The following is a 54,581-nucleotide window of genomic DNA, read 5'->3' as shown; positions in this document are numbered from 1 at the left end:
CTCTCTCAGTTTTCCTCGGTTGCGGAAGGCTCGGCCGGCGCCGGCTCGTGGTCGGTCACGGCCACCATCGCGGGCCTGACCAACCGCTCACCGAACCGGTAGCCGCGCCGCAGCACGGCGGTGACGGTCGGCCCTGCGACGTCCGGGGAGGTGCTGTGCTGCACCGCCTGGTGGACCGCGGGGTCGAACGCCTCGCCCTCGTGCGCGAACGGCTCGAGGCCGGCCTTCTGCAACGTGCTGACGAACTTGTCCGCCACTGCCTTGAACGCACCGGTGAGGTCGCCGTGTGCAGCGGCTCGCTCGATGTCGTCCAAAACGGGCAGGAGCTCGGAAGCCACCTGCGCCTTGGCGGAGTTGATCACCGCTTCCCGGTCGCGTTCCACCCGCTTGCGGTAGTTCGCGTACTCGGCGGTGAGCCGCTGCAGGTCCGCCGTGCGCTCGTCGAGCTGGGACTTCAGCTCGGCGGCGACGTCGTCCCGCACCACGACCACTGGTTCCTCGACGACGACCTCGGTCACCTCGGGCTCCGGCTCCGCGCGCCGGAGCTCCCCCGTCTCGGGGTCGATCCGGCGCCGGTCGTTGACCACGAGGTGAGGCTGCTCGTCGTCCGGAGCTGCATGCCTCGGTTCGGTCACTTCTTCTCGTCCTCGTCGACGATCTCGGCGTCCACGACGTCGTCGGCCTTGGCGTCCGCTCCTGCCTCACCGGCGCCGGCGGCACCGGGGGTCTCGGCGGCACCGGGGGCGTTCGCGTAGAGCGCCTGGCCGATGGACTGGGACTCGGTGGCGAGCTTCTCGACCGCGGTCTTGATCGCGGCGATGTCGGTGCCCTTGAGCGCCTCGTTGGCCTCGGCGATCGCGGCGTTGACCTTGTCCTTGACGTCGGCCGGGAGCTTGTCCTCGTTCTCCTTGACGACCTTCTCGGTCTGGTAGACGAGGGTCTCGGCCTGGTTGCGGACCTCGGCCTCCTCGCGGCGGCGCTTGTCCTCCTCGGCGTGCGCCTCGGCGTCCTTGACCATGCGGTCGATGTCGTCCTTCGGCAGCGCGGAGCCACCGGTGATCGTCATCGACTGCTCCTTGCCGGTGCCCAGGTCCTTGGCGCCGACGTGGACGATGCCGTTCGCGTCGATGTCGAAGGTGACCTCGATCTGCGGCAGGCCGCGCGGGGCCGGGGGCAGGCCGGTCAGCTCGAACATGCCGAGCTTCTTGTTGTGCGCCGCGATCTCGCGCTCGCCCTGGAAGACCTGGATCTGCACGGACGGCTGGTTGTCGTCAGCGGTCGTGAAGATCTCGGAGCGCTTCGTCGGGATCGTGGTGTTGCGCTCGATCAGCTTGGTCATGATGCCGCCCTTGGTCTCGATGCCGAGGGACAGCGGGGTGACGTCCAGCAGCAGGACGTCCTTGACCTCACCCTTGAGGACACCGGCCTGCAGTGCGGCGCCGACGGCGACGACCTCGTCCGGGTTCACGCCCTTGTTGGGCTCGCGGCCGCCGGTCAGCTCCTTGACGAGCTCCGCGACGGCGGGCATGCGGGTCGAGCCACCGACGAGCACGACGTGGTCGATGTCGCCGACGGAGACGCCGGCGTCCTTGATCACGTTGTTGAACGGCGCGCGGGTGCGCTCGAGCAGGTCGTTCGTGATGCGCTGGAACTCGGCGCGGGACAGCGTCTCGTCCAGGAACAGCGGGTTCTTGTCCGAGTCGACCGTGATGTACGGCAGGTTGATGCTGGCGTTCGTCGAGCTGGAGAGCTCGATCTTCGCCTTCTCAGCGGCCTCGCGGATCCGCTGCAGCGCCATCTTGTCCTTGGTCAGGTCGATGCCGTTGGCGGACTTGAAGCGCTCGACCAGCCAGTCGACGATGCGCTGGTCCCAGTCGTCGCCACCGAGGTGGTTGTCACCGGAGGTCGCGCGGACCTCGACGACACCGTCACCGAGCTCGAGCAGCGAGACGTCGAACGTGCCGCCACCGAGGTCGAAGACCAGGATGGTCTGCTCCTTCTCGCCCTTGTCGAGGCCGTAGGCCAGCGCGGCGGAGGTGGGCTCGTTGACGATGCGCAGGACGTTGAGGCCCGCGATCTGGCCGGCCTCCTTGGTCGCCTGGCGCTGCGCGTCCTCGAAGTAGGCGGGGACGGTGATCACCGCGTCGGTGATCTCCTCGCCGAGGTAGGCCTCCGCGTCGCGCTTGAGCTTCTGCAGCACGCGGGCGCTGATCTCCTGCGAGGTGTACTTCTTGTCGTCGATCTGGTCCGTCTGCCAGTTCGTGCCGATGTGGCGCTTGACGGACCGGATGGTGCGGTCGACGTTGGTGACAGCCTGGTTCTTCGCGGGCTGACCGACGAGGACCTCGCCGTTCTTGGCGAACGCCACGATGGACGGGGTCGTCCGAGAGCCCTCCGAGTTGGCGATGACCGTCGGCTCACCGCCCTCGAGGACGGCGACGACGGAGTTGGTCGTCCCCAGGTCGATGCCGACTGCACGCGCCATTTGGAGTTCCCTTCGCTAGTACTTGTTGAGTGGTGCTGGCTCAAGTTTGCCAGGCCACCCAGAGTTGAGTCCACTCGACTCAAGCTTTCTGACTGGCTCAACGGACGGGCCGCGCCTGGTGTTCCCGGCAGAAGGTGATCGGGGACACTCGACGACATGGCAGAACCAGCCGACATGATGGCCGCCGTGACCGCGTCGATGACCGACCGCACCGGCCGCACGCTGGACGAATGGGTCGCGCTCGTGCAGGGGTCCGGGGTCGACCCGCTCGACCAGCTCGCGGTCCGCACCTGGCTGCGCGACGTGCACGGAGTGAAGCAGAACACCCAGTGGGCGATCGCCGACGCGGCCGCGCGGGCGGCGGGCTGGGAGCGTCCGTCGGTCGCCGAGTACACCGACTCCCAGTACACCGGGAAGAAGGCGGCGCTGCGGCCGATCTACGACCGGGTGGCCGAACTGGCCCTGTCGCTCGGTGAGGACGTCCACGCGGAGGGCCGCTCGACCTACGTCCCGTTCGTCCGCGGCCGCCAGTTCGCCGCGGTCCAGGCGCTCGCCGCGCGAGTGGACCTCGGCCTGCGCTTCACCGCCGCACCGGACAGCCCGCTGCTCTCTCCGGCGAAGGCACCCGGCCAGTCCACCCACAAGCTGACCCTGACCTCACCGGACGACGTCACCCCCGAGGTCGAGGCCCTGCTCCGCGCCGCCTACGAGCAGAACGCGTAATGGCCGTCGGGGGCACGTCCGTGGACGTGCCCCCGACGGCATCCCCCTTGGTCAGGCCGCGGAGACGATGATGTCGCCGGAGCCGGTGTGCAGGTTGAGCTCGGTCGGTGCGCTCGGGTCGGTCGGCACCTTGACGGTCTTGTCGCCGGAACCCGAGTCCGCGGTGACCTTGTACGGGCCACCCGGCACGGTGATGTTGATGTCACCCGAGCTCGCCTCGGCGCGCACGGCCTTCTGCGCAGTGAGCTTCAGCGTGACGGAACCCGAGCTGGCGTCGGCGATGACGTCGGACTCGAGACCCTCGCCGACGATGTCGCCGGAGCTGTTCTTCAGCGTCGCCTTGCCCTTGACGTCGGTGACCTTCAGCTGGCCGGAGCTGACGCTCGCGGACACCTCGCCGGCGATGCGCTCGGCCGTGAAGTCACCGGAACCGGCGTCGAGCCGCACGTTGCCCGTGATGTCGCGCGCCGTGACGTGACCCGAGCCGGCACTCAGCTCGACCGAGGCGACCCCCTCGATGGTCACGTCGCCCGAGCCGAGCTGACCGACCACCTTGGTCGTCTTGTCCGGCACCGCGACCTCGTAGTCGACGGTGCAGTTGTTGCCGCAGTCCCTGAGCACGAGGACGCTGCCCTCCATGCGGTGCGACACACCCTCCGGCTTGGCGTCCCGCTGGTGCTGGACCCTGCGGTGGATCGTCGTCTCGGTCGCGCCCTCCGAATGCCGGACGGTCACGCTTCCGGAACCGCTCTGTATTCGGACGGACGCCACCTTGTCCTTCAGTGAGTGGTCGTCCTCGAACTCGTGCTGCACGAAGCGGATGCCGCACGCCGAGAGCGTGATTCCCAGTGCCACCATCACCAACGCTGTCCTCGCCACCATGTGTTCAAAGTTAGGGGGACGAGGCGGCGGGAACACCAGGGAAAGCCCCCGAAGTGGTGGTGGGGACAGCCCTACCTATGCCAGGTCCTCGACAACTTCGCGCAACGCGGGCGCACATCTGGCCGGATCCCGCAAGAAAGCCGACGAGGCGAGCACGTGCCCCGGCGCGACGCGCTCCCACACCATCCCCTGCACCGGCACGTCGGTGATCACCAGCCGAAACGGCCTGATCTGCCGACCGAGCCTGGTCTCGACGCCGTGCACGACCTCGCCGACGGGCAGCACGTTCGGCCGTCCCTCCGGGCCGCGGAAGCGGTAGAAGTCGTCCCGCAGCGCGATCACGGCCTCGCGCAGTGCGGGACGCGTCAGCAGCGTCGCGGTTTCGGTCACGTCCTCGACCTGTTCTGGTTCGTCCGACCGCGCCTCCTCCAGCGCGTCGGACCACCAGCCCGGCCACTCGCGTGTGGCGGCCGCGCGGTCGACGCCGCGCGGCACGATCACCGGCACCGCCGGGTCGAGGCCGGGCAGATCGGGTGACGTGTCGACGGACAGCGCGAGCGTGTCCCTCACGAAAAGGGCGGCCAGCAACGACGGAGGTGCGACGCCGCGCTCCACCGTCCACGAACCCCGCTTCGAGAAGGCCACACATCCATTGTGTGGCCTGGTCAGTCGCGGGTGCGGATCAAGAAGGACACGATTGGCTCCAGCTCGTCCGCTGTGGGCGGAACATCCGCCAGCAGGCCCTGGATCAGCAGCCCGTCGATCGCCGCGAGGAACGCGCGGAAGCGCACCGGGTCCTCCGGCCGCACGATCTCGAACGCGAGGTCGAGCCAGCGCCGCGCGGCCGGCCGCAGCTCGGGGCGGCGGACCGCGAGCAGGTACAGCTCGTACTCGGCGAGCGTCCGGCCGCGATCTTCACCGACGGCCTTCGCGAGCAATGCCGCGATCTCGCCCGGCTCGGCCTCGACCATGCGCAGCATGTCCGTGCACAGCGTCTCGGCGGCGCTGACGAGCGTCGCGATCAACAGGTCGTCGATGGTCGCGTAGTAGTAGGTCGGCGACGTCGGCGGCACGTCGGCTTCGCGTGCGACCGCGCGGTGCGTGACCGCGCTGACCCCGTCGCGTTCGATCACCCGCAACGTCGCGTCCAGGATCGCGCGGCGCCGCCGTTCACCGCGCAGCTTGCGGCCGTCGATCGTCTCCTGACGTCCGGTCAGTGCATCCTCCCGAGTTCCAGGGTCACGACGCCCGCCACGACGAGCACCAGTCCGACGATCATCGTCGGGTTGAGGTTCTCACCGAGGAACCGCCAGCCGATGATCGCGACGGCGGCGACGCCCACCGCGGACCAGATCGCGTAGGCGACGCCGATGGGCATCCCCATCTTCAACGCCTTGGACAGCATGGTGAACGCGATCGCGTAACCGGCGACGACGACCACCGAGGGCCACAGCTTGGTGAAACCCTCCGACAACTTCAACGAGACGGTCGCGGCGATCTCACCCGCGATCGCGACGGCCAGCACCAGGTAGAGCACGACTTCACCTCGACGACTCCCGAAACAACTTGAACTATTGTTCCACAAGTTTCCGCATGACACCGGCCACGTCCAAGTGGTTACTCGTCGGTAATGAGGCGTAATCTCCCTCTGCACCACATCCCGGACTCCGAAAGAGGCCCACCACATGGGAGCCGTCCAGCTCGCACTGGGGCTCACCGCCGTCGCGGTGAGCGTCGTCGCCTGGGGCGTGTTCGTCGCCGGCGTCGTGAAGATGATCAAGATCATCCGCCTCGGCCAGCCGGACGCGACGCGCAACGGTCCGTTCGTGCCCCGGCTGCGGACGATGATCGTCGAGTTCGTCGCCCACACCCGAATGGCCAAGTTCCGCAGCGTCGCGCCGTGGCACTGGATGGTGATGTGGGGCTTCCTCATCGGCTCCGCCGTGCTGTTCGAGGCGTACGGCGAGGTCTTCGACCCGCACTTCCACTGGCCGATCATCGGCACGTGGTCGGTGTGGCTGCTGCTGATCGAGCTGCTCGGACTCGGCACCGTGGTGGGTGGCGTCGCGCTCGCGGTCATCCGCCAGCTCAACCACCCGCGCCGCGCCGACCGGGTCTCCCGGTTCGCGGGCTCGAACTTCAAGGCCGCGTACTTCGTCGAGGCCGTCGTGATCATCGAGGGTCTCGGCATCCTCGGCGTGAAGGCGTTCAAGCAGTCGAGCGGCCTGGAGACGGCTCCGCTGTGGACGAGCTTCGTCACGCAGCCGCTGTCGCACCTGCTGCCGTCCGCGCCGATCTGGGTCTCGATCATGGCGCTGGTCAAGCTGCTGTCCGGCATGATCTGGCTCGTCGTGGTCGGCAAGAACCTGACCATGGGCGTCGCGTGGCACCGCTTCAGCGCGTTCTTCAACATCTACTTCAAGCGCGAGGCCGACGGCGGCGTCGCGCTCGGCGCGCTCAAGCCGATGATGAGCGGCGGCAAGGTACTCGACCTCGAAGAAGCCGATCCCGACAAGGACATCTTCGGCGTCGGCAAGGTCGAGGACTTCAGCTGGAAGGGCTGGCTGGACTTCAGCACCTGCACCGAGTGCGGTCGCTGCCAGTCCCAGTGCCCCGCGTGGAACACCGGCAAGCCGTTGTCCCCCAAGCTGGTCATCACGCAGCTGCGCGACCACGCCTACGCGAAGGCGCCGTACCTGCTGGCCGGTGGTAGCAAGGACATGGCCGGCGACGAGGTCGGCCTCACCGAGGACAAGTACGCGGACTACCAGAAGCGCCTCGAGAAGATCGACGTGCTGGCGATGGCCGAGGCCGAGCGCCCGCTCGTCGGCGGCCCGGACGAGATGGGCGTCATCGACCCCGAGGTCCTGTGGTCGTGCACGTCCTGCGGTGCGTGCGTCGAGCAGTGCCCGGTGGACATCGAGCACGTCGACCACATCGTCGACATGCGCCGCTACCAGGTGCTGATCGAGTCGAACTTCCCGACCGAGCTCGGCGGCATGTTCAAGAACCTCGAGAACAAGGGCAACCCCTGGGGCCAGAACGCCAAGGACCGCCTCGCGTGGACCGACGGCCTCGACTTCGAGGTGCCGGTGTTCGACGGCGAGCTGGGCGACACCGAGTACCTGTTCTGGGTCGGCTGCGCAGGAGCGTTCGAGGACCGCGCGAAGAAGACCACGCGCGCCGTCGCCGAACTGCTGCACACCGCGGGCGTCAAGTTCACCGTGCTCGGCCCCGAGGAGACCTGCACCGGCGACCCGGCTCGCCGCGCGGGCAACGAGTTCCTGTTCCAGATGCTGGCGCAGCAGAACGTCGAGGTCCTCAACTCGGTGTTCGAGGGCCGCGAGGCGGGCAAGCGCAAGATCGTCGTCACGTGTGCGCACTGCTTCAACACGCTGGCCAACGAGTACCCGCAGGTCGGTGGCACCTACGAGGTCGTGCACCACACGCAGCTGCTGAACAAGCTGGTGCGCGAACGCCGTCTGGTGCCGGTCGCGCCGGTCACCGAGGACGTCACGTACCACGACCCGTGCTACCTGGGGCGCCACAACAAGGTCTACGAGGCTCCGCGTGAGCTCGTGGGTGCTTCCGGCGCCACGCTGCGGGAGATGCCGCGGCACGAGGAGCGCTCCATGTGCTGCGGCGCCGGTGGCGCTCGCATGTGGATGGAGGAGCGGATCGGCAAGCGCATCAACGTCGACCGCGTCGACGAGGCGCTGTCGACGGCGCCGTCGAAGATCGCGACGGGCTGCCCGTTCTGCCGCGTGATGCTGACCGACGGCGTCACCGCGCGGCAGGCCGACGGCCTGGCCGGTGCGCACGTCGAGGTCGTGGACGTGGCGCAGCTGCTGCTCACCGCGGTGAAGCGCGGCGCGGACGAGAAGGCTCCCACCGCCTGACGTGCACATGAGAAAGGCCCCGGTCCACATCGGACCGGGGCCTTTCTCATGTGGTCAGTCGTTGTCGGTGACCTTGTCGTAGACCAGGTTCAACACCCAGCTGGTCAGTGCGACGATGATCGCACCCCAGAACGCGGGCCAGAAGCCGTCGACCTGGAACGGGAGCCCCGCCTGTTCCGCGAGCCAGCCGCTCAGCATGAACAGCAGCGCGTTCACGACGAGGCCGATCAGGCCCAGCGTGACGAGGTAGAACACGCAGCCGAGGAACTTCACGACCGGTTTCACGATCGCGTTCACCAGACCGAAGATCACCGCGACACCGAGCAGCGTGAGGATCCGCGACGTCGTGGTGCCCCCGGTCAGGTCGATGCCGGGAATCAGCGTCGACACCCAGACCGCCACCGCGGTCAGCAGCACATGAACCAAAATTCCCATGCCGCAGGCTAACGGTGGCGGTCCGGCGTCGTGCTACTTCGTCGCGGCGCGTCGCTTCCTGGCCAGGACGGTGACGAGCGCACCGATCGCCAGCAGCAGGCCGCCGATGCCGATGAAGCCCAGCGGCGACGCACCCGTGCTCGCCAGGCCGCTCTTCTTCACGACGGGCGCGACCGCGGTGGTCGTCGGCGCGGTCGTGGTGGTGGTCTCGGTCCACGATGTCGAACTCGTCGTTGCGACCGTCGATCATCTTGACGTTCGGGGTGGCCGAGAGGGTCTTCGCCGCGAAGCTGCCGAGCACGAACGACGTCTTGTCCGGTGCCTGGCCGTTGTTCTTGATCTTCAGCTGGACGTCGCCCTCTTCGCCGACGATCGTTTCGTGATCCGAGTCACTCGGAAACCGGGTAGCCGTCCACGTCGCCTCCTCCGATGTCGCACTGATCAGTACGATATCGGATAGTACGAGTTCGTAGCAATCTACTCTTTTCCGTCCAACGCAAGCCGCGTCCGGCGGTGCGCGGGCCCCAGTTCGCCCGCCATGACCTCCATGACCTGCTTCAACAGCTCGCGCAGCCGTTCGAGCTCGGGCTCGGGCAACGCGGTGAACAGCTCCTTCTCGCGTTCGGCCTGGCCGGCGACGATGCGGAGGAAGACCTCCTTGCCCGCGTCGGTGATCGTGGCGGGCAGCGAACGCCGGTCGCTCGGGTCCAGTTCGCGCACCACGAGTCCGGCCTTCTCGAGCCGGTCGAGCCTGCTGGTGATGGTCGTCGCCGGGCTCAGCGTGCCGTTCGCGAGCTGCTTCGGCGTGAGGCGGTGCGGCGGCCCGATCCAGAAGAGGCGGGCGAGGATCTCGTAGTCGGCGCGGTTCAGCCCGTGCGGTGCCGCGATCTCGGTCGCGAGGAAGTCCAGGTACTTGCTGATCTGGTGCACGCGGTCCACCACGCCCTCGACCACCGGATCGATCGCGGGAACCATCGTCCTCCAGGATTCGACCTCGGCGTCGGTGTCGTCCTCGCCTCGCATCTTCCGATGGTAACTGGAGCGGCCCGTGTCCAATGTGGACACGGGCCGCTCCGACCTACCCCCTGGTGATCAGCGCCCCCCAGCGTCGATCCCGTACGTAAGACACCGCTCGGAGGTCCGATGTTGCTTCGTTCCGCGAACGTCACTCGAATGCACTAACTGGCCAGGGGTCCTAGTGTTGTCGCATGAGCGAGAAACCGGCTGGTGAGAGCACGCTGACCGTGGTTCTCGCACTGTTCGTGAACCTGGCGATCGCCATCATGAAAGCGATCGCGGGCGTGATCACCGGCTCGGCCGCCGTGCTGTCGGAGGCCGCGCACTCCGTCGCGGACACGTTCACCGAGGCCCTGCTGCTGACGGCGTTGCGCCGTTCGGACCGCCCGGCCGACCGCAAGCACCCCTTCGGTTACGGCAAGGAGCGCTACTTCTGGTCGCTGCTCGCCGCCGTGTCGATCTTCGCGTCGGGCGCGATGTTCGCGTTCTACGAAGGTTTCCGCACGTTGTTCCAGGACTCGGAGCAGGAGGTCGACCCGACGGTCGGCTACATCGTGCTCGGGCTGGCTTTCGTGCTGGAGTGCGTGTCGTGGACGCAGGCGTTCCGCCAGGTCCGCTCGTCCGCGGCCGCGGAGGGACGCGGGATCCGGAAGTTCCTGGAGGTGTCCGACGACCCGACCGTGAAGACCGTGTTCCTCGAGGACTCGGCCGCGTTGATCGGCCTCGTGCTGGCGTTCTCCGGACTCGGCCTGCACCAGCTGACCGGCTCGCACGTGTGGGACGGCGTGGCGTCGCTGCTCATCGGCGTCCTGCTCGCCGTCGTCGCCTACGTGCTGGCGCGCACCAACCGCGGTCTGCTCATCGGACGTCAGGCCGACCCGGTGATGGTCAAGGCGATCTGGAAGCAGCTGTCGGACGTGCCCGAGGTCGACGCCGTGGTGGACGTGCTGACCATGCTCATCGGCACCGACCGCGTGCTGCTGTGCGCCCGCCTCGACTTCGACGACTCGGTGACCGTCCCCGCGCTGGAGCACGCGTGCGTCCGGATCTCCGGTGAGCTGCGGGCCGCGTTCCCCGACCTGGACGAGATCTTCCTCGAACCCGTGCCGCGCACCGATCCCGATCTGCGGCAGCGGGTGCTCGACCGGTACGGGTTCTAGCTTCTCAGCGTCGCGTGTCCGTGCGGTGGAAGTTGAGGTACGCGCGGCTCGGCGTCGGGCCGCGCTGCCCCTGGTAGCGGGACCCGGCCTGGGCCGAGCCGTACGGGAACTCGGCCGCGCTGGTCAGCCGGAACAGGCACAGCTGGCCGATCTTCATGCCCGGCCACAGCGTGATCGGCAGGTTCGCGACGTTCGACAGCTCCAGCGTGATGTGGCCGGAGAAGCCGGGGTCGATGAAGCCGGCCGTCGAGTGGGTGAGCAGGCCGAGGCGACCGAGGGACGACTTGCCCTCCAGCCGACCGGCCAGGTCGTCCGGCAGCGTGACCATCTCGAACGTCGAGCCCAGCACGAACTCGCCGGGGTGCAGGACGAACGGTTCCTTCTCCGGCGTCTCGACCAGACTGGTCAGCTCGTCCTGCTGCACGCTCGGGTCGATGTGCGTGTACTTCAGGTTGTTGAAGACCCGGAAGAACCGGTCGAGGCGCACGTCGATGCTCGACGGTTGCACCATCTCGACGTCGAACGGGTCCAGGTGCAGACGCCCGGACTCGACCTCTTTGCGCAGATCCTGGTCACTCAGAAGCACTGGGACAGGGTAACGGGGCCCTGTGTATGATCGGCGGCGCACCATCAAGCGGGTGTAGTTCATTGGTAGAACGACAGCTTCCCAAGCTGTAGAGGCGGGTTCGATTCCCGTCACCCGCTCTCACTCAAGGCGGCTCATGCTCATGGAGAGCATGAGCCGTTTTCGTTCGAATCACACTGGGGGCCGAGCCCCCAGACCCCCAGCCGGCGGGCTTCGCCCCCGGACCCCCGGACGGCTTGCCGTTGATCTGCGGTCAGGCGCGCTCGCCTTTCAGGTCTACGAGTCGACCATCAGGCGCAGCAGGTCGCGCAGGGCGAGGCGCTGGTCCGCGCTGAAGACGGCGAGGGGGTCGCGCGCGAAGCGCAGTCGCTCGCGGAGATCCGCGGCCGCGGCCGCGCCTGCGTCCGTGGTGACCAGGAGCTTGACCCGCCGGTCGTTCGGATCGGGTTGCCGCTCGACGAGTCCACGGGCCTGCAGGCGGTCCACCACGCCGGTCAGGTTGGACGGCTCGACCCTCAGGTGCTCGGCGATGCGCCGCATGGGCAGCGCGGTCTTGTCCAGGGCCAGGAGTGCCTTCACCTGCTGCGACGTGAGGCCGTGGTGGGCCGCGGCGGACTCGTACTCGCGGGTGTAGCGATCGGTGATCAACGCGAAGAGCGTGATCACCTCAGAGGACAAGGGGTCATCCGCAGACATCACGTATCGAGACTACGTGAACTAGTTAACAACCACAAGGGTTGACTATGATGGTTATGCATCATAAGTTAATCCCTGCTGGCAGACCGCTGAACACCTCTGATCGGGAGTCGTCACGATGAAGCACCGCACGCTGGGCACCAACGGGCCCGCCGTCTCCGCCGTCGGCCTCGGCTTGATGGGCATGTCCGAGTTCTACGGAGCCACCAACGACACCGAGTCCATCACCACCATCCACCGCGCCCTCGACCTCGGGGTGAACCTGCTCGACACCGCCGACATCTACGGCGCGGGCCACAACGAACAGCTGCTCGGCCGCGCTCTCGCCGGTCGACGCCGCGACGAGGCCGTGGTCGCCACCAAGTTCGGCTCACGGCTGCACGAAGGCACCTTCACCGTCGACTCCACCCCGCAGTACGCCAAGAAGGCCGTCGACGCCTCGCTCGCCCGGCTCGGTCTCGACCACATCGACCTGTACTACCTGCACCGGCGCAACCCGGCGGTGCCGATCGAGGACACGGTCGGCGCGCTGGCCGAACTCGTCGCCGCTGGCAAGATCCGCCACATCGGCCTGTCCGAGGTCAACGCCGACACCCTCCGCCGCGCGCACGCCGTCCACCCCGTCGCCGCGCTGCAGAGCGAGTACTCCCTGTGGGAACGGGGTCTCGAAGCGAAGACCCTGCCCACCGCCCGCGAGCTCGGCATCGCGGTGGTCCCGTACTCCCCGGTCGGCCGCGGGTTCCTCTCCGGCGCGATCAAGGACGTCGCCACGCTCGCCGCGGACGACTACCGCCGTTACGACCCCCGGTTCCAGGGCGAGAACCTGCGCCAGAACCTGCGTCTGGCCGACCAGGTCCGCGCCGTGGCCGCCGAAGCCGGCATCACGCCCACCCAGCTCGCGCTGGCCTGGCTGCTGCACCAGGGCGACGACATCGTCCCCATCCCCGGCACCAAGCGCGTCAGCTACCTGGAGGAGAACGCGGCGGCCGCCGACATCGAGCTCGACGCACGCCAACTCGCCGAGCTCGAGGCCGCTCTGCCGCCCGGCGCCGCGGCCGGGCTTCGCTATCCCGAGCAGCTCATGCACCGCGTCGACAACTGAGTCGAGGCCTTCGGTTTAACACCGGGTCAGCCGCACTCGGCACGGACGACCGCTGGTCCGACATCGATCTCGCGCTGTCCGTGACAGCCGATCTCGACCAGGTGGTCGCGGAACCTGACTGAGCGCATCTACGCCGCGCACGACGCGGTGGGTCACCTCGACCTGTGGCAGGGCGGGATCCTGAACCGCGTCTACCTGCTCGCGAACACGTTGCGGTCGACGTCGCGTTCTGGCCGGAGGCGGAGTTCGGTGCGACAGGGCCGGGTTTCGCGCTGCTCTTCGGCACGGCGAACGACCTGCCGCAGGCTCCGCCGACCACGGCCGGCGAGCTGATCGGCTGGGCGTGGCACTACGCGCTGCAGGTGCGGTCGAGCCTCGCCCGAGGGCGGATGTGGCAGGCGGAGTACACGATCGGCGGGAGAGGTTCACCGCAACGCGCGTCCACTCGCTCGATCCGGCCGAGCTCGTGCGTGCGTTCGACGCGACCACCGAACTGCTGGTGGCCGAGATCGACGACGAGGAGCTCGCGAGCACGGTGCGGGCGCTAGTGCGCTGACCACGCCACCCGCATGCTGTTGCGCTTGGGCAGGATCACCAGCGGGGCGAAGTCGAGCGGGAGATCCGTCACCACGCGCAGGTCGGTGAGCCGCTCGAAGAGCACGCGGGCCGCGACGGTCGCCTGGGCGCGGCTGAGCGGCGCGCCGGGGCAGGCGTGCGGGCCGCGGCCGAACGCCAGGTGGTCCGCAGGGTGCGGGCGGTCGATGTCGAACCGCGCCGGGGTGTCGTAGTGGTGCGGGTCGTTCGACGCGCCGGTCAGCGCGAACCAGGCCAGCTCTCCCGCGCGGATGGTCACGCCGCCCACGGTGACGTCGCGTGCCGCGGCCCGTGCGGTGAAGGTGGCGGACGGACGCCTGCGCAGCGTCTCCTCGGTGACGTTCGGCCACAGGTCGGGATCGCGGCGGGCTTTGGCCAGCTGCGCGGGGTGGCTGGACAGGTGCTGGACCATGTTGGCGATGAGCTGGGCGGTCGTGTCGTGCCCGGCGAAAGCGAGCTCGGCGACGTGCAGTGCGACGCGTTCGCGGGTCAGCACCGGGTTCCCGTCGTCGTCCGTCGCGGTCGCCATGAACGAGATGATGTCGTCGCCGGGGTTGGCGATCCGCTCGTCGACGACCGTGCGGATGTACTCCTGACCGGCGAGGTAGTCCTCCCACACCTGGCTCAGCTCGGGTTCGGCGAGCGGGACCTTCACCGCCTCCAGGATGCGGATGGCGGCTTCACCGAGGTCGTGGATCACCTTGGCGTCGGTGTCCGGCAGACCCAGCATGCCGAGCAGGGTGTTCAGGGTCAGCGGATAGCAGTAGGTCGCCATCAGGTCGACCTCGCCGGCTTCGGCGTACCCGTCGATGAGCTCGTGCGCCGCGGTCGCGATCCGGTCCTGCAGCTCGAGGATTCGCGGGCGCCGGAACCAGCTCTGGATCGCGCGCCTCGGCGCGGTGTGCTCGGGCGGGTCCATCGCGGGCAGCAGGTAGTTCATCAGCTCGGACGGGAAGCGGTCGGCGAACTTCTCCGGGACCGTGAACGCGTCGTGGACCGGGGCGCGGAAGACGTCCAGCTCGTTGAGGTAGCGGTGGACGTCGTCGTAGCGGGTGACGATCCAGGCCCCGATGGCCTCCGACCAGAACACCGGGCGGTCGTTCAGCGCGGTGGCGAACATGCACGCGGGATCGCGCAGTGCGGCGTCGCTGAGCGGGTCGAACTCAGGGGGCGCCACGAGTGCGCGCAGTTCGGCGCGCCGCGATCGCACCAGTTCGGGCAGGCGGCGGGGCGGGCGGCCGATGAGGTGTTCGACGTCGCTGGTGGGCACGGCGAAGTGGCCGTGCCGCATGGCGCGTTCGAACGAGACCATGTCGTCGCTGCAGAAGCGGTAGCCGTCGACGTCGAACTCGGCGAGCGCCTCACGCGGGATGCCGAGCCGGCCGAAGTGCTCGTACAGCCCCTCGTCGGTCACGTCGACGAACTCGACGGGCGTGCCGGCGACGTCGGAGACGAGCGCGGCGACGTCGCGGAACGACAGCAGGTCGCCGCTGTTGATCTCGTAGGTGCGGTTCTCGTGCCCAGGTGCGGTGAGCACCTCCACGGCGCAGCTCACGCAGTCGGCCCGGTCGACGAAGCTCACCGTGCCGTCGCCGCCCGCGCTGACCCAGCGACCGGTCCGCACCGCGATCGGCACGCTCGCGTCCAGCATCGACTCCGCGTAGAAGCCGTTGCGCAGAATCGTCCAGTCGAGCCCGCTGGCTTTGAGGATTTCCTCGGTTTCGAAGTGTTCCCGGCTGACCGACGCGGTGTTGTCCGCGGTCGTGCCGATGAACGAGGTGTAGACGATCCGCCGCACTCCGGCGGTTTTCGCCGCTTCGATCGCGTTTCGGTGCTGTTCGACGCGGTGGCCGACTTTCACACCACTGATCAACAACAGGACGTCGCCACCCGCGAACGCCTCTGCCGAACCGGCACGGTCGTCGAAGTCGCCGCGGCGCACGGCGGCACCCTGGTCAGCGATTTTCTCAGGCGTGCGCGAGGTGAGGATCAACTCGGGCTGAACGGGGTGCCGCAGCAACAGATCGGTCACTGCTCGACCGAAGAACCCGGACGCTCCACTGACGACAATCCTCATGGGGCGGACGGTAACTCGGCCTGAGGCCGTCAACTCGGGTCGCCGACTTCGGCTACCTCGGTCGCGCCTCAAATGTGGTCGCTCCACCACCCGTGGTGAGACAAATGCGCGACCTAGATCCTTTGATCGCGAATCCGAACAGGGCGGCCGTTCGCTCGATCAGGCCGACGCTCTGTCGTTAGGCTGCGGCTCATGGACCAGCCCGTCAGGTACTTCCAGCCGCGACTGCGCGCCTTCGGCGTGGTCGCCTTCGGGATCGTGCTGGTCGGGGCCATCGCGGGCCTCGTGCCGTTGCTCGGCCAGCCGGATCCCGTGCAGATGGTGTTGTCGAGCATGACCGCGCCAGTAGCGGTGTGGGGCATCTGGCGGGTGTGGCGGCAGTCGATCACCGTCACCGCGGACGGTGTCGTCGTGCGGAACCAGCTCCGCGACCACCACCTGCGGTGGAGCGAGATCACCGGAGCCGAGTACCGGATGTTCCCGCGGTTCTACCAGCCCGGCGGCGTGTTCCTCCTCCTCGAGGACGGCCGGGAGGTGCGGTGCCACGCCTTCGGTGACGGCCCGCTCGACGACATGCGGGCCACCCAGCACGTCCTGCAGGCGTTGAACGCCAGGGTGGTGACAACACCATGACGACGTTCAACCAGCCCAAGATCCGGGCCGTCCAGGTGGCAGGCTTCGCGTTCCTGCTGGTGCTGGCGGCGGTCTACCTCGTCTTCGGCATCAACCGCGGCTCCACGGCGCAGGTGTGGGGCTCGGCCGCGTTCATCGCCTTCCTGCTCTACGGCACCTGGCGGACGTGGCGCGTGGCGGTCGTGCTCACCGACGACGGCATCGAGGTGCGCAACCACATGCGCGACCGCAAGCTGAAGTGGGCCGAGATCGAGGGTGCGGAGCTCAGGTCGAGCAGCGGGTTCATCGCCCGTGACGCCCTCTACCTGAAGCTGACGGACGGCAAGACCGTGCCGTGCGACGTCTACAAGGGCAGCCCTGCGGACGACGAGAAGATCGGTCAGACGATCGTCGAGGCGATCAACGCGCGGTCAGTCGACCGGTAGGCCCCACGGGCGACGTTCGGCGTCCAGCGAGGCCCAGCCGCCGCCGCGAGCCAGCGCCGCGCGCACGCCTGCCACGTGTTCGGCGAACGACGCGAGGTCGCCGTGCAGCAGCGCGGCGCGTTCGACGTCCAGCGGGTGGGTGTCGTCGTGCCACAGGTCGACGGGGAAGCTCGCGACGAAGGTCATCGACTGGAGCAGCTGCAGCAGTGCGATCGACGGCGCGGTGCTCTCGCCGACGTAGGAGGCCCTGATCTCCTCGCACGCGGCCAGCAGGTCGCGCATCTGCCGGATCGCGTCCGCCGGTGTTCCGTCCCACGACGGATCCGGCCAGACGCGGGTGCTCAGCTCGAGCCACAGCCGCCAGCCGGCGGCCAGCTCGGCGTCGTCCATCGGCTGCCACGATCCCATGCACTCCACTGTGCCCGCAGGAACGCGCGCAGTCTCGCGACGATGAGAACAACCACAGGGTGACGTGAGACGTCCACCGGGGATGACCAAGATCCTGCACGGCCTCACGGCGCTGCTCAGCCTGGCCGCCGGGGGCTCGTGGACCAGCAGGGCGGCGGCGCCGTCGTGCTCGCCGCCGCCCTGCTGGTCACCACCTACGCCTTGACGGCCTCGTCGCGCTCGGGCTCGTCGGAGCGCAGCGACTCGAGCAGCTCGTCACGGGACTCCGAGGGCTCCGGCTTGAGCAGCCCGATCCCCAGGTAGAGCACCAGCGACACGATCAGCGGCGTCGACACGATGAGCGCCTGGGTCACCGTGAAGTCCTTCAGGAACTGCTGCTCGGTGTAGAGGAACGCCCAGGTGCTCAGACCACCCACGACGGACGCGATCGCCGCCGACGGGCCGAACTTCCGGAACCAGGGCAGCAGGCCGAGCATCAACGGGATCGCGATCGGGCCCATGGTGGCCGCGACGAGCGCGATCACGACTTTCAGCACGAATCCCTTCGTGTCGGCTGTCAGTGCGATCGTCATGGACAGGCCGATGAAGAGGAACGTGGTGACGCGGGCCAGTTGCAGCTGGGCGTCCGACGACAGCCGGACCGCGCCCTTCCAGATGCGCGGCAGGATGTCGCGGGTGATGACCGCGGTGATCACGTTGGCGTCCGAGGACACCATCGCCATCGTGTGCGAGAAGAAGCCCGCGAGCACCAGGCCGATCATGCCGGCCGGGAGCATCATCTTGCCCATCGCGACGTACGCCTGCTCGGCGTTGTTCTCCATGCCGGGCACGATCAGCGGCGCCGCCCACATCGGGAAGAACAGCACCAGCGGCCACACCAGCCAGAGGCCCGCCGAGAGCAGTGCGGAGCGCTTGGCCTCGTAACCGGACGGCGCGGCCATGTAGCGCTGCGCCAGGTTCCACATGCCGCCGTTGTACTCGAGGGTCTTGATGAGGAACAACGCCATGAAGAAGGTCAGCGTGTACGGGCCCGCCAGCGGCTCGCTGTGGTTCTCCGGGAGCTTGTCCCAGATCTCCCACATGAACGAGATGCCGCCGAAGTGCGACGCCACCGCGAAGAACATCGCGAAGCCGGCCGCGGCCTGGATGATGAACTGGCCGAAGTCGGTGAGCGCGTCGGCCCAGAGACCGCCGAGCACCGAGTAGATCATCGTCACGACACCGGTGAGCGCGATGCCCCAGAAGATCGGGACACCCGCGAAGCCCTGGAGCAGCAACGCGACCGCGACCCACTTGGCCGCGATGTCGACGACCTTGAGCATCGCACCGGCCCACGCCATCACCTGCTGCGTGGGCACGTTGTACCGGCGGGCCAGGTACTCGAGCGGCGACTTGACGCCGTGCTTGCTGCGCAGCCGGTTCCAGGCCGGTGCCCAGAGGAACGCGCCGATGCCGACACCGATGCCGATGGTCAGCGACCACCAGACGTAGACGGTGAGACCGAGCCGGTAGGCCTCGGCCGCGAACGCCACGAACATGACGGCGCTGTAGCCGGACATGTGGTGCGAGATGCCCGACAACCACCAGGGCATCTTGCCGCCCGCGGTGAAAAAGTCGGAGATGTTGTGGATCCGCCCGCGCGACCAGATTCCGATCGCGACCATCACGAAGAAGTACCCAGCGACGACGATCCAGTCGAGGGTGCCCATGTGACCTCCCTGCGTGTGCACACGTATGTGCCCGCGAGAGCGCACCAGGCCTCGGGGCGGCGGAACCTGGCACATCCGCACGGGATATGTGACGTAGGTCTTACGAGGCCGTTGCCCGTGAGGGAAGAGTTACGGCGGTCTTGAATCACATTCGTGACTCTTGTTCTCCCATGTGAACAGCGTTGGCACGTTTGGGCGCACGCCAAGGCGCTGCAGTGTCTGATTGACCACGAGCGGGTGGGGCCCCTTGCCGGGGTTACTGGCAAGTAATATGCTGTTGTTACCGGTCAGTAGGCGATTCGCCGCCGCGACCCTGAGGAGTGAGCTGACGAGATGGGCCACTACAAGAGCAACGTCCGGGATCTCGAGTTCAACCTGTTCGAGGTCTTCAACGTGCAGGACCACCTCGGCACGGGGCCGTTCGAGCAGTCCGACGAGGACACCGCGCGCGGCGTGCTGGCCGAGCTGAAGAACCTGTCGGAGGGTCCGCTCGGGGACTCCTTCGTCGACGCCGACCGCAACCCGCCGGTGTTCGACCCGAAGACCCACACCGCCACGCTGCCCGAGTCGCTGAAGAAGTCGTACAAGGCGGTCTGGGACGGCGAGTGGTACCGCCTGTTCCTGCCGAACGAGCTGGGCGGCTTCGGCACCCCGCCGTCGGTCACCTGGGCCGCGTCCGAGCTGATGCTCGGTGCCAACCCGGCGATCTACATGTACCTGGCGGGTCCGAGCTTCGCGACGGTCGTCTACAACAACGGCACTGAGCGCGACAAGCACTGGGCCAACCTGATGATCGAGCGCGGCTGGGGCGCCACGATGGTGCTGACCGAGCCGGACGCGGGTTCGGACGTCGGCGCCGGCCGCACCAAGGCCATCAAGCAGGACGACGGCACCTGGCACATCGAGGGCGTGAAGCGCTTCATCACGTCCGCGGACCAGGACCTCACCGAGAACATCATGCACATGGTGCTGGCGCGTCCCGAGGGCGAAGGCATCGAGGCGAAGCCGGGCACCAAGGGCCTGTCGCTGTTCCTCGTGCCGAAGTTCCACTTCGACCCGGAGAGCGGTGACCTGGGCGAGCGCAACGGCGCCTTCGTCACCAACGTCGAGCACAAGATGGGCCTCAAAGCGTCCACCACGTGCGAGCTGACCTTCGGCCAGCACGGCGTACCCGCCAAGGGCTGGCTGCTGGGCGAGGTGCACGACGGCATCGCGCAGATGTTCGACGTCATCGAGTACGCCCGCATGATGGTCGGCACCAAGGCCATCGCGACGCTGTCGACCGGTTACCTGAACGCGCTGTCCTACGCCAAGGAGCGCGTGCAGAGCGCCGACCTGACGCGCATGACGGACAAGACCGCCCCGCGCGTCACCATCACCAACCACCCGGACGTGCGCCGCAGCCTGATGCTGCAGAAGGCGTACGCCGAGGGCCTGCGCGCGGTGTACCTGTACACGGCGACGTTCCAGGACAAGGTGATGCTCGGCGGCGACGACGCGGAGCTGGCGGCGAAGGTCAACGACCTGCTGCTCCCGATCGTCAAGGGCGTCGGCTCGGAGCGCGCGTACGAGCAGCTCGCGCAGTCGCTGCAGACGTTGGGCGGCTCGGGCTTCCTGCAGGAGTACCCGATCGAGCAGTACATCCGCGACGCGAAGATCGACTCGCTGTACGAGGGCACCACGGCCATCCAGTCGCTGGACTTCTTCTTCCGGAAGATCATCCGCGACAAGGGCCAGGCGCTCGGCTTCATCAACGGCGAGATCCAGAAGTTCCTCGACAACGAGGGTGGCAACGGCCGCCTGAAGGAGGAGCGGGCGCTGCTCAAGCAGGGTCTCGAGGACCTGCAGGGCATGCTGGGCGCGCTGGTCGGCTTCCTGACCACCTCGCAGGAGGACGTGCGGAACATCTACAAGGTCGGCCAGAACTCGGTCCGCCTGCTGATGACCGCCGGTGACGTCCTCGTCGGCTGGCTGCTGCTGCGCCAGGCCGAGGTCGCGCTGCAGAAGCTGGCGGGCACCCCGTCGGCCAAGGACAAGGCGTTCTACGAGGGCAAGGTCGCCGTCGCGTCCTTCTTCGCGAAGAGCGTCCTGCCGGAGCTGACCGCGCGCCGCAAGATCGCCGAGCAGACCGACAACGCGCTGATGGACCTGGACGAGAACGTCTTCTAGTTCTCCGGTCCCGCAGAGACGACGGGGCCTCGCACCTCCTGCCCGAGGTGCGAGGCCCCGTTTTTCACCCCTTGAGGGCGCGTGCGGCGACGAAGCAGTACACGCCGAACGCCGCCATGCCGAGCGCGACCGCGGTCAGCAGGAACGCGCCGTAGGGCTGCTCGACGACCGTGTGCAGCGCCTTGTCCATGCCGCCGGACTGCTCGGCATCGGCGTAGAAGGCGGCTAGCCCGACGAGGATGCCGATGACGCCGTACGCGACGCCCTTCGCGATCCAGCCCGCTCGTCCGACCGGCTCGATCCAACCGGGCGCTCGGCTCATGTCGAGGTCTTCCTCGAACGACTTCTTCACGCCCTTGCGGGCGATGACGAACGCGATGACCAGGATGCCGATGGCGACCGCACCGACGAGCAGCTGACCACCCGGCATCGCGAGGACCTTCGCCGTCAGCGTCTGCTGCTGTTCGGTCGAGTCACCGGACGAGCCCGCGGTCGCGTACTTGAACGCGGCGATCGCGATCGCACTCGCGGTGATGCCGCGCGCTGCCGCGCCGATGCGCTTGGTGATCCGCTTGCGCTTCTTGTGGATGTACCAGTACCCCACACCGGCCAGCAGGAACTGCCACACCGCGAAGCACGCCAGCCCGATCACCAGCACCCACAGCAGGAACGGGCCGAACGAGGTCTGAGCGAGCTCGGACACCGCGCCCTTGGAGTCGGCCTGCTCGTCGCCGCCCAGGACGATCTGGATCGCGAGCCACGCCACCAGGACGTGCACGACCCCGTACATCACCATCCCCGCCCGCCCCAGAACCTGGACTACGGGATGTCTTCGCGCCTCGTTAACGACAGTGGCCATGACCGGGTGAGTACCCGCTCATGGCCACTGGGAACCGCGAAGAGTCAGCCCGCCGGTGGTGGCGGCGTCTCACAGACGATCTTGGGTGCCGCGTCGTACCTGACCGTGCGGCTCTCGGACCGCGACTGGCCGGTGCGCCGGTCCCTGATCGTGCGGGTGTCGGTCACCGTGAAGCCCTGCGCGCCGTTACCCGCCGCGCACGGCTGGGTGGTCTTCTTGATCTCGCGCGGCTCGGTGAAGTTCGTGCGCTCACCGGTCGAGCCCGTGACGTCGTAGTTCTTGGTGCCCCACAGGACGATCTTCAGCGTCGACGGCGTCCAGATGGTCTGGATCGCGATCCCCGTGTCGTCCGGGTTGGTGAACTTGATGTCGATCAGGCTGTTGCCCGCGCCGTCCATGAACACCGTGGCCTCGCGGCCCGCCGGGTACCGGGAGATCCAGTAGCTGTGCTCCTTGTGCCCCGCGTCCTGCATGCCCGCGTGGTACCCGGCGTTGTAGAGCGTCGTCGCGAACTGCGAGATGCCACCGCCGACCGCGCGGCCGGGGGCGCCGTTCTCGATGATGCCCGCCTCGACGTAGCCCTGCGCGACGCCGCGCGGACCGGTGTAGCCGTTGAGGCTGAACGTCTCCTTGGGCTTCACGATCGCGCCGTTGACCTTGGCGGCGACGACCTTGATGTTGGTGCCGGAGTCCGCGGCGAAGCCACCGGTCTGGAACTCGCCGATGACCTCCTTGATGCCCATCTTGTTCGCCTGCTCGGTGGTGACCTTCGCGGGCGTGTGCTTGTACTCGGCCTTGATCTCACGCTTGTCCGAGCTCTTCAGCACGTCGAAGTACTTGGCGAAGCTCTTGTCCCAGTCGATGCCGAGGCCGTCGACGGACTCCTTGACCTTGGGCGCGCCGCCTTCGAAGACGATGGCGGCGTCCTTGCCCTCCTTCTCGGTCTCCTTGAGCTGGGGGCCGGCCGCTTCGATGATCTTCGCGTTGTCCTGCTTGACGTTCAGCGCGCCGCCGTCGCCCGGCTCGAAGCTGAGCGTCGAGGCGATCTGCTCCGGCGTGAGCGTCGCGTCCTTGCCCTCGCCCTTGACGAGCACCGGGCCGGACACGGCGGGCTTGACGACCTCGTCCAGCATCTTCTGGACGCCTTCCTTGGTCGTCTTCACCGGCGTGCTGTCGACCGGCAGCTCGACGACGCGGCCCTCGGCCCAGCTCGCGATCAGCGCGTTGGCTGCCTCGTCGGCCTTCAGCTTCTGACCGTTGTGCGGGTCGACCGCGACCGGCTTGGCACCCTCGAACTTGATGGTGCCCTCGGTCGGCTCGTGGTCCGTCTTCGCGCGCAGCGCCTCGACGGCCGCGTTCAGCTTCTCGTCGTCCGCCTGCGTCGCGACACCGACCTCGCGGCTGGTGAAGAACGAGGTGACGCGGGTGACCGGGTTCAGCGGCTGGCTGCCCGCGCGGTCGATCGTCTTGTTCCAGTCGAGCGTGAGACCGGCGCTCTTCGGGTCGACCTCGGTGTCGACGTCCCCCGCCTTGGCGGCGACCGGCTTGCCCAGCCTCGGCTCGATGGCCTCGCGCAGCTTCGACTCGGCCGCGGTGTGGCTCATGCCGCCGACGTCCACGCCGGCGACGGTCACGCCGCGCGGCACGTTGCCGCTGGAGATCAGGATGTCGAGCCCGTAGAGCAGGCCCAGCGCGCCGACGGCCGCGGCCGCGACGATCAGCGCCTTCTTGCGGTTCTTGCCGGCATCGGCCTGGTCGGCGTCGGGCTCGACCATGACCGGCCCGTAGACACCCGAGTCCTCGGGCTCCGGGAGCACCGGCGCCATGTGCTGCACCGTCGGGTCCGCGCCGAAGTCCGGCCGCGTCAGGTCCGCGCCGAAGTCGGCCCGCGGCACCTGCTGGGTGACCGGCGTCACCTGCTGGGTGACCGGCGGTGCGACCGGCTGCGTCACCTGCGTGACGGGCGGTGGCACCGGCGTCTTGACGGTCGGCTGTTCGGCGTCGGGCTCGTCCTGCGGCCACGCCTCCTGGTCCGCGCGCATCGCGTCGACCGAGATCTTCGTGGTCTTCTCGGATGCGGTTGGTTCAGGGGCCACCGGCAGCATCGCTCTCGTCTTGTCAGCGTCGTCGTACGGCACTGCTCTCCCCGTTGCCTGTCGTCCGTCTGAGGGCGTGCACGCGTGTAACTACCACGCGCAGATCACGAACCGGTCCGTCATAGGTACAGACCAGTCCCGTGCTCGGTCAGCTCGGAAGCCACCGCGTGCAGATCACGTTCGCGCATGACGAGGTAAGTGGTTCCCTTCACCTCGACCTCGAGCTGGTCGTCCGGGTTGAACAACACCCGGTCGCCGACCTTCACGTGCCGCACGCTGGTACCGACTCCGAACACGTCGCCCCATGCCAGCCGCTTCGCCATGGTGGCCGTAGCGGGGATGACGATGCCACCGCTGCTGCGGCGCTCGCCATCCTCCGGCGAGATCCGCACCATGACGCGGTCGTACAGCATCTGGATCTCGAGCTTGACATCAGGCACCGGCAGAGTCTACGTGCACCCGGAACTAGGCCTCGTCCATGCCGCCCATCATGAGCGGCAACCGGTTTGGACCCGTATCGGTGACGCGCACGGGCACACCCCAGTCCTGCCTGGTCAGACGGCATGCCGGATGCTCGACCGATGGGTCGTCGGTGCAACTCGCCGCCTGCGCCACGACGTGCAGAACGCCCTGTGTGATCTTGTTGTTGATCTTTATCGTTCTCGACAGGTTCGTACCGACGCCCGCGCCGTCCAGGATCAGCTCCGGCGGCGAGCTGGTGATCTCCAGCCGGGTCGACGGCCCGTACCGGTCGTCCAGCTTCGATCCGGTCGGCGGCGTGAACACGACCGCGAGCTCCAGCTCACCGGGTGCGATGTCCGTCGGCGGCCGCTTCACCTCGTGCGCGTCCCCGATGATCTTCGTGATGTTCGCGGCGAGCTGTTCGATCCGGTGCCCCGCGCTCGCGACGACGAGCAGCTCACCGTCCGCGATGACGACGTCACTGGGCTCCGCGATGCCGGTCGCGATGGTGCTGACCTCGTTCGTCGCGGGGTCGTAGCGGCGGATCGCGCCGTTGTAGGTGTCCGAGATCGCGACCGAGCCGTCCGGCAGGACCGTGACGCCCAGCGGGTGCTGGAGCAGCGCCTCGTCCGCCTGGCCGTCGCGGTGGCCGAACGAGAACAACCCCTCGCCGATGACGGACCGCACCTGGCCGTTCTCCAGGTACCGCAGGGCCGAGGTCTCCGAGTCGACCATCCACAGCCGGTCACCGTCGGCCGCGAGCCCGCTGGTCTGCGCGAAGAAGGCCTCGTCTTTTGGACCGTCGTTCAAGCCTTCGACCGTCGTGCCGGCGAGCCTGCTGACCTGCCTGGTGACCGGGTCGAAGAAGCCGAGCGTGTGGTTGCCCGCCATCGCGATGGCGACGCCGTTCCGCCACCACGCCACGTCCCACGGGCTGGTGAGGTCGATCTTGTCCGCGTCGCCGTCGGTGTCGCCGTCACGCCACTGCTCGCCCGTGCCCGCGATCGTGGTGACCTCGCCGGTGTCCAGGTTCACGCCCCTGAGCAGGTGGTTCACCGTGTCCGCGACGACCACGTGGTAGCCGACCCTGTCCGCTACTTGTTGCGGGATCGTCGTGAGGCCAGCCGGTTCGGAGAAGGTCGGCTGTGTTCCGTCCTGCCTGCCGCGTTCGCCCGTGCCGATCCGGCGGACGATCGTCTCGCCGTCCAGCTCGACCAGGCTGTGGTGGGCGGAGTCGCTGACCAGCAGCGTGTTGTTCGGCGTCGTGATCGCCTTGGCCGGGAAGCGCAGCACGGTGTCCGGCGCGGGCGGCGGCACGTACGGGCCGTCGCCGCGGTGCAGCGTGCCCTTGGTGTCGTGCTCCTCGCTCAGTTCCTTGATGATCGTCCTGAGCGCCTCGACGTGTCCCTCACCCGCGGCCACGTGCACGACGTAGCCCTCCGGGTCGACCAGGACGAGCGTCGGCCACGCCTTCACCGCGTAGTTCTGCCACGTGGTGAGCTCGGGGTCGTCGAGGACCGGGTGGTGCACCTCGTAGCGCTCGACGGCGTCCCTCAGTGCCTGCTCGTCGGCCTCGTGCACGAACTTGGGGCTGTGGACGCCGATCGTGACCAGTACGTCTTCGAACTCCTCCTCCAGCGGGCGCAGCTCGTCCAGCACGTGGAGGCAGTTGATGCAGCAGAACGTCCAGAAGTCCAGGAGCACGATCTTGCCGCGCAGGTCGGTCAGGTTGACCTGCTTGTCACCGGTGTTCAGCCAGCCGCGTCCTACCAGCTCAGGGGCACGGACGCGGGCGCGGCGCTTCGCAGTGGTCACGGGAGAAGTCAACAACAGGTGGGACGTTTCCTGTTCCGGGTTCCATCATGTGGACGGGAGGAGCAGGCCCGGCTTCTCGCCGTCGTCGAACACGGGCGGCGACGTGTAGTGGTCGGCGCTGACGGCCGACAGGTCGACCTCACCCCCGGTGAACCGAGCACCGCGGAAGCTGACCTCCCCGCCGGTGAACGCGGCCCCCTCGAACCGCACCCGCCCACCGCTGAACTCGGCACCGTCGAAGTTGACCGAAGCGCCGGAGAAGGAAGCGCCGCCGAACCACACCTCGCCACCGCTGACGTGCATGCCGTCGAACGCGATCCGGCCGCCGGGGAACTGGGCCAGGCTGAAGAACAGCCGGCCGCCGGACACCTGGATGCCCGCGAAGTCGGCGTTGCGGAGCACCGCGCGGACGAGGTTGAACTCGTGGCCCTGCCAGCTGACCGGAGCGCCCGCGCGCAGGTGGTCGCTGATCACGCGGGTGATGGACAGGCGGATCTCGGACTCCTCGTCGTGCAGCCACGGCGAGTCGAGTGCGGGTTCGTACGGGATGCGCAGGTACGCGCACAGGACCTCGATGCACACCTGCCGCTGCTCGACCCACTCGTCGGCCAGGCTCGCCATCGCGTAGACGCCCGCCAGGCGCACGGTGGGGCGGTCGTGGCCGATCTGGGTGCACGCGGAGGCGAAGCGGTCGTTGAGGACCTTCACGCGTTCGCGAGTTTCGGCCGACTCGCTGATCTGCTGCTTGCGGTAGGCGACGACCAGCGCCACCACGCCGCCGACGCCCGCCACGACGGACAGCGCGATCTTGATGACGTCGAGCCTGGTGTTCGGCGCCAGCGCGGTCGGCAGGCCGAGTGCGAGCCACAGCAGCGAACCAGAAACCAAGAACACCGCGAGGCCGACCAGAACCACGACGACGATGTGCGCCTTGATCGATCTCATGCCGGCACCAGCACCCCGGCGGCGAACAGCAGGCCGACCAGTGCGAGCACGAGCCCTGCGGCAGAAGCGAACTGGCGTGGACGTCCGGGCATCCGCCACAACGCGACACCGGCCGCCAGCAAGGGGAACGCGTCGGCCGGTGCTGGTGAGAAGTGAAGTTGCTCGGGCCCCATGGCACGGCAGCCTAAGTTGATCTCGGCGGAAAAATGGGCTTCGCCATGAAGATCCCGGTCAGCGACGGGTCGGACGCCAGCGCACGGCGTTCGCCGGTCGGCTGAAAGCCGAGCCGGGTGTACAGGGTGATGGCGACCGAGTTGGTCTCGGTCACCGCGAACCTCATCGACGAAGCGCCTCGCTCCAGGCCCCACGCGATGATCGCGGAGATCAGCTCCTCGCCGAAACCGCGGCCGCGCGCGGAGGCGACGACCCACATGCCGGTCGCGTCCAGAACGTCACCGCGCAGGATGCAGCCGGCCATGCCTAGCCACGCGGATTCCTCCTCCACCACGTACATGACGCGGCCGGCACCGGCCCACAGCTCCCACTCCGCGACCGATACGGATTCCTCGACCTCGATGGGCCAGTAGAAGGCATGCGGTGCGTCTTTCAGCGCACGCAACCGGAACTCCCTCAGCCGAGCGCCTTCACCTGGGCGAACAGGCCGGATTCCCGCTGAACCCTTCACAAGAAAACAGCGTAGAGGTGAACGGAATCGGGGAGGTTTCACGTGATCGACTACCTGGTGGTCGGGGCAGGCCCGGCCGGACTGCAGCTCGGCTACTTCCTGAAGAAGGCCCGCCGGAGCTACGAGATCATCGAGGCGGGGCCCGCACCCGGAACGTTCTTCCGCACGTTTCCCAGGCACCGCAAGCTGATCTCCATCAACAAGCCGCACACCGGGACGAACGATCCCGAGCTGAACCTGCGGATGGACTGGAACTCGCTGCTGTCCGACGATCCAGAGCTGCTGTTCACGAGGTACAGCGACCGGTACTTCCCGGACGCCGACGACCTCGTCCGGTACCTGGGGGACTTCGCGGCGAAGACGAACCTCAACGTCCGGTACAACACGCGCGCCACCAGGATCTCGCGCAACGGGCACTTCGAGGTGCTCGACCAGCGCGGCGAGACGCACACCGCGCGCAGGCTGATCGTGTCGACCGGGCCGTCGAAACCGTTCCTGCCGAACATCCCCGGCATCGAGGGCGTCGAGCGGTACCACACGGTCAGCACGGACCCGAAGGACTTCACCGACCAGCGCGTGCTGATCATCGGCAAGGGCAACTCGGCGTTCGAGACCGCGGACAACCTCGTCGAGACCGCCGCGGTGATCCACGTCGTCGGGCGCAGCTCCATCCGGATGGCGTGGAAGTCGCACTACGTCGGACATCTGCGCGCGGTGAACAACAACTTCCTCGACACCTACCAGCTGAAGTCGCAGAACGCCGTGCTGGACGGCAACGTGCTGAAGATCGTGAAGGACGAGGAGGGCTACCTCGTCACGGTCAGCTTCTCGCGCGCCGACGAGGTCACCAAGGACATCCGCTACGACCGCGTCATCGCGTGCACCGGGTTCCGCTTCAACGCCGACCACTTCGCCGAGGACTGCCGGCCGAACCTCGTCATCGACGACCGCTTCCCCGAGCTGACGCCGGAGTGGGAGTCGGCGAACATCCCCGACCTCTACTTCGCCGGCACGCTCATGCAGGTCCGCGACTTCAAGAAGTCGACGAGCGGGTTCATCCACGGCTTCCGCTACTGCGTGCGCGCGCAGCAGCGGATCTTCGAGCGCAAGTACCACGGTGCGGACTGGCCGAGCACGCGGCTGCCCAACCGGCCGGAGTCCATCTCGAACGCGATCATCAGGCGGGTCAACAGGTCCAGCGCGCTGTGGCAGCAGTTCGGGCAGCTCGGCGACCTCGTCGTCACCAACTGCGACCACGCGAGGTACTACGAGGAGATGCCGGTCGGGTACATGCCGCCGACCGGGTTCGTCGTCACGCTGGAGTACGGGCCGGACCACGACAAGGTCGACCCGTTCGACATCACCGTGCGCAGGCCCGCGCAGAACGCGCCCGAGCAGGCGCTGGACGCCGCGTACCTGCACCCGGTGATCCGGCACTACCGGGGCGGTGAGCTGGCCGGGACGCACCACGTCGCGGAGAACCTGGAGAACGACTGGACCAGCCGCGACGCGCACCGCGTGCCGCTGGAGCGGTTCCTCGCCAGACAGCTCGCCGTCCCCTCGATCGCATGATCTCCCTGCGGGAGCTGGAGAACGAGGCGCGGGCACACCTCGCGCCCGAGGTGCACGACCTGTTCGCGGGCGGCGCGGACGACGAGATCACGTTGCGCGCCAACGAGTCCGCCTTCGCGCGGATCGGGCTCGTGCCGCGCGTGCTGAGCGGCAGCGCGGAACGCGACCTGAGCACCTCGTTGCTCGGCAGGACGATCGCGCTGCCGGTGGTGATCGCGCCGACGGCGTTCCACCGGCTCGCGCACCCCGACGGTGAGATCTCGACCGCACGCGCGGCGCAGGCCGCGGGCACGATCATGATCGTCAGCATGGCCGCGACCACGCCGGTCGAGGAGATCCCTGGGGACACGTGGTTCCAGTTCAACGTCCAGCCCGACCGCGAGCTCACCAGGTACCAGGTCCAACGGGCCGAGAAGGCGGGCTGCCGCGCGCTGGTGCTCAGCGTGGACGTGGCCGCGTTCGGACACCGGGAAAGAGACCTGCGCAACGGGTTCGACCACCTGCCGGACGGGCTGGTCTGCGAGAACATGCGCGACGCCGCGGGCGTGGTGCGACGCATCGAGTTCGCACCCGACCTCGCCTGGTCCGACCTCGCGTGGATCCGCGAGATCAGCGCGCTTCCCCTGGTGCTCAAGGGGATCACGCATCCCGCCGACGCACGGCGCGCGCTCGACCACGGCGTCGACGGGCTGATCGTGTCCAACCACGGCGGACGGCAGCTCGACTCGGTGGCCGCCACGATCGACCTGCTGCCGGACATCACCTCAGCGGTTGGCGGCCGGGTGCCGGTGCTCCTGGACGGAGGGGTGCGCAGGAGCACCGACATCGTCAAAGCGCGCGCTCTCGGCGCGACGGCCGTGGGCATCGGCCGGCCGGTGCTGTGGGGTCTCGCGATCGACGGTCAGCGCGGCGTCGAACGCGTCCTCTCGCTGCTGCGCGAAGAACTCGACCGCGCGCTCGCGTTGTGCGGCGCGAGCTCGCTGGACGACCTGTCCGAGGACCTGCTCCGATGGTGATCACCAGGCTGCGCAACTGGGTCTTCGCCCGCGTCAACGGCGACGAGGGCATCCCGGTGCCCGGCGACCTGGTCGGCATCGACGAGTTCCGGCGCGTCTACGAGCATCCGGCGGCGAACGGCCGGAGCAGGGGCGCGGCGCTGTCCGACCTCTTCTGGTACTGGCTCGCGCCAGGACCGCACGTGCACCAGGAACACCTCGAACCCGGTGAGCAGTACCGCGACGTCGCCCGCACCACCCGGCACGTCCTGGCGCGCGTGCCCGTCGAGGAGCTGGCCGAACGGTGCGCCGCACGCGTGCTCGACGGGCGGCGCGGGCTGGTCCGGTTGCGGGACCTGATGATGCCGATCTGGGCCGAGTTCTACTACGAGGTCGTGTTCGGCACGCGGTGTCCGCGCGAGGCGCGGGACCTGATCGTCGCGAACGCCGACGACGTCGTCACCGCGTTGAAGTGCACCGGTTTGCGGCACATGAAGCGGCGCGCCCGGCTCACCCGGTACCTGCTGGCGCGGCTGAACGACGTGCCGCACCACCTGCCGTCGTCGTTGTCCCGCATCGAGCAGGCGTGGTACCTGCAGGGCACGTTCTTCAACACGGCCGTGGTGCAGTCGTCCGAGGCGATGGCGCACCTGCTGCTGGTGCTCGCCGAACGGCCGCGGGATCTCGACGAGGCCATGGACGAGGCGTTCCGGCGGTTCCCGCTGTTCGGCATCGCGCACCGGATCACGTCGGCCGACGTCCCGCTGGAATCGGGCCGCACGATCCCGCGCGGATCGGTGCTGTGCTTCAACTACCCCGAGTACCACCGCGCCGGGCTCGAGCCGATTCCCTTCGGTGTCACCGGAAACCGGCCGTGCCCCGCCCGCGTCCACGCGCCTGCCGCGATGCGCGTCGTGGCCCGCGAGGTGCTGGCGCGCTACGACCTCTACTCCTCCGCGACGCACACCCGCCCGCTGCCCAACCGCGGCCCGTGCGTCCTCGTTCCGCGTCCGGGGCGCGAACCCCTGGCGCTGCTGGTGTTCATGCGCGTGCGCGACCGGTGGGAGGACACCTGGCGCGGACTCGTCCAGCTCGTGCTCGGCAGCTACATGGTCTGGGACGCACGCAGGGTCAAGCTCTGCCAACGCCACTTCGGGGGTTGAGTCATGGATGTCGCCGCCACCGCCGCGCGGTTCTTCCTCGCCGCGGTCGTCGTGTTGATCGTCTGCCGGATCGTCGGCAACGCGGTTCGCCGCATCGGGCAGCCACCTGTCGTGGGCGAGATGATCGCGGGCGTGCTGCTCGGGCCGTCGCTGCTCGGGCTGCTCTTCCCGGCCGTGCAGGAGACGCTGTTCCCCTCGGGCGTGCGGCCGATGCTGTACGTGGTGAGCCACATCGGGCTCGTCGGCTTCATGTTCCTGGTGGGCCACGAGTTCGCGTCCCGCAAGGTGACCGGGCTCGGCCGTCCGGCGGTGATCGTGTCCGCGGCCGGGGTGACCACCCCGCTGCTGCTCGGCATGGGCCTGATCTTCCTGACGCACGACCAGGTCGACGTGCTCAAGCCCGGCATCCCGCTGTGGGTGTCCGCGCTGTTCGTCGGCGTGACGCTGGCGATCACCGCGTTCCCGATGCTGGCGCGGATCATCACCGAGCGCGGGCTGACCAACACCCGCTTCGGTTCGCTCGCGCTGGCGTGCGGCGCGCTCGACGACGGCGTGGCGTGGGTCCTGCTGGCCGTCGTGCTCGGCGTCGCGTCGGGTGACCCGACGAAGGTGCTGATCACGGCGGGCGGCGCGGTGGTGTTCGTGCTGGTCACCGCCACGATCGGCAAGCGCGGTCTCGACAAGGCGATCAACCAGCCGGGCGCGACGCTCGACAAGCTGGTGCTGGTCACCGCGGTCGCGCTGTTCGCGGCCGCCTGGTTCACCGACACGATCGGCCTGTACTCGGTGTTCGGCGGCTTCTGCGTCGGGTACGTGTTCCCGCGCGGCCAGGCGTCCGACCGCGTGATCAACGCGATCAGCCCGATCACGCGCGTGGTGTTCCTGCCGCTGTTCTTCGCCTACTCCGGACTGAACACGCGGCTCGCCGTGCTCGCCAGCCCGCCGGTGCTGTTGCTCGCCGCGGCCGCGATCACCGTTGCGGTGCTGGGGAAGTTCGGCGCCTGCTGGCTCGCGGGCAGGCTCGCCCGCGAGTCGCATTCGGACGCGCTGCGCGTCGGCGTGCTGATGAACGCGCGCGGCCTGATGCAGCTGATCGCGCTGAACGTCGGCCTGCAGGCGGGGATCGTGACGAGCGAGCTGTTCAGCGTGCTCGTGCTGGTAGCGGTGGTGACGACGGTGATGACCTCGCCGTGGCTCAGCTGGCTGGACCGACGCGACGCGCGAGAACACGGCAACATTGACGAATATGGGCGGCAAACAGCGCACGGATGAACACCGGGTTCTTTCGACGACGACAATCGCGATCTGGTCGGCCGCACTGGTTGGAATATCCACCCTTTCCATAGGATTGCTATGGATGATGATCGGCAATGGCAACCCCCGTGATTCCGTGCGACTGGACGCGATTCGCACGGCGTCGAGCATCGTGCTCGGCGCGGGCGGCGGCGCGGCGTTGTTGCTGGCCGCGCGGCGGCAACGGGTGAGCGAGCTTGACCTGGTGCAGAAGGACCACGACGCTACCGAGCGCCGCGTCACCGAGCTCTACGGCAAGGCCGCCGACCAGCTCGGCAACGACAAGGCGCCGGTCCGGCTCGCCGGCCTCTACGCGCTGGAACGCCTCGCCGTGGCCAACACCGCGCACCGGCAGACGATCGTGAACCTGCTGTGCGCGTACCTGCGCATGCCGTTCGACCCGCCGTCCGAGGCGGGCGGCAGGCCCCGGCTGCGCGACGAGAACCGCGCGCAGGAGCTGGAGGTGCGCCAGGCAGCGCAGTCGTTGCTGGTCAACCACCTGCGGACGGGTGAGGGGCAGTGGGCGGACGTCGAGCTGAACCTGGCGGGCGCGACGCTGGTGAAACTGACCCTCACCCACGCCTCGGTGCGGGCCGCGTCGTTCGCGGGCGCCCGGTTCGTCGGGCCCGCCACGTTCCGCGGCAGCACGTTCGGCACGGCCGACTTCCGCGGCGCGCGGTTCACCGGCCTCGCGGACTTCCGCCGCGCTTCGTTCGTCCGCGAGCCGGCTGTGTTCCGCGGCGCCGAGTTCCTCGGGGAGGTCGACTTCGGCGTGCAGACGACCGCGTCGCTCACCGGTGCTCACACACAGACACGCGATGCACGCCGAAAGTGGCCTTCCGGATGGCTCGAGCAGAATATTCCCGCCCGAAAGGGATGGGCCGCGTTGAGTTACCAGAACGTGCCCGGCGACGACATTCCCGAAACGGGATCGGACCGATAGGCTTCGTCATTCAACGCAACCAGCCGAAGGTGAGACCCGCTTACCAGACCTGAAAGAGGACACAGTGTTAATGCGATGCACGATCATGCTCTCCAGCCAGCGGGCAGGGTCCCGCTACGGCTCGAGCGCTGATGGTTCCGCACTCGCCGACGCGGTGTCCGAAGTGGTCTCGGCGGATCGTTCCCACGGCTTGGAGGTCGTGCCGGCTCCGCCGCACCACTAGCGGACCCGCGCGGTGTCGTGAACGACACCGGACGACCACGACGGACCGAGCCCGCGGCTTGGGGGTCGCGGACGTGCGTCAGGCCACCGGTGATCGTCGGATTCGGACTCAACAGCGCTCGGACTTCAATTCGCGTGGCCCTGCGGCGATCTTGGCCGATAATCGCCGGATGATCCGGCTGATAGCGACCGACCTCGACGGCACGTTGCTGCGCAAGGGCGGCGCGCTGGCCGACCGCACGCGCGAGGCGCTGGACCGCGCGGAGGCCGAGGTGGTCGTCGTGACGGCCCGGCCGCCGCGGTTCGTCGCGAACCTCGGGCTGCACGGCACGGCGATCTGCAGCAACGGCGCGATGGTCTACGACCTGACGGCGAGCGAGGTCGTGTCCGCGCAGCTGTTGCCGCTCGAACTGGTGCGCAAGGTCGCGTCCGAGCTCGCCGTCCACATCCCCGGCGTCGGCATCGCCGTCGAGACCGGGGCGGAAGTCCTGTGCGAACCGGCGTTCCGCGGCTTCTCGGCGAGCAACCCGCACCGGACGCTCGAGCTGCTGGACCACGTGTGGGAGGAGGCCGGGCAGGTCGTGCAGCTGCTCGCGTGGGCGCCGGACGCCGAGTCCGACCACATGATGGAGATCGCGACCGAGGTCGTCGGGCACCAGGTGTCCGTGACGCACTCGGGTGGCGTGGGGATGCTGGAGATCAGCCCGAGCGGCGTGTCGAAGGCGAGCACGCTCGAAGCACTGTGCGCGGCAAGGGGAATCGGGGCGCACGAGGTGGTCGCGTTCGGCGACATGCCGAACGACCTGTCGGTGCTGCGGTGGGCCGGGCACGCGTACGCGATGGGCAACGCGCACCCGCTGGTGCTGGCCGCGTGCGAACGGCACGCGCCGACCAACGAGGAGGACGGCGTCGCGCAGGTGATCGAGGAGCTCTTCAGCCTCTAACGGCGCGGGACCGACGTCGGTCCCGCCACCTCGGCGCCGAGCTCGGTGACGCGGCGGCGCAGTTCGCGGTCCGCGGTGACGACCGTGACAGGTCGTCCGGCTCCCTCTGTCCGGACGACCTCCACGATCTTGTCGTCCCCCGAGTGTTCAGCGGGGACGACTCGTACTCCGTCGACGCTCGGCACACCCCTTGCCTTGCCTTCGACGACGAGTACGACGTCTTCGGTTCCCGAACGCCCGGCGAGTGCGTCGCGCAGGCGTTCGGCGGCTCCGAACCGGTCACGCCACCAGCCGTCGGGGACGGATCCCACGACGTTGGCGGCGTCGACCACGAGCAGCGGCTTCACACCGTCAAGCCTGCACTAGCCGCGACGAGCGCGCAGAGCCTCCAGCGAGTCGGGGTCGGGCCCCTGGTCGGCGGACGCGGCCTTCATCGCCGGGGCGACACCGGCCCACCGCTGCAGCGCGGCGGTCGCCTCGGCGCGCTGCGCCTCGGGCAGCTTCGAGATGTTCGAGCCGTGGTTGCCCGCGGGAACCGTGTAGTAGAAGGAGTCGCGCGTGCCCGGACCGAGTCGGAACGGCTCGGCGCTCCACGGGTCGTTCTGGCCGTTGACGAACAGCAGCCGGCTGCCGCACAGGCGGACCCAGCTGTCGACGTCGCGCATCACGCCCGTCTCGAAGCGCATCTTGATGTCCGCGGGCACCATCGAGCGCGGCACGCTGGCACCGGGGTACCGCAGCAGGTCGCGCACGTGCGACTCGTCCGCCGCGGGCCAGCCGAGCTGCGTGCCGGCCTGGTAGTAGTACGGCGAGTAGGGCGCGACGCCCGCGTCGGTGTAGAAGTCCCAGCCGACCGTCTTGTCCATGAAGTCCCAGATCTGATCGACCGTGGCGTTCGCGCCGGGCACGATCGCGCAGTCCGCCTGCAGGCCGTACTGCCAGAACGTGAACGGCGTGTCGAGCACCAGGATCTCGAGCGACCGCTGCACCCCGCCGAACTGCTTGTAGGTGTAGCCCTTGGCCTCCAGCCGGGCCGCGAACTCGTCGCGGTGCTGGAGGATCTGCCGCTGCACGCCCTCGAGGCGACGGTTGCACGTCGGGTCGTTGCCGACGTTCTCGATGAACTCGCCGTAGTTGTCGCGGTTGTTCACCACGTCGTTCGGCGCCACGTACGCGACGGTCGCGTCGACGTCGCGTGGGAAGAAGCGGCGGTGGTAGACCGAGGTCATGCCGCCCTTGCTGGCGCCAGTGGAGATCCACTTGGCGCGGTAGATCTTCTTCAGCTTGCCGACGATCTCGTGGTGGTCGTTGGCCGCCTGCCAGATGTTCAGCAGCTTCCAGTCGGCCGGGTCCGGCCGCGACGGCGTGAAGAACCGCTGCTCGACGCTGATCTGGTTGCCGTCGATGATCCGGGCGGGCTCGGACGCGCCGATCGTGCCGGGCAGGCCGTAGCCGCTGGTGTGCAGCACCATCGGCTTGGCCTCGTCCTTGTGCAGCAACGAGAACCGCTGCTCGAACTGCTGCCCGCGTGGACGCCGGTGGTCGACGGGCTGCTGGACGCCCAGCACGAATGTCCGCGCCGTTCCGACCGTGCCCTCGCTGATGATCCGCACGCCGGGAACGGCCGCGATGCGTTCCTTGATGTCGGGCGCGGCCTGAGCCGTCACCGCCATCGTCAGTACCTGCGCCGAAACCAGTGCGGCGACGAGAAGCCTCTTCACGCCGTCAAGTTATCCAGTGAACTCCTCAATCAGTACCGGCCGATCGGCGGGCAGTGACCAGCAAAGCAGTCCGATCGCGGAACTTCTCCTGGCCGCTGCGAGCCTCGGCGACGAGGTCGTCGGTGACGTCATCGCCGACCTCGGCACGCAGTTCCCGCTCGTGCGCGATCCACTCGTCGTAGAGCGCCTGCATCCGAACGAACACCTCGGGAGCTTCCGTGCGGTCCTCGACCTCCAGACCAGCGCTTTCGAGGTCCGGTCGCCACGAGTCCGTTGTCTCCCACACGCTCGCGACGAGCCGCCCGCCGGGTTTGAGGACGCGGCGGATCTCGGCCAGCGCCGCGGCCCGGTCCGGTGCGAACGGCAGCGCGTCCACGCTGACCACCCCGTCGACCGACGCGTCGGGCAGCTCGGTCGCGTCGAACGTGCCCGTGTGGAACGCGGCGTCGACGCCGAAGTGCTCACGCCGCACCCGCGCCTGCGCGATCCCCTCGGCGCTGAAGTCGATCCCGATCAGGCGGACGCGCAGCTCCCGCGCGAGCCACAGGCCGGGCCCGCCGCGCCCGCACCCGAGGTCGACCAGCGTGTCGCCGGGGCGCAGCGCCAGCCGGGATGCCGCGTAGTCCAGCGTCCGCCGCGAGCACGAGCTGAACGCCTGGATCTCGGGCACGAACTCCGTGCCGAAGGCCCGCGCGGTGAGCTCGTGCAGCAGCGAGACCCCGCCCGTCCGGTGGACCTGGTCGTACGCCGTCGCGTCACTCATTCCAGCTGGCGAAGTACGCGGCCGCCATGTCCTCGTCGCCGTGACCTTGGGCGATCGCACGGGTCATGCGCGCACCCGCCGCGGCTGCGGCGTCGAGATGAACACCCGCGAACACGGACGCCTCTTCGACGAGGTGCGCGTCCTTGGCCGCGTTGGCGACGGAGAACGCGGGCGCGAGGTTGCGGTCGAGGATCGCACCCGCCTTGACCTGCAGGTAGCCGCAGTCGAGCGGCCCGCCGGAGACGGCGTCGACGAACAGCCGCGGATCGATGTCGAGTCCCTCGGCCAGCGAGATCGCCTCGCCGACCGCGGCGGTCAGCGACAGCACCCAGCTGTTCGCGACGAGCTTGAGCTTGGACGCCGCACCCGCCTCACCGACCCAGATCGTTCGCGCGCCGATGACGTCGAAGATCGGCTGCACGGCGTGGTGCAGCTCGTCGGGACCGGCGGCCAGGATCACCAGCTTGCCCTCGATGGCGGGCTTGGTGCTGCCGAGCACGGGGGCGTCGACGAAACCGAGTCCGAACGACCGGGCCAGCTCGATGTGGTCGTCGGTGGCGTGGACGCCGACCGTGCTGCTCTGGATCCACACCGCATCGGGTGACAGCCCGTCGGCGGCATCGGTCATCACATCGGTGACCGTCGCGCCGTCGTTCAGCATGGTGATGACGACCTCGGCGTGCCGCACGGCCTCGGCCGGTGTCGCGCAGAGGGTGGCGCCGCGGCGGAGCAGAGGCTCGGCGCGCGCACGGGTCCGGTTCCACACCCGGACGTCAAATCCCTGTTCAGCGAGGTTTCCCGCGATCGGTGCGCCCATCAGGCCCGTACCGAGTACCGCGACCTTCGTAGTCGACATGGGACCAGGCTAGTGAGGAAACGAAGAAACCCCGGGTGCTGCCAGGTCGGGGGTCCGACAGCACCGCGGGGTCACTCACAACATCGGCTCACGTTCGTGGGCCGTTACACACCCAGCTTAGTGTGACTTGCTTCACGTTTGACCGTATACGACGAAACTCCTGACGCGCGGGAGGTGCGTCAGGAGCTTCGTCGTTGGTTCCCCTGCGGGGACGTGCTTCGCGACGGGGGCGCGGTCTGCGTGTCGATCAGACCTCGTCGCTGAAGCAACCAGGGGATTTCATTCAGCGGAGGGTGGAGACCTGAGCCTGGGCGATCACCATGAGCTCGTGACGCATGGCCGGCGTGGAGGCCATGTCGATCGCGCGAGCCACGGCCTTCCGGTTGCGCGCCTCGGCACGACGGGCGCGGAGCTTCGCTGCGATGTTCATCTGGGCTGTCATCCCTCTCGGAAGTCTGGTCTTTCTTGGATGACTCAAGTATGCACGATTCAGCCGCGCTATGCACGGGTTTGTCCGGTGAGTTGGGGCACACGCCGATGATTCATCGGCTCTTGCTACGAAACACCGGACAAGCGCCTAGTCCTCCCGACCGAGCAAGAAGCGGCCGAAGTGGGGCACCGTGAAGGCGATCTGACCCCGTTCCGCGCTGTAGACCAGGCCTTTCTTGATGAGACTGTCCCGTGCGGGCGACAGCGACGACGGTTTGCGCTGCAGGTGGTCCGCGACCTGGGCGGTGTTGACGCCCGCGTCCTTGCCGTCGGTCAGCTCGGCCATGGCCCGCAGGTACTCCCGTTCGGCGGGCGTCGCGCGCTCGTAGCGCGAGCCGAAGAAGCCGACGGCCAGCTCCGCGTCGGCCTCAGGAGCCGCGACGGACACGTCCAGCGCGGTGATCGGGTCGGCGGGCGCGGCGTCCCACGCGGCCTTGCCGTAGGCCTGGATGAAGTAGGGGTAACCGCCGGAGGCGTCGTACATCGCGTCCAGCGCCTCCTCGCTGATGCCCGCCTCCTCTCGTTCGACGGGCGCGAGGACAGCGCGGTCGGCGTCCTCGCGGCTGAGCCGGTCGATCCGCGTGTACCGGAACAGCCGCTCCGAGTACGACTTGCTCGCCGACAGCACCGCTGGCAGGTGCGGCAGGCCCGCGCCGACCACGACCAGCGGCGCGCCGGACTGCGACAGCTCGTGGCACGCGGCGCACAGCGCGGAGATGTCGTCGGCCTGGAGGTCCTGCATCTCGTCGATCAGCAGCGCGACGCCGGTGCCGACGTCCTGCGCGAGCTCCGCGACGTCCGTGAACAGCTCGACCAGGTCGATCTCGATGTCACCCGAGTCCGCACGCCCCTGCTTCGCGGGCACGTCGATGCCCGGCTGCCAGCGGTCGCGCAGCTTGGCGGTGTCCGGCGCGGCGCGCAGCGCGAACGCCTTCAGCACACCCAACGCGTCCTCGACCCGGTCCGGCGCGCGGTGCCGCACGGCGAGATCGCGGATCGCCCGGTGCAGTGCGGCGGACAACGGCCTGCGCAGCCCGGCGTCCGGCCTGGCCTCGACCTTGCCCGCGCCCCAGCCGCGTTTCACGGCCATCGACCGCAGCTCGCCGAGCAGCACGGTCTTGCCGACACCGCGCAGCCCGGTCAGCACGAGGCTGCGCTCCGGACGTCCGCGGGCGACGCGTTCCAGCACCACCTCGAAGGCGCCGACTTCCTTGTCCCGCCCCGCGAGCTCGGGTGGACGCTGGCCTGCTCCGGGGGCGAACGGGTTGCGCACCGGGTCCATTCGAGCACCGTATCGGCGTGTCTAGTGCTGACCCGATAGACGCGCAGACACGCCTACGGCTTGTTTCGTATACCGCTTTCTAGTGCTTGTGCTAGATAGGTCAATTGTTGCGCATGAACCACTACGCGAGTTGGCTGGCTTCCGTGGCTGACGTAGTGACCGTGGGGACCGGCGAGGTCGAGCGCACCGCCGACCGCGCCGAGGTGACCGTCTCGTTCGACGCGACCGGCGCGGACCGCGCCGAGGCGGTGAGCTCGCTGAACCAGAAGGTGGCAGGCGTTGAGCCGCTGCTGACGCGGCCGGGTGTGGAGGTGCGTTCGCGGCGGCTGAACGTGCACGACAACTGGGACGGCAAGCGCCGCGCGGGCAGCATGGCGTCGCAGAACTACGTGATCAGGGTGACCGACCTGGAGCAGCTCGACCTGCTGCTCGGCGAACTGGTGCAGGCGGAGCCGTCCTGGATGAACGGCCCGTCGTGGCAGCTGATCGACGACGCCGAAGCGTCCCGCGAGGCGCAGCGCGAGGCCGTCGCGGACGCGTCACGGCGCGCCGAGGGCTACGCGACCGCGCTCGGGCGGCGGCTCGGGCCGCTGCACCGGATCGTCGACGGCGAGAACGACCGGCACGGACCGCTGATGGCGCGTTCCATGGCCTACGGCGCCGCACCTGGCGCGGAGGGCATGGTCGACCAGCTCAACCTGGAGCCGCAGCAGATCACCGTGCGGGTGACCTGCACGGCGACCTGGACCCTCCTCGACTAACGCTCGACGATCGCGGTCACGCCCTGGCCGCCTGCCGCGCAGATGGAGATGAGGCCGCGGCCCTTGCCCTTCTCGGCGAGCAGCTTCGCCAGCGTGGCGACGATGCGGCCGCCGGTCGCGGCGAACGGGTGGCCCGCGGCGAGCGAGGAGCCGTTGACGTTCAGCTTGGCGCGGTCGATCTCGCCGAGCGGTGCGTCGACGCCGAGCCGGTCCTTGCAGAAGTCCGGGTCCTCCCACGCCTTGAGCGTGGCGAGCACCTGCGAGGCGAACGCCTCGTGGATCTCGTAGAAGTCGAAGTCCTGCAACGTGATCCCGGCGCGCTTGAGCATCCGCGGCACGGCGTACGCGGGTGCCATGAGCAGGCCTTCGCGCCCGTGCACGTAGTCGACGGCCGCGGTCTCGGTGAACGTCAGGTGCGCGAGCACCGGGATCCGGTGCTGCTTCGCCCAGTCCACAGTGGACAGCAGGACGGTGCTGGCGCCGTCGGTGAGCGGCGTCGAGTTGCCCGCGGTCATGGTGTCGCCGAAGACCGGCTCGAGCTTCGCGAGCTTCTCGGCGCTGGAGTCGGCGCGCAGGTTCTGGTCGCGGGTCAGGCCGAGGTACGGCGTGACCAGGTCGTCGAAGAAGCCGTCCTCGTACGCCCGCGCGAGGTTCTGGTGGCTGCGCGCGGCGAGCTCGTCCTGCTCCTCGCGCCCGATCGCCCACTGCCGCGCGGTGATCGCGGCGTGCTCGCCCATCGACATGCCGGTGCGCGGCTCGCCGTTGCGCGGGATGTTCGGCACGACGTGGCCCGGCCGCAGCTTGGTGAGCAGCTTGAGGCGCTGGCCCGCCGTGCGAGCGCGGTTGAAGTCCAGGAGCACCTGCCGCAGTCCCTCGTTGACGCCGATCGGCGCGTCGCTCGCGGTGTCGACGCCACCGGCGATGCCGGAGTCGATCTGGCCGAGCGCGATCTTGTTGGCGACCGCGATGACCGCCTGCAACCCGGTGCCGCACGCCTGCTGCACGTCGTACGCGGGCGTCTCGGGGCTCAGCCTGCTGCCGAGGACGCACTCGCGGACGAGGTTGAAGTCGCCGGGGTGCTTGAGCACGGCGCCCGCGACGACCTCGCCGAGCCGTTCGTCCTGCAGGCCGAAGCGGCTCACGAGGCCGTCGAGCGCGGCGGTGAACATGTCCTGGTTCGACGCGCGCGCGTACGGGCCGTTCGACCGGGCGAACGGGATCCGGTTGCCGCCGAGGATCGCTACTCGCTTCATGACCGCCAGTGTACCTACTAGCGAGTAGACTTACTAGCGAGTAGGTTAGGGCTGTGGACAGGTACCAGAAGTTCGCTTCCTCCGGCCTCGGCCGTCAGCTGGTGCGCAGGCTCGGACTGCCCGACCCGTACCCGTTGCGCCGCGAACCCGGACTCGCCGGCCCGGTGCTGGTCGGTGGCGCCTCGCGACTGCCGTTCCTGAAGCAGTTGGAGACCGGCCCCGCTCCGTACGGCGCGCTGGTCTTCGACGCGTCCGACGTGTCTTCGGTGGCGGACCTGCGGCAGTTGTACGACTTCTTCCACCCGAACCTGGCGTCGCTCGGGCCGTGCGGCCGCGTCGTCGTGATCGGCCGCTCGCCCACCTCGATCGCGCAGCGCGCTCTGGAAGGGTTCGTGCGCTCCGTCGGCAAGGAGCTGCGGCGTGGCGGGACCGCTTCACTGGTCCACGTCGCCGACGGTGCCGAGGACGGTGCCGAGTCGACGCTGCGGTTCCTGTTGTCCGGACGGTCGGCGTACGTGTCCGGCCAGGTGATCCACGTATCGGCACCCTCGGCTGCGCCCGAGTCATGGAACGCCCGCTCGACGGCAAAGTCGCTCTCGTGACCGGCGCCTCGCGGGGTATTGGTGCCGCTATCGCTTCGGTGTCGGGCCGCGACGGTGCGCACGTCGTGTGCCTGGACGTGCCCGCGGCCGGGGACGAGCTGTCCGCGGTCGCGAACTCGGTCGGCGGATCGGCGCTGCAGCTGGACATCACCGGCGATCCCGCGCGGCTGGTGTCGCACCTGACCGAGCGGCACGGCGGCGTGGACGTCGTCGTGCACAACGCGGGCATCACGCGCGACAAGACGTTGGCGCGCATGGACTCCGCGCAGTGGGACTCGGTGCTCGAGGTGAACCTCGCGTGCCAGGAGCGGGTCAACGCCGCTCTGCTGGAAGGAGACGTGCTGCGTCCCGGTGGCCGGATCATCGGCGTCTCGTCGATCGCGGGCATCGCGGGCAACGTCGGTCAGACGAACTACGCGACGTCCAAGGCGGGCGTGATCGGGATGGTCGAGTCGATGGCGCCCGTGCTGGCGGCGCGCGGCGGCACGATCAACGCGGTGGCGCCGGGGTTCATCGAGACGAAGATGACCGCGGCCGTGCCGCTGATGACGCGTGAGGTCGGGCGGCGGATGAACAGCCTGTCGCAGGGCGGTCTCCCGGAGGACGTCGCGGAGACGATCGCGTGGTTCGCCAGCCCCGGATCCGGTGGCGTGAACGGCAACGTCGTCCGCGTGTGCGGCCAGATGCTGCTGGGGGCGTGATGCTGCTCAAGGCCGCTCTGACGTCGTTCCGGCGCGGGTCCACTTTGGACGCCGCACCGGTGTCCGCTGTCGTGCAGGTCGACCGCACGCACCTGGCCGCGTACAGCGCGGTCTGCGGGTTCCGCGTCAGCGACGTGCTGCCGGTGACCTATCCGCAGGTGCTGTCGTTCGCGCTGCAGATGAAGCTGATGAGCGGCCCCGGATTTCCGTTCCCCCTGCCGGGCGTGGTGCACGTCGCGAACCGGATCACCCAGTCGCGGCCGCTGCTCGCGTCCGAGGAGCTGCCGCTGGAGGTGCGCGCGACCGACCTGCGGCCGCACGCGCACGGCACGCAGGTCGACGTGGTGACGTCCGTCGGCGACGCGTGGGTCGGCGTGTCGACCTATCTCCGCCGGACCGGCGGCGGTTCGTCGTCGGGTGCTTCCGTCGAGCGGCCGGAGACTTCGGCGGTGTGGCGGGTGCCTGGTGACATCGGACGGCGCTACGGGGCCGTGTCGGGTGACCGGAACCCGATCCACCTGCACGCGTTGACGGCGCGGCTGTTCGGTTTCCGGCGCGCGATCGCGCACGGCATGTGGACCAAGGCGCGCTGCCTCGCGGCCATGGAGGGCGGGCTGCCGGAGGCCCTGACCGTCGATGTCCAGTTCAAAGCGCCGTTGTCGTTGCCGGGCAAGGCGTTCTTCGCGGCGTCCGGCACCGAGTTCAGCGTGTGGGGGGCTAATCGTCCCCACCTGCTGGGGAGCTGGTCACCCGCGCCGTGACGGCGGGTGCCAGATGTTGCCCTTCACGAGGTCGCCGAAGCCCATCCAGACGAGGTTCATGAGCCGCGCCGCGACCACACCGGCCGGCTCGTCGGGGTGGTCGAGCCACCAGTCGGCCAGCGACTCGCCCGCACCGACCAGCGCGGCCGCGAGTGACTCGGCCTCCAGCTCGGTGGCGGGCGCGGCCTGGGTCGACTGGGCGAGCAGCGCCGCGACCAGCGACACCGCCCGGCCGCGCATGTCCGCGAGCTCGGCGGCGAACGGTCCGCCCTGCGTCGACGCCTGCCGGTGCAGCACCTGCCAGCTGGCCCGGTTCTCGCCGACGAACCCGAAGAACGCGCGCAGGCCGCTCCACAGCTGGACGTCCGGCTCCTGATCAGGCTCGACGCCGCCCGCGATCGCCTCCATCATCCGCGTCGCCTCGCGGCGGATGCAGGTGGCGAACAGCTCCTCCTTGGAGCCCAGGTAGGCGTAGAGCATCGGCTTGGAGATCCCGGCGACGTCGGAGATCTCGTCCATCGAGGCGGCGTGGAACCCGAGGCGGGAGAACACGTCCACGGCGGCGTCCATGATCTGACGTTCCCGAACCGCACGCGGCAGCCTCTTGGCCCTGCGTTGGTCTGCTTGCATCACACCCCCTGCTGGAAGGGGACAAGATTATCCCGACCGGCTTGCAGCCTTACCTACTCGTCAGTAGTCTTACTCGCGAGTAGGTACAGGGAGGGTCAGATGGCCAAGGAAAAGATCGATGTCTCGGCGTTGAAGATCGAGGACATCGACCCGAAGAAGCTCGGCAAGGACGAGTTCGCGGACCTGCTCGACGCGTTCGACGGCGCCGAGCTCAATTTCGCGCAGATCGATCCGCAGAACTTCGCCCGGATCATCTCGCGCGCGTCGAAGGACCAGATCGAGACCGTGATGAGCCGTCCCGCGCTGCGGGTCCGGGTGCTGGACGAGGTGTTCCGCCGGATGGAGGCGCACTTCCGCTCCGACCGCGCGGGCGCGACGAAGGCCGTCGTGCACTTCCACATCGTCGACGACGTCTACGAGACGATCATCGAGGACTCGGCGTGCTCCATCAACAAAGACCCGTCGCGCGAACCGCGCGCATCGGTCACGCTGACCCCCGCGGACTTCCTGAAGCTCGCCACCGGCAACGCCTCCGCGCCCGTGCTGTTCATGACGGGCAAGCTGAAGGTGAAGGGCGACCTGGGATTCGCGGCCGGGTTCATGAGCCTGTTCAACATTCCGAAGGCCTGAGGGGACTTAATACATGGGTGGCTTCTCGCTCGAGCTCAACGAGGACCAGACCGACCTGCGCGACTGGGTGCACGGATTCTCCCGCGAAGTCATCCGCCCCGCGGCGTCCGAGTGGGACGAGCGCGAGGAGACGCCGTGGCCGGTGATCCAGGAGGCCGCGAAGATCGGCCTGTACGGGTTCGAGGCGCTGGCGACCTGGTTCGCCGACCCGATCGGCCTGTCGCTGCCGATCGCCACCGAGGAGCTGTTCTGGGGTGACGCGGGCATCGCGTTGGCGTTGATGGGCACGGGCCTGGCGGTCGCGGGCATCTTCGCGTCCGGCGAGCCCGAGCAGCTCGCCGAGTGGGTGCCGGAGTGCTTCGGTGACGAGGCGGACCCGAAGCTGGCCGCGTTCTGCGCCTCCGAGCCGCAGGCCGGTTCGGACGTCGGCGGCTACCGCACGCGCGCCCGGTACGACGAGGCCACCGACGAGTGGGTCATCAACGGCCAGAAGGCGTGGGCCACCAACGGTGGCATCGCGAACGTGCACGTCGTGACCGCGGTGATCGACCCGGCCCTGGGCACCCGCGGCCAGGCCGGGTTCATCATTCCGCCCGGCACACCAGGACTCTCGTCTCCCGGCAAGATCAAGAAGCACGGCATGCGCGCGTCGCACACGGCCGACGTGTTCCTCGACGACGTCCGCGTACCCGGTCGCTGCGTGCTCGGCGGTCGTGAGCGCGTCGAGGCCCGCCTGGCCCGTGCCCGCGAAGGCCAGAAGGCAGGCGGCCAGGCCGCGATGGCGACCTTCGAGACGACGCGTCCGACCGTCGGCGCCATGGCCGTCGGCGTGGCCCGCGCGGCCTACGAGTACGCGCTCGAGTACGCCAAGGACCGCGAGGCGTTCGGCCGGAAGATCGTCGAGAACCAGTCGATCGCGTTCGACCTCGCCAACATGCGGATGGAGATCGACGCCGCCCGCCTGCTGGTGTGGCGGGCCGCGTGGATGGGGCGCAACAACGTGCCGTTCACCGCGGGCGAGGGCTCGATGTCCAAGCTCAAGGCGTCCGAGGTGTCCGTGTGGGCCACGGAACGCGCGATCCACGTGCTCGGCGGTGCCGGCTACACGCGTGAGCACCCGGTCGAGCGGTGGCACCGCGACGCCAAGATCTTCACCATCTTCGAGGGCACGTCCGAGATCCAGCGGCTCGTCGTGTCCCGCGCGATTTCGGGCATGCAGATCAAGTAGGACGCTTACCCTGCTGCTGCAACCAGCAGCAGGGTTCACGTCCACTTGGAGGACCGCGTGAAGCACGTCGGAGTGGTCGGCGCGGTCGTGTGCGCCGCCGTGATCGGGTCGACGTTCGTGCCGGGTGCGCCGCGGGTGCCGTTGCCGGTCGTGTTGCTGCTGGTGGTCGCGGCCGTGCCCGTGCTGGTGGTCGTCGGTCGCAGGCGGTTGAGGTTCGCGGGCCTGCGCGGGGTGTGGCAGGAGTTGCGGGCGCGGGTGCCCATGGGGGCGATCGCGGTGGCCGCGGTCGTGTTCTACGGCGCCTGGCTGCTCGCGCTCATCACGCTGGTGACCGGACCCGGTGGCGCACCCGAGATCCGCGACGGGAAGTACGTGCTGGTCAACCGGAACAAGGTCACCGAGGTGAGCCGCGAGGTGCACGACCGGGCGGCCGTGCAGGGGTGCGGTTGATGGCGTGCATCGGGCTCGGGCTGCACTCCGGTGGTGCGGTGCTCATCCGGCTGACCGGAGAGCCCGCCCGGTCAGAATGACGGCAGCGGCAGCACTCGGTCGATCTTCTCCAGGTCGGCCTGGTGCACGGCCAGCTGGGTCATGCCGTCCGCCGTCACGTAGTGCAGCACCACCATGTTCGGCGCGATCATCCACGCCTCGTCCTCGTCGACCGCCTCGATGACCAGGCCTTCCTCGCTGCTGAACACCATGCGGTTGTTCCACACCAGCTCGGTGTCGCCCAGGTACAGCGTGCCTTCTTCCCAGTGCCCGTCGACCAGCACCGCCGCACGCGCGTTGCGGTCGTCGGACCGGTAGCCGGTGCGCCAGCTGAACAGCTCGGCGAGCATTCCGCCGAGCACCTCCACGAAACCGGCCATCCGCGCTCCCCCTCGTCGAACGTGGAACGAACGGGCCTGATCGGGCGTTCCCGGCACAGCCGTCGCGATCGGCTGTGCCGCCTACCGGCCCGGCTGAGTCACGCCAACGGCTGACCGGCGGCGCGCAGCCACGCGCGTTCCGCGGACGTGTCCGGTACCGGCGGCCAGCCGTTGATCTTCGCGATCAACACCCAGTACCGCTCGGCCCGCGGGTCGGCGAAGTCCTGGTGCAGGAACAACTTCTCGCGCAGGTGCTCGTCGTTCGGCACGCCGAAGGCCTCGGCCCACTTCGCGTTGACGCGGTCGACGATCTCGCGCGCCTGCGGCGAGTCCGGGGCGATGCCCGCGTCCAGTGCCGCGCGGGCCTCCTGGACGGAGTTCGTGAACGCGTCCATCTGCCCCTGGCTCGGGGCGCCCATGTTCTCGCCGTCCGCGCGCATCTGCTCGTGCCTGGCGGACATCCGCTTGATGCTCGCGCGGAAGTCGTTGTCCTGCACCAGCTTCGCCAGCTCGACCCACGCCTCGAGCTGCTCGGTGGACGGGTCGTCAGGCAGCTCGATGCGCACGGACCGCATGTGCGACTCGAAGCCGGGGTCCAGTTCGTACGGTCCGAACACGTCCTCGAAGAAGTCGTCGAGGATGCGCTGGCGCTCCTCGTCTGTCATGCGCGCCAACTCGTTCATCAGTTCCATCTCCCCTCCCTTGGCGACCGCGCGCAGCACGGCGCGACGGAGTCGCAACGTCCTCATCTGCGCGTCGATCGCGTCCGCGTGCACGCGCGCCACCTCGGTCACCGTCACCTCGCGGGTCAGCACCCGTTGCGCGGTGGGCAGGTCGACACCGAGCTCGCGCAGGGTGCGGACGAGCTTCAGCTTCGCCAGCGCCTCCACGTCGTACGTCCGGTAGCCGGAGTGCGTCCTCGCCGACGGCGGGATGATCCCCTGGTCCGAGTAGAACCGGATGGTCCTGACGGTCAGCCCGGTCATCCTGGCCAGCTCACCGATCTTGTAGCGCGTCACGGGAACCACTCTGAACCCTCCAGTAGGTGGAGAGTCAACTCGAATCCCTCGTTCTGGTTCCGCCTTTTACGGCCTGGTCAGCCCACTCCTGGAAGGTCAATCAGCTCAGGCACACTCACTCCACGCGACGGATTGAGCACGGTCGGATTCATGCGAGCGTTGGTCACGTTGTCCACCGAGCAGGAGGAAACGTGCGACTCATCGCTGGCGTCGCCGCGATCTTCGCGGCGCTCGCCCTGGCCGTCCCCGCCCACGCCGACACCGGACCCGCGACCACCACCGCGGGCAGCCCGAACAAGCAGAGAACGACCCTCGAGGTCCCGGCACCGCCGAGCAGACCACTGATCGCGGCAGCGACGATCTGCCTCAACGCCCACCTGCAGGACATCGGCTGGCAGGGCTGGGTGTGCGGGCAGAACGGCGGTGTGGCCACGGTCGGCACGACCGGTCAGTCCCGCCGGATGGAAGCGCTCGCCGTCACGACCTTCGGCGCGGGCGGCGTCTGCGCGCAGGCGCACGTGCAGGACCTCGGCTGGCTGAGCCAGGTCTGCGTCGCCGACGGAGCCGTCGCGGCCGTCGGCACGACCGGCCAGTCCCGCCGCATGGAGGCACTGGGGCTCGGCTCACCGGGCTCCACCACCTGCGCCGAGGCGCATCTGCAGGACATCGGCTGGCAGGGCGCGCGCTGCGCCGGTCCGGGCGTGGTCGCGTTCGTCGGCACGACCGGGCAGTCGCGTCGCATGGAGGCGCTGCGGGCCTGGTTGCCGTAGCCGCGGCACGGGGAGCCCTCGGCGGGGGCTCCCCTCGGCGCGTCATCAATTCCACCCGAACTCGATTGCCGATTGCGGTAGAAAGGAGTAACCGGCGGTACAACGGATGACACCGCTGGGTGACCGATCTGGGGGATCGATGATGACTCGAATTGGCCGAAGCCTGCTCGCGGGCGCACTGCTCTCGCTGGTCACGGTGCTGCCGGCGACGGCAGCGCAGGCCGACCCGACGCTGTGCCTGCGCGGACACGTCGCCGACGGCGCCTGGCAGGCCTGGACGTGCGAGGCAGGCACCAGCTGGGCGTCCGCGGGTGCCGAGGGAGCAGAGCTGGACGCGGTCCAGTTCAAGGCGACCGGCACCGGTGGCTCGACGTGCGTGACGGGGCGCGTGGAGGGCGAAGGTCAGCTGCCCGCCGTCTGCACCGCCGACGGGCAGGTCGGCACGCTCGGCGCCTACAAGAAGCTCGGGTCCATCGGCATCGGCAACTCCGCGCACAGGACGTGCGCGCGGGGGTACTCCACGGATGCGGGGTGGCAGTCGAGCCAGTGCGCCGAAGGCGGCTACACGGTGCAGATCGTCGCAGGCGCCTACAAGGCGCTCGGCGTGGTCACGGCCAACCTGTCGTGACGTGCGGAAGCCCCCGGTCTCCTTCGACCGGGGGCTTCCGCCGTGCTCAGTAGGTGATCGCCAGGCCGGGATCGGCCAGCAGCGCACCGACGTCGGCGAGGAACTGCGAGCCCTGCTGGCCGTCGACCACGCGATGGTCGAACGACAGCGCGAGCTGGCAGATCTTCCGAACGACGATCTGGCCGTCCACCACCCACGGCATGTCGCGGATCGCGCCGAGCGCGAGGATCGCGGACTCACCGGGGTTGAGGATCGGCGTGCCGGTGTCGACGCCGAACACACCCACGTTGGTGATCGTGATGGTGCCGTTCATCATGTCGGCCGGTGACGTCTTGCCTTCGCGGGCAACGGAAGCGAGCTCGTCGAGCGCGCCGGCCAGCTCCTTCAACGACATCCGGTCGGCGTCGCGGACCTTGGGCACCACGAGGCCGCGCGGCGTGGCTGCCGCGATGCCCAGGTGCACGTAGTCCTTGTAGACGATCTCGCCCGCCGCGGCGTCCCAGGTCGCGTTCACGTCCGGGGTGCGCTTGGCCGCCAGGACGACGGCCTTCGCGCAGAACGCGAGCGGCGTCAGCTTCACGCCGCGGAACTCCGGCGCGTTCTTCAGGCGCGCGCGCAGTTCCATCATCGGCGTGACGTCGACGGTCAGGAACTCCGTGACGTGCGGCGCGGTGAACGCGCTGTCCACCATCGCCTGCGCGGTCGCCTTGCGGACGCCCTTGATCGGCACCCTGCGCTCGCGCGTGCCGTTGTCCACAAAGGATGGAGCAGCGGCGGCGGGAGCGGCGACGGCCTGTTCGACGTCCTGACGCGTGATGACGCCGTCCGGGCCGGAGCCCGTCAGCGCGCGCAGGTCGACACCGAGGTCCTTGGCCAGCTTGCGCACCGGCGGCTTGGCCAGCGGCACGTAACCACCAGGAGCCGCAACGGGTTCCGGAGCGACCGGAGCGGCGACCACCGGTGCGGCGGGAGCAGCGACGGCGGCGGCGGGAGCGACGGGCGCCGAGTCCTTGCGGGCACGGCGCTTGGCCGCACCGGACTTGGGCCCGTAGCCGACCAGCGTGGCGATCCGGCCGCCCGGCATCTCCTCGCCGATCTTGCCGCTGGACGGCGTGCCGTTGAGATCACCCGACACCGAGGCCGCGGGCGCCGGCTCGGGAGCCGCCGCACCACCGGGGTCGGTGTCGATCGTGATGATCGGGACGCCGACCTCGACGGTCTGACCGGGCGACGCGTGCAACTCGGTCACCACGCCCGCCCACGGGCAGGGCAGCTCGACGGCGGCCTTGGCCGTCTCGATCTCCACGATGATCTGGTTGACCGTGACCGCGTCGCCCGGCTTGACGTGCCAGGTGAGGATCTCGGCCTCGGTCAGCCCCTCGGCCGTGTCCGGCAGGGGGAACTGCTTGTACTGCGGCATCGAAGATTCCCCTTACCAGGCGAGCGAGCGGTCGACGGCGTGCAGCACCCGGTCGAGGTCGGGGAGGAACTCCTCCTCGAGCTTCGACGGCGGGTACGGGGTGTCGAAACCGGTCACCCGCAGCACCGGTGCCTGCAGGGAGTAGAAGCACTCCTGCTGCACGCGAGCCGCGATCTCGGATGCGATCGACGCCTCGGACGGCGCCTCGGAGACGACGACGAGGCGGCCCGTGCGACGCACCGACTCGAACACCGGCTCCAGGTCGAGCGGAGACAGCGTGCGCAGGTCGATGACCTCGAGCGAGGTGCCGTCCTCTGCCGCGGCGGCCGCCGCGTCCAGCGAGGTGCGGACCATCGGGCCGTACGCGACGAGCGTCGCGTCCGTTCCGGTGCGCAGCGTGCGCGAGGCGAAGAGCGGACCGGGTGCGACGGTCGTGTCGACCTCGGCCTTCTCGTAGTAGCGGCGCTTCGGCTCGAAGAACAGCACCGGGTCGTCGCAGTCGATCGCCTGCTGGATCATCCAGTACGCGTCGGTCGGGTTCGAGCACGAGACGACCTTCAGGCCGGCAGTGTGCGCGAAGTACGACTCGGGCGACTCGGAGTGGTGCTCGACCGCGCCGATGCCGCCGCCGAACGGAACCCGGATCACCATGGGCAGCTTGATCTTGCCCTGGGTGCGGTAGTGCAGCTTCGCCACCTGCGACACGATCTGGTCGAAGCCGGGGAAGATGAAGCCGTCGAACTGGATCTCGCACACCGGGCGGTAACCGCGGATCGCGAGGCCGACGGCGGTGCCGATGATGCCGGACTCCGCGAGCGGCGTGTCGAGCACGCGCTGCTCACCGAAGTCCTTCTGCAGGCCGTCGGTGATGCGGAAGACGCCACCGAGCTTGCCGATGTCCTCGCCCATCATGAGGACCTTCGGGTTCGCCTCCATGGCGGCCCGCAGGCCCATGTTCAAAGCCTTGGAGATCGTCAGGGTCTGCACGGGGGACGCAGCCGAGGACGACGCGCGATCCATGGTCGGAGCAGCCATCAGTGCTCACCTCCAGCGAAACCCGATACGTAGCTGAGGAACTCGTCGCGCTGGGCCTCCAGGTTGGGGTTGCCCTCCGCGTACACGTTGCTGAAGATCCGTTCCGCCGGCGGGTCCGGCATGTTCACGCAGAACTCGCGCAGCTCCTCGGCCAGCGTGTCGGCCTCGGCCTCGATCTCGGCGAAGAACGCCTGGTCGGCCCACTGCTGCTTGACGAGGTAGACCTTGACGCGCTCGATCGGGTCCTTGAGCTTCCACAGCTCCAGCTCGTCGGAGAGCCGGTAGCGGGTGGGGTCGTCGGACGTGGTGTGCGCGTCCATGCGGTAGGTGAAGGCCTCGATGAGGATCGGGCCGTTGCCGTGGCGGCACTCCTCCAGCGCCCAGCGCGTGACGGCCAGCGTGGCCAGCACGTCGTTGCCGTCGACGCGGATGCCGGGGAAGCCGTAGCCGCGGGCGCGCTGGTAGAGCGGGAGGCGCGACTGGCGCTCGGTGGGCTCGGAGATGGCCCACTGGTTGTTCTGGCAGAAGAACACGAGCGGCGCGTCGTACACCGCGGCCCACACGAAGCCCTCGTGCACGTCGCCCTGGCTGGTCGCGCCGTCGCCGAAGAAGCACATCGTGGCTTCGCCGTCGTCGTCGCCGACCTTGCCGTCGAACTTCTGGCCCATCGCGTAACCGGCCGCGTTGAGGACCTGGTTGCCGATGACGATCGTGTACGGGTGGAACTTCCGCTCCACCGGGTCCCAGGTGCCCTGGTCGGTGCCGCGGAAGATGCCGAGGAGCTCGGTCGGGTGGACGCCCTTGGTCCACGCGATGCCGTGCTCGCGGTAGCTCGGGAACGCCATGTCGTCCGGACGCATCGCGCGGCCGGCGCCGATCTGCGCGGCTTCCTGACCGAGCAACGGCACCCAGATGCCGAGCTGGCCCTTGCGCTGCAGGGCGTTGGCCTCGCGGTCGACCCGGCGGATCAGGACCATGTCGCGGTACAGGCCGCGCAGCTCCTCCGCCGTGATGTCGATGTCGAAGTCGGGATGCTGAACACGCTCGCCCTCAGGAGTGAGGAGCTGCACCAGGTCGGCGCCGCCCTCGTCTGTAGCTCGCAAGCCTGCGATCACCTGTTCCGCTGTCGGTTTTGCGGCAGTGGCGGCCGGCGCTGCATCCGGCTCCGGGTGCGTCCATTGCTCAGGGGACGACATTGCGCCTTCTCCTCGTCTACGAGTCCGCCCCGGTCGCTCGTGACGACCTCGTGCGGCGGCGCCGCCGGTCGCCGCCGCCCCTGTGGGGGCGTCGTGCGTTCCGTCGGCGCTGACGGTGTTCTCATCCACATCCTGACACGGCCTCACCCGTGTTGGTGAGTGGCATCCCACCTAGTAACACAATCGGCAACGTTCTGAACAGCGCAAACAGTAGGAAGGTCAACCTTTGGCAATCCGACTAGGCCGTTCGGTGACCGGACAGCACTGTCCCGGTTACCGATCGTTAACCTAGCAGCGGCTTGGTGTCATGACAGGATCGGCTGCGTGGAGCGCTCCGTTGTAACCAGCACCGTTCGCAGGCTCTGGGACGAAGAGATCGTCCCCAGCCTCTCCGAGCTCGTCGCCGTCCCGGCCATCTCACCGGTCTTCGACCCCAGGTGGGCGGAGAACGGCCAGCTCGCCGCCGCCATCGAGCACGTCCGCGCCTGGCTCGCCCAGCGCTCGCTGCCCGGCGCGACCATCGACGTCGTTCAGCTCGATGGCAGGTCCCCGTTGCTGCTGGTCGACGTGCCGGCCACCGACTCTTCTTCTGACACGGTGCTGCTCTACGGCCACCTCGACAAGCAGCCGCCGGTCGCGAACTGGTCCGACGGTCTCGGTCCGTGGACTCCGGTGCTCAAGGACGGCCGCCTCTACGGCCGCGGCGCGGCCGATGACGGCTACTCCGGCTACGCGGCGGTGGCCGCGTTGGAGGCCGTGCGCGCCGCGGGCGGCACCCATTCGCGTGCCGTGATCCTGTTGGAAACCGGCGAGGAGTCCGGCAGCCCGGACCTCCCGGCGTACCTGGAGCACCTGAGCGACCGGCTCGGTGACGTGTCGCTCGTCGTCTGCCTCGACTCCGGCGGCAGCGACTACGACCGGATGTGGCTGACCACGTCGCTGCGCGGCCTGCTGCAGGTCACGGTCACCGTGC

General features: G+C 68.8%; 57 protein-coding genes, 1 tRNA gene and 1 pseudogene (1 of these 59 only partly in view). 25 read left to right on the top strand and 34 right to left on the bottom strand.

The window, feature by feature from the left end; all coding sequences use genetic code 11:
• Positions 1-5 precede the first annotated feature (5 nt).
• Both grpE and dnaK read right to left on the bottom strand, forming a co-directional pair.
• The gene (grpE, locus tag FKR81_RS07840) at positions 6-635 is read right to left on the bottom strand and encodes a nucleotide exchange factor GrpE (RefSeq protein ID WP_146350251.1); all 630 of its coding nucleotides are present in this window, start codon (positions 633-635) and stop codon (positions 6-8) included.
• Positions 632-2,485 (bottom strand): molecular chaperone DnaK, encoded by a 1,854-nt coding sequence (gene dnaK, locus FKR81_RS07835; protein ID WP_146350250.1) that lies wholly within the window; start codon positions 2,483-2,485, stop codon positions 632-634. The genes grpE and dnaK overlap by 4 nt, the downstream gene beginning before the upstream one ends.
• Before the next feature lie 156 nt (positions 2,486-2,641).
• Here dnaK and FKR81_RS07830 point away from each other — a divergent pair, with 156 nt between their 5' ends.
• Complete coding sequence (locus FKR81_RS07830; protein WP_146350249.1) at positions 2,642-3,208, top strand: DUF5655 domain-containing protein; 567 nt, start codon at positions 2,642-2,644, stop codon at positions 3,206-3,208.
• Positions 3,209-3,259: 51 nt separating this feature from the next.
• Here FKR81_RS07830 and FKR81_RS07825 read toward each other — a convergent pair whose 3' ends face one another.
• From FKR81_RS07825 to FKR81_RS07810, 4 genes are all read right to left on the bottom strand, one after another.
• A complete protein-coding gene (locus FKR81_RS07825; RefSeq protein ID WP_146350248.1) occupies positions 3,260-4,090 on the bottom strand; it encodes a DUF4097 family beta strand repeat-containing protein in 831 nt (276 codons plus the stop codon).
• 75 nt (positions 4,091-4,165) lie between these two features.
• A complete protein-coding gene (locus FKR81_RS07820; protein ID WP_146350247.1) occupies positions 4,166-4,735 on the bottom strand; it encodes a hypothetical protein in 570 nt (189 codons plus the stop codon).
• Between the two features lie 20 nt (positions 4,736-4,755).
• Positions 4,756-5,307: a TetR/AcrR family transcriptional regulator gene (locus tag FKR81_RS07815; protein WP_146350246.1), complete on the bottom strand. Its 552-nt coding sequence runs from the start codon at positions 5,305-5,307 to the stop codon at positions 4,756-4,758.
• Positions 5,304-5,627: a DMT family transporter gene (locus FKR81_RS07810; protein ID WP_235921379.1), complete on the bottom strand. Its 324-nt coding sequence runs from the start codon at positions 5,625-5,627 to the stop codon at positions 5,304-5,306. The genes FKR81_RS07815 and FKR81_RS07810 overlap by 4 nt, the downstream gene beginning before the upstream one ends.
• A gap of 148 nt (positions 5,628-5,775) precedes the next feature.
• Here FKR81_RS07810 and FKR81_RS07805 point away from each other — a divergent pair, with 148 nt between their 5' ends.
• The gene (locus tag FKR81_RS07805; RefSeq protein WP_146350244.1) at positions 5,776-7,989 is read left to right on the top strand and encodes a (Fe-S)-binding protein; all 2,214 of its coding nucleotides are present in this window, start codon (positions 5,776-5,778) and stop codon (positions 7,987-7,989) included.
• Positions 7,990-8,043: 54 nt separating this feature from the next.
• Here the strand turns inward: FKR81_RS07805 and FKR81_RS07800 are convergent, their stop codons facing one another.
• The 3 genes from FKR81_RS07800 to FKR81_RS07790 all read right to left on the bottom strand — a co-directional run bounded on the left by FKR81_RS07800 (position 8,044) and on the right by FKR81_RS07790 (position 9,447).
• Positions 8,044-8,424 (bottom strand): phage holin family protein, encoded by a 381-nt coding sequence (locus FKR81_RS07800; protein ID WP_146350243.1) that lies wholly within the window; start codon positions 8,422-8,424, stop codon positions 8,044-8,046.
• Between the two features lie 33 nt (positions 8,425-8,457).
• Complete coding sequence (locus FKR81_RS07795; RefSeq protein ID WP_146350242.1) at positions 8,458-8,586, bottom strand: LPXTG cell wall anchor domain-containing protein; 129 nt, start codon at positions 8,584-8,586, stop codon at positions 8,458-8,460.
• Positions 8,587-8,901: 315 nt separating this feature from the next.
• Positions 8,902-9,447, bottom strand: a complete 546-nt coding sequence (locus FKR81_RS07790; RefSeq protein ID WP_146350241.1) for a MarR family winged helix-turn-helix transcriptional regulator — start codon at positions 9,445-9,447, stop codon at positions 8,902-8,904.
• Positions 9,448-9,632: 185 nt separating this feature from the next.
• On the opposite strand from FKR81_RS07790, the gene FKR81_RS07785 reads away from it, so the two are divergent.
• Positions 9,633-10,601 (top strand): cation diffusion facilitator family transporter, encoded by a 969-nt coding sequence (locus tag FKR81_RS07785; RefSeq protein ID WP_146350240.1) that lies wholly within the window; start codon positions 9,633-9,635, stop codon positions 10,599-10,601.
• 4 nt (positions 10,602-10,605) lie between these two features.
• On the opposite strand, the gene dcd is transcribed toward FKR81_RS07785, so the two are convergent.
• Complete coding sequence (dcd, locus tag FKR81_RS07780) at positions 10,606-11,187, bottom strand: dCTP deaminase (protein ID WP_146350239.1); 582 nt, start codon at positions 11,185-11,187, stop codon at positions 10,606-10,608.
• Positions 11,188-11,235: 48 nt separating this feature from the next.
• Here dcd and FKR81_RS07775 point away from each other — a divergent pair.
• Positions 11,236-11,306, top strand: a tRNA-Gly gene (locus FKR81_RS07775).
• A 157-nt stretch (positions 11,307-11,463) separates the two neighbouring features.
• On the opposite strand, the gene FKR81_RS07770 is transcribed toward FKR81_RS07775, so the two are convergent.
• Positions 11,464-11,883, bottom strand: a complete 420-nt coding sequence (locus tag FKR81_RS07770; RefSeq protein ID WP_146350415.1) for a MarR family winged helix-turn-helix transcriptional regulator — start codon at positions 11,881-11,883, stop codon at positions 11,464-11,466.
• 118 nt (positions 11,884-12,001) lie between these two features.
• On the opposite strand from FKR81_RS07770, the gene FKR81_RS07765 reads away from it, so the two are divergent.
• The gene (locus tag FKR81_RS07765; protein ID WP_146350238.1) at positions 12,002-12,985 is read left to right on the top strand and encodes an aldo/keto reductase; all 984 of its coding nucleotides are present in this window, start codon (positions 12,002-12,004) and stop codon (positions 12,983-12,985) included.
• A 391-nt stretch (positions 12,986-13,376) separates the two neighbouring features.
• On the top strand, positions 13,377-13,541 hold the full coding sequence (locus FKR81_RS43385) for a hypothetical protein (protein ID WP_186762825.1): 165 nt from the start codon (positions 13,377-13,379) through the stop codon (positions 13,539-13,541).
• Here the strand turns inward: FKR81_RS43385 and FKR81_RS07760 are convergent.
• Positions 13,530-15,656 carry a cytochrome P450 gene (locus FKR81_RS07760; protein WP_146350237.1) on the bottom strand — a complete coding sequence of 709 codons (2,127 nt, stop codon included), beginning with the start codon at positions 15,654-15,656 and terminating at the stop codon, positions 13,530-13,532. The two genes, FKR81_RS43385 and FKR81_RS07760, sit on opposite strands and share 12 nt — an antisense overlap.
• A gap of 192 nt (positions 15,657-15,848) precedes the next feature.
• Here FKR81_RS07760 and FKR81_RS07755 point away from each other — a divergent pair, with 192 nt between their 5' ends.
• Both FKR81_RS07755 and FKR81_RS07750 read left to right on the top strand, forming a co-directional pair.
• Positions 15,849-16,289, top strand: a complete 441-nt coding sequence (locus FKR81_RS07755) for a PH domain-containing protein (RefSeq protein ID WP_146350236.1) — start codon at positions 15,849-15,851, stop codon at positions 16,287-16,289.
• Positions 16,286-16,714, top strand: a complete 429-nt coding sequence (locus FKR81_RS07750) for a PH domain-containing protein (RefSeq protein ID WP_146350235.1) — start codon at positions 16,286-16,288, stop codon at positions 16,712-16,714. The genes FKR81_RS07755 and FKR81_RS07750 overlap by 4 nt, the downstream gene beginning before the upstream one ends.
• Here FKR81_RS07750 and FKR81_RS07745 read toward each other — a convergent pair.
• Positions 16,700-17,122, bottom strand: a complete 423-nt coding sequence (locus tag FKR81_RS07745; protein WP_146350234.1) for a hypothetical protein — start codon at positions 17,120-17,122, stop codon at positions 16,700-16,702. The two genes, FKR81_RS07750 and FKR81_RS07745, sit on opposite strands and share 15 nt — an antisense overlap.
• Before the next feature lie 64 nt (positions 17,123-17,186).
• Here FKR81_RS07745 and FKR81_RS43380 point away from each other — a divergent pair, with 64 nt between their 5' ends.
• Entirely contained in the window at positions 17,187-17,327 is a 141-nt protein-coding gene (locus FKR81_RS43380; RefSeq protein WP_186762824.1) for a hypothetical protein, read from the top strand.
• Here FKR81_RS43380 and FKR81_RS07740 read toward each other — a convergent pair.
• The gene (locus FKR81_RS07740; RefSeq protein WP_146350233.1) at positions 17,317-18,831 is read right to left on the bottom strand and encodes a sodium:solute symporter family protein; all 1,515 of its coding nucleotides are present in this window, start codon (positions 18,829-18,831) and stop codon (positions 17,317-17,319) included. The two genes, FKR81_RS43380 and FKR81_RS07740, sit on opposite strands and share 11 nt — an antisense overlap.
• Positions 18,832-19,164: 333 nt before the next feature.
• Here FKR81_RS07740 and FKR81_RS07735 point away from each other — a divergent pair, with 333 nt between their 5' ends.
• The gene (locus tag FKR81_RS07735; protein WP_146350232.1) at positions 19,165-21,000 is read left to right on the top strand and encodes an acyl-CoA dehydrogenase; all 1,836 of its coding nucleotides are present in this window, start codon (positions 19,165-19,167) and stop codon (positions 20,998-21,000) included.
• Positions 21,001-21,064: 64 nt separating this feature from the next.
• Here the strand turns inward: FKR81_RS07735 and FKR81_RS07730 are convergent, their stop codons facing one another.
• From FKR81_RS07730 to FKR81_RS07705, 7 genes are all read right to left on the bottom strand, one after another.
• The gene (locus tag FKR81_RS07730) at positions 21,065-21,859 is read right to left on the bottom strand and encodes a DUF1206 domain-containing protein (RefSeq protein WP_235921378.1); all 795 of its coding nucleotides are present in this window, start codon (positions 21,857-21,859) and stop codon (positions 21,065-21,067) included.
• A gap of 44 nt (positions 21,860-21,903) precedes the next feature.
• The gene (locus FKR81_RS07725; RefSeq protein WP_235921397.1) at positions 21,904-23,964 is read right to left on the bottom strand and encodes a VanW family protein; all 2,061 of its coding nucleotides are present in this window, start codon (positions 23,962-23,964) and stop codon (positions 21,904-21,906) included.
• A 110-nt stretch (positions 23,965-24,074) separates the two neighbouring features.
• Entirely contained in the window at positions 24,075-24,368 is a 294-nt protein-coding gene (locus tag FKR81_RS07720) for a GroES family chaperonin (protein WP_146350412.1), read from the bottom strand.
• Between the two features lie 52 nt (positions 24,369-24,420).
• Positions 24,421-26,232 carry an NHL domain-containing thioredoxin family protein gene (locus tag FKR81_RS07715; RefSeq protein WP_235921377.1) on the bottom strand — a complete coding sequence of 604 codons (1,812 nt, stop codon included), beginning with the start codon at positions 26,230-26,232 and terminating at the stop codon, positions 24,421-24,423.
• Positions 26,233-26,277: 45 nt separating this feature from the next.
• Positions 26,278-27,177: a pentapeptide repeat-containing protein gene (locus FKR81_RS07710; RefSeq protein WP_146350230.1), complete on the bottom strand. Its 900-nt coding sequence runs from the start codon at positions 27,175-27,177 to the stop codon at positions 26,278-26,280.
• A complete protein-coding gene (locus tag FKR81_RS43375) occupies positions 27,174-27,350 on the bottom strand; it encodes a hypothetical protein (protein ID WP_186762823.1) in 177 nt (58 codons plus the stop codon). The genes FKR81_RS07710 and FKR81_RS43375 overlap by 4 nt, the downstream gene beginning before the upstream one ends.
• 11 nt (positions 27,351-27,361) lie before the next feature.
• Positions 27,362-27,862 carry a GNAT family N-acetyltransferase gene (locus FKR81_RS07705; RefSeq protein WP_328593131.1) on the bottom strand — a complete coding sequence of 167 codons (501 nt, stop codon included), beginning with the start codon at positions 27,860-27,862 and terminating at the stop codon, positions 27,362-27,364.
• 42 nt (positions 27,863-27,904) lie between these two features.
• On the opposite strand from FKR81_RS07705, the gene FKR81_RS07700 reads away from it, so the two are divergent.
• The 6 genes from FKR81_RS07700 to FKR81_RS07675 all read left to right on the top strand — a co-directional run bounded on the left by FKR81_RS07700 (position 27,905) and on the right by FKR81_RS07675 (position 34,994).
• Positions 27,905-29,434 (top strand): NAD(P)-binding domain-containing protein, encoded by a 1,530-nt coding sequence (locus FKR81_RS07700; RefSeq protein ID WP_235921376.1) that lies wholly within the window; start codon positions 27,905-27,907, stop codon positions 29,432-29,434.
• Positions 29,431-30,450 carry an alpha-hydroxy acid oxidase gene (locus tag FKR81_RS07695; RefSeq protein WP_146350228.1) on the top strand — a complete coding sequence of 340 codons (1,020 nt, stop codon included), beginning with the start codon at positions 29,431-29,433 and terminating at the stop codon, positions 30,448-30,450. The genes FKR81_RS07700 and FKR81_RS07695 overlap by 4 nt, the downstream gene beginning before the upstream one ends.
• A complete protein-coding gene (locus FKR81_RS07690; protein ID WP_146350227.1) occupies positions 30,444-31,592 on the top strand; it encodes a cytochrome P450 family protein in 1,149 nt (382 codons plus the stop codon). Before FKR81_RS07695 ends, FKR81_RS07690 begins: the two co-directional genes overlap by 7 nt.
• Positions 31,593-31,595: 3 nt before the next feature.
• Complete coding sequence (locus tag FKR81_RS07685) at positions 31,596-32,864, top strand: cation:proton antiporter (RefSeq protein WP_146350226.1); 1,269 nt, start codon at positions 31,596-31,598, stop codon at positions 32,862-32,864.
• An 85-nt stretch (positions 32,865-32,949) separates the two neighbouring features.
• A complete protein-coding gene (locus FKR81_RS07680) occupies positions 32,950-33,828 on the top strand; it encodes a pentapeptide repeat-containing protein (RefSeq protein WP_235921375.1) in 879 nt (292 codons plus the stop codon).
• Between the two features lie 392 nt (positions 33,829-34,220).
• Complete coding sequence (locus tag FKR81_RS07675) at positions 34,221-34,994, top strand: HAD family hydrolase (RefSeq protein ID WP_186762822.1); 774 nt, start codon at positions 34,221-34,223, stop codon at positions 34,992-34,994.
• Here the strand turns inward: FKR81_RS07675 and FKR81_RS07670 are convergent.
• The 6 genes from FKR81_RS07670 to FKR81_RS07650 form a co-directional block, all read right to left on the bottom strand.
• Entirely contained in the window at positions 34,991-35,341 is a 351-nt protein-coding gene (locus FKR81_RS07670; protein WP_146350224.1) for an NYN domain-containing protein, read from the bottom strand. The genes FKR81_RS07675 and FKR81_RS07670 overlap by 4 nt on opposite strands.
• Positions 35,342-35,356: 15 nt before the next feature.
• Complete coding sequence (locus FKR81_RS07665; RefSeq protein ID WP_235921374.1) at positions 35,357-36,715, bottom strand: S28 family serine protease; 1,359 nt, start codon at positions 36,713-36,715, stop codon at positions 35,357-35,359.
• Between the two features lie 25 nt (positions 36,716-36,740).
• Positions 36,741-37,478, bottom strand: a complete 738-nt coding sequence (locus FKR81_RS07660; RefSeq protein WP_146350223.1) for a class I SAM-dependent methyltransferase — start codon at positions 37,476-37,478, stop codon at positions 36,741-36,743.
• Complete coding sequence (locus tag FKR81_RS07655) at positions 37,471-38,334, bottom strand: NAD(P)-dependent oxidoreductase (protein WP_146350222.1); 864 nt, start codon at positions 38,332-38,334, stop codon at positions 37,471-37,473. Before FKR81_RS07655 ends, FKR81_RS07660 begins: the two co-directional genes overlap by 8 nt.
• Positions 38,335-38,617: 283 nt before the next feature.
• Positions 38,618-38,764, bottom strand: a complete 147-nt coding sequence (locus FKR81_RS43370) for a hypothetical protein (RefSeq protein WP_186762821.1) — start codon at positions 38,762-38,764, stop codon at positions 38,618-38,620.
• Between the two features lie 147 nt (positions 38,765-38,911).
• Positions 38,912-40,105, bottom strand: a complete 1,194-nt coding sequence (locus FKR81_RS07650) for an ATP-binding protein (RefSeq protein WP_146350221.1) — start codon at positions 40,103-40,105, stop codon at positions 38,912-38,914.
• A gap of 143 nt (positions 40,106-40,248) precedes the next feature.
• Here FKR81_RS07650 and FKR81_RS07645 point away from each other — a divergent pair, with 143 nt between their 5' ends.
• A complete protein-coding gene (locus tag FKR81_RS07645) occupies positions 40,249-40,866 on the top strand; it encodes an SIMPL domain-containing protein (RefSeq protein WP_146350220.1) in 618 nt (205 codons plus the stop codon).
• Here FKR81_RS07645 and FKR81_RS07640 read toward each other — a convergent pair.
• On the bottom strand, positions 40,863-42,119 hold the full coding sequence (locus FKR81_RS07640; RefSeq protein WP_146350219.1) for an acetyl-CoA C-acetyltransferase: 1,257 nt from the start codon (positions 42,117-42,119) through the stop codon (positions 40,863-40,865). The two genes, FKR81_RS07645 and FKR81_RS07640, sit on opposite strands and share 4 nt — an antisense overlap.
• 53 nt (positions 42,120-42,172) lie before the next feature.
• On the opposite strand from FKR81_RS07640, the pseudogene FKR81_RS07635 reads away from it, so the two are divergent.
• Positions 42,173-43,422: pseudogene (locus FKR81_RS07635) on the top strand (3-oxoacyl-ACP reductase).
• Entirely contained in the window at positions 43,422-44,183 is a 762-nt protein-coding gene (locus tag FKR81_RS07630) for a MaoC family dehydratase (protein ID WP_146350408.1), read from the top strand. Before FKR81_RS07635 ends, FKR81_RS07630 begins: the two are co-directional and overlap by 1 nt.
• Here FKR81_RS07630 and FKR81_RS07625 read toward each other — a convergent pair.
• A complete protein-coding gene (locus FKR81_RS07625; protein WP_146350218.1) occupies positions 44,169-44,813 on the bottom strand; it encodes a TetR/AcrR family transcriptional regulator in 645 nt (214 codons plus the stop codon). The two genes, FKR81_RS07630 and FKR81_RS07625, sit on opposite strands and share 15 nt — an antisense overlap.
• A gap of 99 nt (positions 44,814-44,912) precedes the next feature.
• Between FKR81_RS07625 and FKR81_RS07620 the strand changes: the two genes are divergently transcribed.
• From FKR81_RS07620 to FKR81_RS07610, 3 genes are read left to right on the top strand one after another with little or no spacing between them, the layout of a single operon-like run.
• Entirely contained in the window at positions 44,913-45,443 is a 531-nt protein-coding gene (locus FKR81_RS07620) for an SCP2 sterol-binding domain-containing protein (RefSeq protein ID WP_146350217.1), read from the top strand.
• Between the two features lie 13 nt (positions 45,444-45,456).
• Positions 45,457-46,671 carry an acyl-CoA dehydrogenase family protein gene (locus FKR81_RS07615; RefSeq protein WP_146350216.1) on the top strand — a complete coding sequence of 405 codons (1,215 nt, stop codon included), beginning with the start codon at positions 45,457-45,459 and terminating at the stop codon, positions 46,669-46,671.
• Between the two features lie 57 nt (positions 46,672-46,728).
• The gene (locus tag FKR81_RS07610) at positions 46,729-47,121 is read left to right on the top strand and encodes a hypothetical protein (protein WP_146350215.1); all 393 of its coding nucleotides are present in this window, start codon (positions 46,729-46,731) and stop codon (positions 47,119-47,121) included.
• Positions 47,122-47,192: 71 nt separating this feature from the next.
• Here FKR81_RS07610 and FKR81_RS07605 read toward each other — a convergent pair whose 3' ends face one another.
• Together FKR81_RS07605 and FKR81_RS07600 are read right to left on the bottom strand one after the other, a co-directional pair.
• Complete coding sequence (locus FKR81_RS07605) at positions 47,193-47,540, bottom strand: hypothetical protein (RefSeq protein WP_146350214.1); 348 nt, start codon at positions 47,538-47,540, stop codon at positions 47,193-47,195.
• A gap of 98 nt (positions 47,541-47,638) precedes the next feature.
• Positions 47,639-48,559: a MerR family transcriptional regulator gene (locus FKR81_RS07600; RefSeq protein WP_235921373.1), complete on the bottom strand. Its 921-nt coding sequence runs from the start codon at positions 48,557-48,559 to the stop codon at positions 47,639-47,641.
• A gap of 191 nt (positions 48,560-48,750) precedes the next feature.
• Between FKR81_RS07600 and FKR81_RS07595 the strand changes: the two genes are divergently transcribed.
• Both FKR81_RS07595 and FKR81_RS07590 read left to right on the top strand, forming a co-directional pair.
• The gene (locus FKR81_RS07595) at positions 48,751-49,329 is read left to right on the top strand and encodes a hypothetical protein (protein WP_222598193.1); all 579 of its coding nucleotides are present in this window, start codon (positions 48,751-48,753) and stop codon (positions 49,327-49,329) included.
• 142 nt (positions 49,330-49,471) lie between these two features.
• Positions 49,472-49,957, top strand: coding sequence for a hypothetical protein (locus FKR81_RS07590; RefSeq protein ID WP_222598192.1), 486 nt, complete (start codon positions 49,472-49,474; stop codon positions 49,955-49,957).
• 46 nt (positions 49,958-50,003) lie between these two features.
• On the opposite strand, the gene FKR81_RS07585 is transcribed toward FKR81_RS07590, so the two are convergent.
• The 3 genes from FKR81_RS07585 to pdhA are packed head-to-tail and all read right to left on the bottom strand — an operon-like array spanning position 50,004 to position 53,608.
• Entirely contained in the window at positions 50,004-51,377 is a 1,374-nt protein-coding gene (locus tag FKR81_RS07585; RefSeq protein WP_146350211.1) for a dihydrolipoamide acetyltransferase family protein, read from the bottom strand.
• 12 nt (positions 51,378-51,389) lie between these two features.
• Positions 51,390-52,412: an alpha-ketoacid dehydrogenase subunit beta gene (locus FKR81_RS07580; protein WP_146350210.1), complete on the bottom strand. Its 1,023-nt coding sequence runs from the start codon at positions 52,410-52,412 to the stop codon at positions 51,390-51,392.
• Positions 52,412-53,608, bottom strand: coding sequence for a pyruvate dehydrogenase (acetyl-transferring) E1 component subunit alpha (pdhA, locus tag FKR81_RS07575; protein WP_146350209.1), 1,197 nt, complete (start codon positions 53,606-53,608; stop codon positions 52,412-52,414). Before pdhA ends, FKR81_RS07580 begins: the two co-directional genes overlap by 1 nt.
• Before the next feature lie 315 nt (positions 53,609-53,923).
• On the opposite strand from pdhA, the gene FKR81_RS07570 reads away from it, so the two are divergent.
• Positions 53,924-54,581, top strand: partial view of a M20/M25/M40 family metallo-hydrolase gene (locus FKR81_RS07570; RefSeq protein ID WP_146350208.1) — the 5' end (the start) only. It continues 767 nt past the right edge of the window; the window shows 658 of its 1,425 coding nt (coding positions 1-658); its start codon is at positions 53,924-53,926; its stop codon lies beyond the right edge, outside the window.

The organism is Lentzea tibetensis (genome assembly GCF_007845675.1).
In the GTDB taxonomy this organism is placed as follows: Bacteria; Actinomycetota; Actinomycetes; order Mycobacteriales; family Pseudonocardiaceae; genus Lentzea; species Lentzea tibetensis.
This window is presented reverse-complemented; position numbering and strand designations above follow the sequence as displayed.

Excerpts from the sequence above, each read along its gene's own strand:
- dnaK (WP_146350250.1), bottom strand. The coding sequence starts at position 2,485 with ATGGCGCGTGCAGTCGGCATCGACCTGGGGACGACCAACTCCGTCGTC.
- FKR81_RS07830 (WP_146350249.1), top strand. The coding sequence starts at position 2,642 with ATGGCAGAACCAGCCGACATGATGGCCGCCGTGACCGCGTCGATGACC.
- FKR81_RS07825 (WP_146350248.1), bottom strand. The coding sequence starts at position 4,090 with ATGGTGGCGAGGACAGCGTTGGTGATGGTGGCACTGGGAATCACGCTC.
- FKR81_RS07805 (WP_146350244.1), top strand. The coding sequence starts at position 5,776 with ATGGGAGCCGTCCAGCTCGCACTGGGGCTCACCGCCGTCGCGGTGAGC.
- FKR81_RS07800 (WP_146350243.1), bottom strand. The coding sequence starts at position 8,424 with ATGGGAATTTTGGTTCATGTGCTGCTGACCGCGGTGGCGGTCTGGGTG.
- FKR81_RS07790 (WP_146350241.1), bottom strand. The coding sequence starts at position 9,447 with ATGCGAGGCGAGGACGACACCGACGCCGAGGTCGAATCCTGGAGGACG.
- FKR81_RS07785 (WP_146350240.1), top strand. The coding sequence starts at position 9,633 with ATGAGCGAGAAACCGGCTGGTGAGAGCACGCTGACCGTGGTTCTCGCA.
- FKR81_RS07770 (WP_146350415.1), bottom strand. The coding sequence starts at position 11,883 with ATGTCTGCGGATGACCCCTTGTCCTCTGAGGTGATCACGCTCTTCGCG.
- FKR81_RS07765 (WP_146350238.1), top strand. The coding sequence starts at position 12,002 with ATGAAGCACCGCACGCTGGGCACCAACGGGCCCGCCGTCTCCGCCGTC.
- FKR81_RS07760 (WP_146350237.1), bottom strand. The coding sequence starts at position 15,656 with ATGAGGATTGTCGTCAGTGGAGCGTCCGGGTTCTTCGGTCGAGCAGTG.
- FKR81_RS07755 (WP_146350236.1), top strand. The coding sequence starts at position 15,849 with ATGGACCAGCCCGTCAGGTACTTCCAGCCGCGACTGCGCGCCTTCGGC.
- FKR81_RS07750 (WP_146350235.1), top strand. The coding sequence starts at position 16,286 with ATGACGACGTTCAACCAGCCCAAGATCCGGGCCGTCCAGGTGGCAGGC.
- FKR81_RS07745 (WP_146350234.1), bottom strand. The coding sequence starts at position 17,122 with ATGGGATCGTGGCAGCCGATGGACGACGCCGAGCTGGCCGCCGGCTGG.
- FKR81_RS07740 (WP_146350233.1), bottom strand. The coding sequence starts at position 18,831 with ATGGGCACCCTCGACTGGATCGTCGTCGCTGGGTACTTCTTCGTGATG.
- FKR81_RS07735 (WP_146350232.1), top strand. The coding sequence starts at position 19,165 with ATGGGCCACTACAAGAGCAACGTCCGGGATCTCGAGTTCAACCTGTTC.
- FKR81_RS07730 (WP_235921378.1), bottom strand. The coding sequence starts at position 21,859 with ATGGCCACTGTCGTTAACGAGGCGCGAAGACATCCCGTAGTCCAGGTT.
- FKR81_RS07725 (WP_235921397.1), bottom strand. The coding sequence starts at position 23,964 with ATGCTGCCGGTGGCCCCTGAACCAACCGCATCCGAGAAGACCACGAAG.
- FKR81_RS07720 (WP_146350412.1), bottom strand. The coding sequence starts at position 24,368 with ATGCTGTACGACCGCGTCATGGTGCGGATCTCGCCGGAGGATGGCGAG.
- FKR81_RS07710 (WP_146350230.1), bottom strand. The coding sequence starts at position 27,177 with ATGAGATCGATCAAGGCGCACATCGTCGTCGTGGTTCTGGTCGGCCTC.
- FKR81_RS43375 (WP_186762823.1), bottom strand. The coding sequence starts at position 27,350 with ATGGGGCCCGAGCAACTTCACTTCTCACCAGCACCGGCCGACGCGTTC.
- FKR81_RS07695 (WP_146350228.1), top strand. The coding sequence starts at position 29,431 with ATGATCTCCCTGCGGGAGCTGGAGAACGAGGCGCGGGCACACCTCGCG.
- FKR81_RS07690 (WP_146350227.1), top strand. The coding sequence starts at position 30,444 with ATGGTGATCACCAGGCTGCGCAACTGGGTCTTCGCCCGCGTCAACGGC.
- FKR81_RS07685 (WP_146350226.1), top strand. The coding sequence starts at position 31,596 with ATGGATGTCGCCGCCACCGCCGCGCGGTTCTTCCTCGCCGCGGTCGTC.
- FKR81_RS07680 (WP_235921375.1), top strand. The coding sequence starts at position 32,950 with ATGATGATCGGCAATGGCAACCCCCGTGATTCCGTGCGACTGGACGCG.
- FKR81_RS07675 (WP_186762822.1), top strand. The coding sequence starts at position 34,221 with ATGATCCGGCTGATAGCGACCGACCTCGACGGCACGTTGCTGCGCAAG.
- FKR81_RS07660 (WP_146350223.1), bottom strand. The coding sequence starts at position 37,478 with ATGAGTGACGCGACGGCGTACGACCAGGTCCACCGGACGGGCGGGGTC.
- FKR81_RS07655 (WP_146350222.1), bottom strand. The coding sequence starts at position 38,334 with ATGTCGACTACGAAGGTCGCGGTACTCGGTACGGGCCTGATGGGCGCA.
- FKR81_RS43370 (WP_186762821.1), bottom strand. The coding sequence starts at position 38,764 with ATGAACATCGCAGCGAAGCTCCGCGCCCGTCGTGCCGAGGCGCGCAAC.
- FKR81_RS07650 (WP_146350221.1), bottom strand. The coding sequence starts at position 40,105 with ATGGACCCGGTGCGCAACCCGTTCGCCCCCGGAGCAGGCCAGCGTCCA.
- FKR81_RS07640 (WP_146350219.1), bottom strand. The coding sequence starts at position 42,119 with ATGAAGCGAGTAGCGATCCTCGGCGGCAACCGGATCCCGTTCGCCCGG.
- FKR81_RS07630 (WP_146350408.1), top strand. The coding sequence starts at position 43,422 with ATGCTGCTCAAGGCCGCTCTGACGTCGTTCCGGCGCGGGTCCACTTTG.
- FKR81_RS07625 (WP_146350218.1), bottom strand. The coding sequence starts at position 44,813 with ATGCAAGCAGACCAACGCAGGGCCAAGAGGCTGCCGCGTGCGGTTCGG.
- FKR81_RS07620 (WP_146350217.1), top strand. The coding sequence starts at position 44,913 with ATGGCCAAGGAAAAGATCGATGTCTCGGCGTTGAAGATCGAGGACATC.
- FKR81_RS07615 (WP_146350216.1), top strand. The coding sequence starts at position 45,457 with ATGGGTGGCTTCTCGCTCGAGCTCAACGAGGACCAGACCGACCTGCGC.
- FKR81_RS07605 (WP_146350214.1), bottom strand. The coding sequence starts at position 47,540 with ATGGCCGGTTTCGTGGAGGTGCTCGGCGGAATGCTCGCCGAGCTGTTC.
- FKR81_RS07590 (WP_222598192.1), top strand. The coding sequence starts at position 49,472 with ATGACTCGAATTGGCCGAAGCCTGCTCGCGGGCGCACTGCTCTCGCTG.
- FKR81_RS07585 (WP_146350211.1), bottom strand. The coding sequence starts at position 51,377 with ATGCCGCAGTACAAGCAGTTCCCCCTGCCGGACACGGCCGAGGGGCTG.
- FKR81_RS07580 (WP_146350210.1), bottom strand. The coding sequence starts at position 52,412 with ATGGCTGCTCCGACCATGGATCGCGCGTCGTCCTCGGCTGCGTCCCCC.
- pdhA (WP_146350209.1), bottom strand. The coding sequence starts at position 53,608 with ATGTCGTCCCCTGAGCAATGGACGCACCCGGAGCCGGATGCAGCGCCG.